Origin of the sequence: Inquilinus sp. KBS0705 (assembly GCA_005938025.2) — a bacterium.
Classification (GTDB): Bacteria; Bacteroidota; Bacteroidia; order Sphingobacteriales; family Sphingobacteriaceae; genus Mucilaginibacter.
Genome location: VCCI02000002.1, coordinates 1 through 57,671, shown reverse-complemented (window position 1 = coordinate 57,671; position 57,671 = coordinate 1). Strand labels below are relative to the sequence as shown.

At 40.6% G+C, this 57,671-nt stretch carries 53 protein-coding genes, 1 tRNA gene and 1 pseudogene (1 of these 55 running past the window's edge); 25 read left to right on the top strand and 30 right to left on the bottom strand.

Translation table 11 applies throughout. The features are described 5' to 3' along the window. A protein-coding gene (locus tag FFF34_011460) for a hypothetical protein (protein TSD64522.1) crosses the window boundary here: on the top strand, positions 1-1,015 show its 3' portion. The gene continues 380 nt to the left of window position 1, outside the view; the window shows 1,015 of its 1,395 coding nt (coding positions 381-1,395); the start codon falls outside the window, past its left edge; it ends in the stop codon at positions 1,013-1,015. 45 nt (positions 1,016-1,060) lie between these two features. Here the strand turns inward: FFF34_011460 and FFF34_011455 are convergent, their stop codons facing one another. After that, positions 1,061-1,585: a putative metal-dependent hydrolase gene (locus tag FFF34_011455; GenBank protein TSD64521.1), complete on the bottom strand. Its 525-nt coding sequence runs from the start codon at positions 1,583-1,585 to the stop codon at positions 1,061-1,063. Here FFF34_011455 and FFF34_011450 point away from each other — a divergent pair. The 6 genes from FFF34_011450 to FFF34_011425 all read left to right on the top strand — a co-directional run bounded on the left by FFF34_011450 (position 1,584) and on the right by FFF34_011425 (position 7,911). Beyond that, positions 1,584-3,494, top strand: coding sequence for an FAD-dependent oxidoreductase (locus tag FFF34_011450; protein TSD64520.1), 1,911 nt, complete (start codon positions 1,584-1,586; stop codon positions 3,492-3,494). The two genes, FFF34_011455 and FFF34_011450, sit on opposite strands and share 2 nt — an antisense overlap. Before the next feature lie 24 nt (positions 3,495-3,518). Next, a complete protein-coding gene (locus FFF34_011445; GenBank protein TSD64519.1) occupies positions 3,519-3,854 on the top strand; it encodes a tRNA-binding protein in 336 nt (111 codons plus the stop codon). 51 nt (positions 3,855-3,905) lie between these two features. Beyond that, complete coding sequence (locus FFF34_011440; GenBank protein ID TSD64518.1) at positions 3,906-4,385, top strand: nucleoside deaminase; 480 nt, start codon at positions 3,906-3,908, stop codon at positions 4,383-4,385. A gap of 470 nt (positions 4,386-4,855) precedes the next feature. Further along, positions 4,856-5,467, top strand: a complete 612-nt coding sequence (locus tag FFF34_011435; GenBank protein ID TSD64517.1) for a superoxide dismutase — start codon at positions 4,856-4,858, stop codon at positions 5,465-5,467. 187 nt (positions 5,468-5,654) lie between these two features. Beyond that, positions 5,655-6,650, top strand: coding sequence for a zinc-binding dehydrogenase (locus FFF34_011430; GenBank protein TSD64516.1), 996 nt, complete (start codon positions 5,655-5,657; stop codon positions 6,648-6,650). A 232-nt stretch (positions 6,651-6,882) separates the two neighbouring features. Continuing rightward, positions 6,883-7,911: a ferredoxin--NADP reductase gene (locus FFF34_011425; protein ID TSD64515.1), complete on the top strand. Its 1,029-nt coding sequence runs from the start codon at positions 6,883-6,885 to the stop codon at positions 7,909-7,911. Positions 7,912-7,931: 20 nt separating this feature from the next. Here FFF34_011425 and FFF34_011420 read toward each other — a convergent pair whose 3' ends face one another. Both FFF34_011420 and FFF34_011415 read right to left on the bottom strand, forming a co-directional pair. Then, entirely contained in the window at positions 7,932-9,110 is a 1,179-nt protein-coding gene (locus tag FFF34_011420; GenBank protein ID TSD64514.1) for a PepSY domain-containing protein, read from the bottom strand. 2 nt (positions 9,111-9,112) lie between these two features. Beyond that, positions 9,113-11,599 carry a TonB-dependent receptor gene (locus FFF34_011415; GenBank protein TSD64513.1) on the bottom strand — a complete coding sequence of 829 codons (2,487 nt, stop codon included), beginning with the start codon at positions 11,597-11,599 and terminating at the stop codon, positions 9,113-9,115. A gap of 127 nt (positions 11,600-11,726) precedes the next feature. On the opposite strand from FFF34_011415, the gene FFF34_011410 reads away from it, so the two are divergent. After that, entirely contained in the window at positions 11,727-12,251 is a 525-nt protein-coding gene (locus tag FFF34_011410) for a 5'-3'-deoxyribonucleotidase (protein TSD64512.1), read from the top strand. On the opposite strand, the gene ruvC is transcribed toward FFF34_011410, so the two are convergent. The 15 genes from ruvC to FFF34_011335 form a co-directional block, all read right to left on the bottom strand. Beyond that, complete coding sequence (gene ruvC / locus FFF34_011405; GenBank protein ID TSD64511.1) at positions 12,252-12,854, bottom strand: crossover junction endodeoxyribonuclease RuvC; 603 nt, start codon at positions 12,852-12,854, stop codon at positions 12,252-12,254. Between the two features lie 17 nt (positions 12,855-12,871). Further along, entirely contained in the window at positions 12,872-13,510 is a 639-nt protein-coding gene (locus FFF34_011400) for a leucyl/phenylalanyl-tRNA--protein transferase (GenBank protein TSD64510.1), read from the bottom strand. 9 nt (positions 13,511-13,519) lie between these two features. After that, the gene (locus FFF34_011395; protein ID TSD64509.1) at positions 13,520-15,469 is read right to left on the bottom strand and encodes a DUF3857 domain-containing protein; all 1,950 of its coding nucleotides are present in this window, start codon (positions 15,467-15,469) and stop codon (positions 13,520-13,522) included. Continuing rightward, positions 15,466-17,406 carry a DUF3857 domain-containing protein gene (locus FFF34_011390; GenBank protein ID TSD64508.1) on the bottom strand — a complete coding sequence of 647 codons (1,941 nt, stop codon included), beginning with the start codon at positions 17,404-17,406 and terminating at the stop codon, positions 15,466-15,468. The genes FFF34_011395 and FFF34_011390 overlap by 4 nt, the downstream gene beginning before the upstream one ends. Before the next feature lie 193 nt (positions 17,407-17,599). Next, entirely contained in the window at positions 17,600-19,183 is a 1,584-nt protein-coding gene (locus FFF34_011385) for a histidine--tRNA ligase (protein ID TSD64507.1), read from the bottom strand. Positions 19,184-19,309: 126 nt separating this feature from the next. Next, positions 19,310-19,993: an OmpA family protein gene (locus tag FFF34_011380; protein ID TSD64506.1), complete on the bottom strand. Its 684-nt coding sequence runs from the start codon at positions 19,991-19,993 to the stop codon at positions 19,310-19,312. Positions 19,994-20,201: 208 nt separating this feature from the next. Beyond that, positions 20,202-21,536: a sensor histidine kinase gene (locus FFF34_011375; GenBank protein TSD64505.1), complete on the bottom strand. Its 1,335-nt coding sequence runs from the start codon at positions 21,534-21,536 to the stop codon at positions 20,202-20,204. A 3-nt stretch (positions 21,537-21,539) separates the two neighbouring features. Continuing rightward, positions 21,540-22,223 (bottom strand): response regulator transcription factor, encoded by a 684-nt coding sequence (locus FFF34_011370; GenBank protein TSD64504.1) that lies wholly within the window; start codon positions 22,221-22,223, stop codon positions 21,540-21,542. A 6-nt stretch (positions 22,224-22,229) separates the two neighbouring features. Further along, complete coding sequence (locus tag FFF34_011365; GenBank protein ID TSD64503.1) at positions 22,230-23,108, bottom strand: hypothetical protein; 879 nt, start codon at positions 23,106-23,108, stop codon at positions 22,230-22,232. Positions 23,109-23,130: 22 nt separating this feature from the next. Then, a complete protein-coding gene (locus FFF34_011360) occupies positions 23,131-23,448 on the bottom strand; it encodes a hypothetical protein (protein TSD64502.1) in 318 nt (105 codons plus the stop codon). Between the two features lie 156 nt (positions 23,449-23,604). Then, complete coding sequence (locus FFF34_011355; protein TSD65055.1) at positions 23,605-24,480, bottom strand: FAD:protein FMN transferase; 876 nt, start codon at positions 24,478-24,480, stop codon at positions 23,605-23,607. 246 nt (positions 24,481-24,726) lie between these two features. Next, a complete protein-coding gene (prfA, locus tag FFF34_011350; protein TSD64501.1) occupies positions 24,727-25,800 on the bottom strand; it encodes a peptide chain release factor 1 in 1,074 nt (357 codons plus the stop codon). Positions 25,801-25,944: 144 nt separating this feature from the next. Further along, the gene (locus tag FFF34_011345; protein TSD64500.1) at positions 25,945-26,709 is read right to left on the bottom strand and encodes a UDP-2,3-diacylglucosamine diphosphatase; all 765 of its coding nucleotides are present in this window, start codon (positions 26,707-26,709) and stop codon (positions 25,945-25,947) included. 58 nt (positions 26,710-26,767) lie between these two features. Then, positions 26,768-27,328: a DUF922 domain-containing protein gene (locus FFF34_011340; GenBank protein TSD64499.1), complete on the bottom strand. Its 561-nt coding sequence runs from the start codon at positions 27,326-27,328 to the stop codon at positions 26,768-26,770. A 21-nt stretch (positions 27,329-27,349) separates the two neighbouring features. Then, a complete protein-coding gene (locus FFF34_011335; protein ID TSD64498.1) occupies positions 27,350-28,291 on the bottom strand; it encodes an SPFH domain-containing protein in 942 nt (313 codons plus the stop codon). A gap of 178 nt (positions 28,292-28,469) precedes the next feature. Here FFF34_011335 and FFF34_011330 point away from each other — a divergent pair, with 178 nt between their 5' ends. The 3 genes from FFF34_011330 to FFF34_011320 all read left to right on the top strand — a co-directional run bounded on the left by FFF34_011330 (position 28,470) and on the right by FFF34_011320 (position 31,914). Then, positions 28,470-29,999 carry a GMC family oxidoreductase gene (locus FFF34_011330; protein TSD64497.1) on the top strand — a complete coding sequence of 510 codons (1,530 nt, stop codon included), beginning with the start codon at positions 28,470-28,472 and terminating at the stop codon, positions 29,997-29,999. A 1-nt stretch (position 30,000) separates the two neighbouring features. After that, positions 30,001-30,996 (top strand): Gfo/Idh/MocA family oxidoreductase, encoded by a 996-nt coding sequence (locus tag FFF34_011325; protein ID TSD64496.1) that lies wholly within the window; start codon positions 30,001-30,003, stop codon positions 30,994-30,996. A gap of 78 nt (positions 30,997-31,074) precedes the next feature. Continuing rightward, positions 31,075-31,914 carry a hypothetical protein gene (locus FFF34_011320; GenBank protein ID TSD64495.1) on the top strand — a complete coding sequence of 280 codons (840 nt, stop codon included), beginning with the start codon at positions 31,075-31,077 and terminating at the stop codon, positions 31,912-31,914. Between the two features lie 8 nt (positions 31,915-31,922). Here FFF34_011320 and FFF34_011315 read toward each other — a convergent pair whose 3' ends face one another. Genes FFF34_011315 through FFF34_011290 form a run of 6 tightly spaced genes read right to left on the bottom strand, consistent with a single transcriptional unit; the run spans position 31,923 to position 38,297 of the window. Beyond that, positions 31,923-32,915, bottom strand: coding sequence for an L-histidine N(alpha)-methyltransferase (locus FFF34_011315; GenBank protein TSD64494.1), 993 nt, complete (start codon positions 32,913-32,915; stop codon positions 31,923-31,925). 17 nt (positions 32,916-32,932) lie between these two features. Continuing rightward, positions 32,933-34,081, bottom strand: coding sequence for an ergothioneine biosynthesis protein EgtB (locus tag FFF34_011310; protein ID TSD64493.1), 1,149 nt, complete (start codon positions 34,079-34,081; stop codon positions 32,933-32,935). A gap of 5 nt (positions 34,082-34,086) precedes the next feature. Then, positions 34,087-35,658, bottom strand: a complete 1,572-nt coding sequence (locus FFF34_011305; GenBank protein ID TSD64492.1) for an ABC transporter permease subunit — start codon at positions 35,656-35,658, stop codon at positions 34,087-34,089. Then, complete coding sequence (locus FFF34_011300) at positions 35,651-36,616, bottom strand: ABC transporter ATP-binding protein (protein TSD64491.1); 966 nt, start codon at positions 36,614-36,616, stop codon at positions 35,651-35,653. The genes FFF34_011305 and FFF34_011300 overlap by 8 nt, the downstream gene beginning before the upstream one ends. Positions 36,617-36,624: 8 nt before the next feature. After that, on the bottom strand, positions 36,625-38,013 hold the full coding sequence (locus tag FFF34_011295; protein TSD64490.1) for a mercuric reductase: 1,389 nt from the start codon (positions 38,011-38,013) through the stop codon (positions 36,625-36,627). Positions 38,014-38,015: 2 nt separating this feature from the next. Beyond that, the gene (locus tag FFF34_011290) at positions 38,016-38,297 is read right to left on the bottom strand and encodes a DUF427 domain-containing protein (GenBank protein TSD64489.1); all 282 of its coding nucleotides are present in this window, start codon (positions 38,295-38,297) and stop codon (positions 38,016-38,018) included. Between the two features lie 182 nt (positions 38,298-38,479). Between FFF34_011290 and FFF34_011285 the strand changes: the two genes are divergently transcribed. From FFF34_011285 to FFF34_011270, 4 genes and pseudogenes are all read left to right on the top strand, one after another. Further along, positions 38,480-38,554, top strand: a tRNA-Glu gene (locus FFF34_011285). A gap of 243 nt (positions 38,555-38,797) precedes the next feature. Then, entirely contained in the window at positions 38,798-40,015 is a 1,218-nt protein-coding gene (locus FFF34_011280) for a site-specific integrase (GenBank protein ID TSD64488.1), read from the top strand. Between the two features lie 101 nt (positions 40,016-40,116). Continuing rightward, a pseudogene (locus FFF34_011275) lies at positions 40,117-40,485 on the top strand (ORF6N domain-containing protein). A 161-nt stretch (positions 40,486-40,646) separates the two neighbouring features. Beyond that, positions 40,647-43,127 (top strand): S8 family peptidase, encoded by a 2,481-nt coding sequence (locus FFF34_011270; GenBank protein TSD64487.1) that lies wholly within the window; start codon positions 40,647-40,649, stop codon positions 43,125-43,127. Here FFF34_011270 and FFF34_011265 read toward each other — a convergent pair. Then, the gene (locus tag FFF34_011265; protein ID TSD64486.1) at positions 43,124-44,161 is read right to left on the bottom strand and encodes an AAA family ATPase; all 1,038 of its coding nucleotides are present in this window, start codon (positions 44,159-44,161) and stop codon (positions 43,124-43,126) included. The two genes, FFF34_011270 and FFF34_011265, sit on opposite strands and share 4 nt — an antisense overlap. A gap of 174 nt (positions 44,162-44,335) precedes the next feature. Between FFF34_011265 and FFF34_011260 the strand changes: the two genes are divergently transcribed. Continuing rightward, the gene (locus FFF34_011260) at positions 44,336-45,214 is read left to right on the top strand and encodes a restriction endonuclease (protein ID TSD64485.1); all 879 of its coding nucleotides are present in this window, start codon (positions 44,336-44,338) and stop codon (positions 45,212-45,214) included. On the opposite strand, the gene FFF34_011255 is transcribed toward FFF34_011260, so the two are convergent. The 3 genes from FFF34_011255 to FFF34_011245 are packed head-to-tail and all read right to left on the bottom strand — an operon-like array spanning position 45,204 to position 47,529. Continuing rightward, entirely contained in the window at positions 45,204-46,166 is a 963-nt protein-coding gene (locus FFF34_011255) for a DUF4238 domain-containing protein (protein ID TSD64484.1), read from the bottom strand. The two genes, FFF34_011260 and FFF34_011255, sit on opposite strands and share 11 nt — an antisense overlap. Then, entirely contained in the window at positions 46,166-47,041 is an 876-nt protein-coding gene (locus FFF34_011250; GenBank protein ID TSD64483.1) for a hypothetical protein, read from the bottom strand. Before FFF34_011250 ends, FFF34_011255 begins: the two co-directional genes overlap by 1 nt. Beyond that, entirely contained in the window at positions 47,038-47,529 is a 492-nt protein-coding gene (locus FFF34_011245; GenBank protein TSD64482.1) for a molecular chaperone Tir, read from the bottom strand. The genes FFF34_011250 and FFF34_011245 overlap by 4 nt, the downstream gene beginning before the upstream one ends. 288 nt (positions 47,530-47,817) lie before the next feature. On the opposite strand from FFF34_011245, the gene FFF34_011240 reads away from it, so the two are divergent. The 6 genes from FFF34_011240 to FFF34_011215 all read left to right on the top strand — a co-directional run bounded on the left by FFF34_011240 (position 47,818) and on the right by FFF34_011215 (position 51,560). Continuing rightward, positions 47,818-48,603, top strand: coding sequence for a hypothetical protein (locus tag FFF34_011240; protein TSD64481.1), 786 nt, complete (start codon positions 47,818-47,820; stop codon positions 48,601-48,603). A gap of 197 nt (positions 48,604-48,800) precedes the next feature. Then, a complete protein-coding gene (locus FFF34_011235) occupies positions 48,801-49,070 on the top strand; it encodes a helix-turn-helix domain-containing protein (GenBank protein ID TSD64480.1) in 270 nt (89 codons plus the stop codon). Beyond that, positions 49,067-49,366 carry a hypothetical protein gene (locus tag FFF34_011230; GenBank protein TSD64479.1) on the top strand — a complete coding sequence of 100 codons (300 nt, stop codon included), beginning with the start codon at positions 49,067-49,069 and terminating at the stop codon, positions 49,364-49,366. The genes FFF34_011235 and FFF34_011230 overlap by 4 nt, the downstream gene beginning before the upstream one ends. Before the next feature lie 196 nt (positions 49,367-49,562). Continuing rightward, positions 49,563-49,967, top strand: coding sequence for a plasmid mobilization relaxosome protein MobC (mobC, locus tag FFF34_011225; protein TSD64478.1), 405 nt, complete (start codon positions 49,563-49,565; stop codon positions 49,965-49,967). Then, the gene (locus tag FFF34_011220; GenBank protein ID TSD64477.1) at positions 49,942-50,928 is read left to right on the top strand and encodes a mobilization protein; all 987 of its coding nucleotides are present in this window, start codon (positions 49,942-49,944) and stop codon (positions 50,926-50,928) included. The genes mobC and FFF34_011220 overlap by 26 nt, the downstream gene beginning before the upstream one ends. After that, positions 50,925-51,560: a hypothetical protein gene (locus tag FFF34_011215; GenBank protein TSD64476.1), complete on the top strand. Its 636-nt coding sequence runs from the start codon at positions 50,925-50,927 to the stop codon at positions 51,558-51,560. The genes FFF34_011220 and FFF34_011215 overlap by 4 nt, the downstream gene beginning before the upstream one ends. A 103-nt stretch (positions 51,561-51,663) precedes the next feature. On the opposite strand, the gene FFF34_011210 is transcribed toward FFF34_011215, so the two are convergent. Together FFF34_011210 and FFF34_011205 are read right to left on the bottom strand one after the other, a co-directional pair. After that, entirely contained in the window at positions 51,664-52,722 is a 1,059-nt protein-coding gene (locus FFF34_011210) for a transposase (protein ID TSD64475.1), read from the bottom strand. A 344-nt stretch (positions 52,723-53,066) separates the two neighbouring features. After that, entirely contained in the window at positions 53,067-53,462 is a 396-nt protein-coding gene (locus FFF34_011205; protein TSD64474.1) for a helix-turn-helix transcriptional regulator, read from the bottom strand. Positions 53,463-53,544: 82 nt separating this feature from the next. Between FFF34_011205 and FFF34_011200 the strand changes: the two genes are divergently transcribed. From FFF34_011200 to FFF34_011190, 3 genes are all read left to right on the top strand, one after another. Beyond that, positions 53,545-55,044: a HEPN domain-containing protein gene (locus FFF34_011200; GenBank protein TSD64473.1), complete on the top strand. Its 1,500-nt coding sequence runs from the start codon at positions 53,545-53,547 to the stop codon at positions 55,042-55,044. A 439-nt stretch (positions 55,045-55,483) separates the two neighbouring features. Then, positions 55,484-57,064 (top strand): type I restriction-modification system subunit M, encoded by a 1,581-nt coding sequence (locus tag FFF34_011195; protein ID TSD64472.1) that lies wholly within the window; start codon positions 55,484-55,486, stop codon positions 57,062-57,064. Positions 57,065-57,114: 50 nt separating this feature from the next. Continuing rightward, on the top strand, positions 57,115-57,671 hold a 557-nt coding region (locus tag FFF34_011190; protein ID TSD64471.1), incomplete at its 3' end, for a restriction endonuclease subunit S.

Genomic DNA, 57,671 nt, shown 5'->3' with positions numbered 1-57,671 from the left:
CTGGTTAATGTATATGGCACAGCGCAAAGTGGGTAATAATGGCCTGTTCGCTATCAACACCATGTTTTCGCTCGATCCTTTTTTGGTGGGCGCCGGTGGCTACCCGCTGCTTTATCAAACAGGCGAATCGTACCGGGGCCGTAAACTGGTTGACAGGCAGCACCCGCACGACCTGTTTGCCGAGCTGAGCTTGGCTTACACCCAACGGGTAGCCAAAGATGCCGACCTTTCCTTATCGGTAGGTTACCCGGGCGAGCCGGCTTTAGGTCCGCCGGTTTTTATGCACCGCTTGTCGGCCATGAACAATCCCGACGCGCCCTTAAGCCACCACTATGCCGATGCTACGCATATTACCTTTGGTACGGCCACTTTAGGGTTCAGGTATAAAAATGTAAAGTTAGAGGGTTCCATATTCACCGGGCGCGAGCCGGATGAACACCGCTATGATTTCGATAAGGCTAAGTTCGATTCGTACTCGGTACGCCTGTCGGTCAATCCATCAAAAGAATGGGCCCTGCAGGTATCAAACGGCTGGCTGCATAGCCCCGAAGAGGCAGAGCCGACAGATAACGTTAAAAGGTTTACCGCGTCGGCGATACACACCAAAATGTTAAATGATGATAGCTATGTGGCTACAACATTAGTATACGGTCAAAATAATCATCATGGTAAAACGCAGCCCGCCGTGTTGTTAGAAAGCAGCCTGCAATTGCATAAAAACGCTATTTATGGCCGCTACGAGTTTGTGCAAAAAGATGCGGGGGAGCTTGACCTTGACAACCAATTCCCCGCTGACCCTAACTTTAACATCAACGCCTTAACCATTGGGTTTAACCGCATATTGGCCACATTTAAACAAACCAATCTAACCGCAGGGCTGCAAGGTTCGTTAAATGTATCGCCAAAAGCATTGCAGCCGCTATATGGCAACGCACCAATAGGTTTCCAGGTGTATTTGCGTGTAACACCGGCCCTGATGAAAATGGGAGCGGTAAAAAGAAGATGGGAAAAATGATCATGTAAAAAAGAAGGGTGGTGCAATTTGCACCACCCTTCTTTTTTAAAACCTTTTAATAGTTTCAACCAAATGTGCCAAATGGTGCTTGCTATGCCAGGAGTATAGGGCAAGGGTTTTCTTTAATGTCACCGTTTCGCCTGATGCGGGGTGTACAAAGGTACGCTCCCATTCGTTTTCGGTAAAGCTTTCAAAAAGGGTAGCCATATGCTGATGTATGCCCTCAAGCATCCTTAACGATGGTTCAACAGCCAGGCGGTAATCAGGCAATAATGCCCAGTCGCCTTCTTCGTAAGGCTTTATAACCGGGTTATTTTCTGTTAAGGCAAGCTTTATACGCGTAAGCGAATTCATGTGGCTATCGGCCATGTGGTGTACCACTTGCCTTAATGTCCATCCACCGGTGCGGTATTGGGTATCTAACTGCCGCTCAGTTAAAGGCATTACAGCATTGCGTACTTTACCGGGCAAGGTTTTAATATCGTTTATCCAACGGCGCTTATCTTCAATAATATAGGTTACCGGTGGTACAAATTTGCCTATAGGGTAACGCATTTGTTCATCTGTCATGGGCTTAAATTATTATTGGGCAATTAATATTTGTTACGGGATAAGATTTTGGTCTAAATTAGCGTTTTGTGCTTGTTTTACTAATCTGATGATAAAAAAATTACTGGTAGTACTATTCCTGTGTATTTCAATCATAAGCGAGGCCGAAACCATTAAAACCGATGTGTTGGTAATAGGGGGCGGTGCAAGCGGTGTGGCAGCGGCCATACAAAGCGCGCGCAGCAAGATAAAAACCATATTGGTTGAACCGGGGCCATGGTTAGGCGGCAGCATGACAGCCGGCGGCATGTGCATACTGGAGGGTAACCGCAATTTACCATCGGGCATATATGGCGAGTTTAGGGGCCGGGTGATAGATTTTTATAAGAAAACCGCCGGGTACGACACCACGCATAACGCGCCTTTGGTTTTTGAACCTTACACTGGTGCCGCCATTCTCAAAAAAATAACCGATACGGTAAAAAATTTAACCGTTAAACTAAATACACCTTTTACCACGGTAAAAAAGAATGGCGCGGTATGGGAAGTTAGCATCACCCAAAACGGTAAAACCGATGTGATCAAAGCAAAGGTATTGGTAGATGCTACTGAACTGGGCGATGTGGTAGCTAAAACCGGCACTATTTTAACATCAGGCTTCGATAGCCGGGGCGATACCAAAGAAGCTTTAGCGCCCGAAAACGCGACCAACCAGATACAGGACATTACCTGGATAGCCATAATAAAAGATTATGGGCAGGGAAGCGAGCCTGTTATGGCGCAGCCGCAGGGTTATGATGCCGCGCAATATTCGGGTCTTAAAGCCGGGGAGGTAAAGAAGCTGTTGGCAACAGGCAAATTGCCTAACGGCAAATACATGGTAAAATGGAGCTGGAACCAAAGCTCGGTAACATCTGATGATTTGAAGCCCGAGAACAGGGACGAGGCCTTCCGTAAAGCCAGGCTGCGAACCTTAGGGCTTATTTATTACCTGCAAACCGCGCTTGGCTATAAAAACCTGGGTCTTTCAGACGAGTACAACACACCCGATCATCTGCCCAATATTCCCTTTATCAGGGAGAACAGGCGGGTAGCCGGTTTAGTACGTATGGTTTTGGATGACATTTATACACCCTATACCCGCGAATCGAAATTATATCGTACATCAATAGGTGTTGGCGATGCCTCGCCCGGCCAGCATTACAGTGTTGCAGGCGCGCCAAAGGTAAATTACCCGCCGTTCCCTGCTTATAGCATCCCCTTAGGGGCCGTAGTTGTAAAAGACCAGGAGAACTTGCTGGTTACCGAAAAGGCCATGTCGGTAACGCATTTGGTTAATGGCAGCATCACCTACCCATCGGTACAAATGACCTTAGGGCAGGGTGTAGGGGCAACAGCCGCTTATTGCGCCTTTTTTAAACTGACCACCAAACAATTGCGGCCGCGAATTATACAAGGCGAGATATTGGATTATAAAGGCTACCTGATGCCCTTTGCCGATATCAACCAAAAAGACCCAGCCTTTAGGGCCATACAACAAATAGGGGCTACCGGTATGCTGCAGGGCATTCAAAAAGTTAACGGCAACAGCGCGCAGGTGCTTTTTATGCCCGATACGATAGTGAAGACGCAGGAGGTTGAGCCCTTTTTAACAGAGATATATTCGCGGGCTTTTTTATGGTTTGGCCGCGAAAAGCCGACGGAGACATTCACCGTGGGCAATTTATTATCTTTCATCAGCGAGATGACCTTGCGCGACCCTGAAAACCTGAAGGACGCGATGCAAAAAACCTGGAAAACCTATTATAAGTTCCCAACGGAGTTTGATATGAAACGCCCGGTTACCCGGCGCGAATTTGCCGTACTGGCCAACCGTTTTTTAAACCCCTTTGCGCGTGCGGTTGATATTTCGGGCAAGCTGATATTATAGCGCTTACTTTTATAACTTTGTTTTATGGAAACCATAACCTGGAACGATTTTGAAAAGGTAGAGTTACGTGCCGGCACCATACTGGAAGTGGCTGATTTCCCCGAAGCGCGCAAACCTGCCTATAAGCTTAAGGTTGATTTTGGCCCATTGGGTATAAAGCAATCAAGCGCCCAGATAACAAAGCATTACACTAAAGAAGAGTTACCCGGCAGGCAAATATTAGGGGTGGTAAACTTCCCCAAAAAGCAAATAGCTACTTTTATGTCGGAATTTTTGGTGACCGGCCTTGCCGATGAAAATGGCGATATTGTATTAACCGCCATTGATAAACCTGTGCCTAACGGTAGTAAACTCATCTGACATGCTGTTTGTAAACTGGTTATTTAAAAGAACATTTAAGGGGAACATATAATGCGATATTTTACTTTCGGCGATGAACAACCGGCCATATCCCCCGACGAGTTTTTTATGAACGAGGCCTTAAAAGAGGCGCGTTTGGCTTTAAAAGAGGATGAGATACCTATTGGTGCCGTTGTGGTTTGCAAAGGCAAGATAATTGGCCGCGGGCATAACTTAACCGAGCGTTTAAATGACGTATCGGCACATGCCGAAATGCAGGCCTTAACCGCCGCAGCCAATTCAATGGGCGGCAAATACCTGCCCGAATGCACTTTGTATGTAACCATGGAGCCATGCGTAATGTGCGCCGGTGCATCGTACTGGTTTCAAATTGGCCGCATAGTTTTTGGCGCTTACGATGCCAACCGCGGCTTTGGCCGGATAAATCAAAAAATAACACATCCTAAAACATTAATTAGCGGCGGTATTCACGAAAACGAATGTGCCGAACTGGTGCGTGATTTTTTTAGGAGCAAGCGCAATAAGGCTTAGTTTTATACACGAATTAACTAAAACTTGACATTGATATAGAACAAAGCTTCGCCGTTGTTGGTTTGTCTCCAACAACCTTTAGCACAGGTAAAAGATATGCAGGTTTAAGTGTATGGCGGCTTGTTGGTGACAACACTAACAAGGGCAGACGAAAAGATTAAATTGTGGGGGGAGTGTGCGATTCCTTCCCTGGGGAAGGAGGAGGTAGGGGTTAAATCAGGCGTCAAGCTAACTTGTAACCCATCGCTTATATAACCCCTCCCTGCCTTTGCGCTCATATCTTACCGCACCCCTCCCCGGGGGAGGGAATTAAATTCTTCCGTGCCCCTATAGTGACACATCTACAAGCGCAATAAGGCTTAGTTTATACACGAATTAACTAAAACTTGACATTGATATAGAACAAAAACTATATTCATCCCTTATATTTGTTCATCACGATTTAGTTTAACCTTAAAAATAGAAATATTATGGCATTTACACTACCGGCGTTAGCATACGCTACCGATGCACTGGAACCGCATATTGATAAAGCTACTATGGAAATTCACCATGGTAAACATCACCAGGCTTATGTTACCAACCTAAACAAAGCTTTAGAAGGTAAGCCAGAAGCAGATGGTAATATTGAAGACATTATTAAAAACATATCTAAATATCCAATGCCGGTTCGTAACAACGGTGGCGGCCATTACAACCACACTTTGTTTTGGACATTGTTATCACCAAACGGTGGTGGCGAGCCTACAGGCGCATTGGCCGATGCTATAAAAAGCACCTTCGGTTCGTTTGCCGATCTGAAAACTAAGGTATCTGAGGCAGGTGCTACACGTTTTGGTTCGGGCTGGGCATGGTTAATTGTTACTGCCGATAAAAAACTGGCTGTTACATCTACCCCTAACCAGGATAGTCCTTTAATGGATATAGCCGAAGTAAAAGGTACCCCAATATTAGGTATTGACGTTTGGGAGCACGCTTACTACTTAAAATACCAAAACCGCCGCCCTGATTACCTGGCAGCTATTTGGAACGTAATTAACTGGAACCATGTTGCCGAGCTTTACGCTAAAGCAACAGCTTAAGTTAAAACATAAATAATACAGAAAGCGGCAGGTGGAAACATTCTGCCGCTTTTTTAATTTAATATTACACGTCTACTTATTATATCACCCGTCATTGCGAGGTACGAAGCAATCTCCCTTAATGCAGGGCGTTTAAGCACGGTTGTAAGATTACTTCGTTAACAGCAATAACAAACTCATCATACCTATGAAAGCAATCGTCTTAGAATCCGCAGAAAACCCTATCGTATACAAAGAGGTTGATAAACCCACACCCGGCCCCGGCGAGGTATTGGTTAAAATAAAGGCGGCAGCCTTAAACCGCCGCGATTACTGGATAAGCATAGGTAAATATGCCGGTATAAAGTACCCTACTGTATTGGGTGCCGATGGCGCCGGTATTGTTGCCGAAGCAGGCGAAGGCGCGGGTGACTGGCTGAATAAAGAAGTGGTAATCAACCCATCGCACAACTGGGGCGACCATGATGAATTTCAATCAAAAGACTTTAAAATATTGGGCCTGCCAGATGATGGCACTTTGGCCGAGTATGTGTTGGTTAAAGCGGAGTACCTTTACCCCAAACCGACGCACTTAACCTTTGAGCAGGCTGCCGCACTGCCTTTGGCCGGTTTAACCGCTTACCGTGCTTTATTTACCAAGGCTAAAATTAAAAAGGGCGATACCGTACTCATCATAGGCGTTGGCGCAGGTACAGGATCGTTTTTATTACAATTTGCATTTGCGGCGGGGTGTAGGGTGTTTGTAACATCGGGTACGGGCGAAAAGATAGAAAAGGCCAAGTTGCTTGGTGCGTCTGCAGGGGTAAGCTACAAAGCGCAGGATTGGGCCGAGCAGTTAAAGCAATTGGCGGGTGGTTTTGACGCGGTTATAGATAGTGCCTTAGGCCCCGATTTTAATAAGATACCCGACTTGTGTAATCCCGGCGGGCGCATTGTGTTTTTTGGCGGTACGGCGGGTAACATCCCCGAGCTGAACGCCCGCCCCATATTTTGGAAACAGCTGCAAATATTAGGCACAACCATGGGCACGCAGCAGGAGTTTAAGGCCATGCTTGATTTTGTAAACGAACATAAAATTGTGCCGGTGGTCGACGAGGTTTTTCCTTTAGCCAATGCAAAAGATGCCTTTAGTAAAATGGCCGATGCCAAACAGTTTGGAAAAATTGTGTTGAGCGTTCAATAATTTTGGAGACAGCAAACGGAGACAATTTTTTTAAAATGAAAAACTGCTTCATTCACTTTTTTATATCAAATAAAATTTTATATTAGTGAGTGAGGGGTAGCGAATTAAAACGAAAAAAAGAGAAAAATTCCCGCAATACGAACAAAAAAATGGAATAATTTATAGCTAAAGGTGGAATGTAATGGGCCAACGCAGCCTGCAGGGCCACTTTTGAGTATCAAAAACCATAAAAATGGACGACATCCTAAATTTAAGAGTCGATAGGATCAAATGGGAGCTACACGATACCGCTACTTTTTACCTGGTTGAGTTTGCAGGGCGTAAAATACCTTACAAGGCAGGCCAGTTTATTACCCTTATATTCAAGCATCACGGCCAGGAGATACGGCGCTCATATTCCCTTAGTTCATCACCCGACGAGGCCTTATTGGCCATTACTGTTAAACGTGTAAGTAACGGCGAAATATCGCGTTTTTTGCTAACTAAAGTGAATGTAGGCGATATGCTTACAGCGGTTAAGCCGGCGGGTGTTTTTACAATTACCGACCACGAAGAGCAAAAAGACATCATCTATTTTGCCGCTGGAAGCGGCATAGTACCGGTGTTTTCGCAGCTGAAATATATCCTTAACCGTCAGGGCGATAGCAAGTTGCATTTGATATACAGCTGCCAGGATGAACGGTCGGTTATCTTTCATAATGAACTAACCGAGCTAACGGAGACCTATCCCGACAGGCTTAATATTATATACTTACTAAGCAGTGAAGCCAACCGGTTGAACAACCTGGTTGTTGAGCGATATGTGAATCAGCAACTGGTGTTTTCGAGGGAAAAGGCAGCTTTTTACCTATGCGGGCCATTTGTATATATGCGTATGATACAGCTTACCCTGCTGTATATGGGTATCCATCATCAGCAAATACATCGCGAAAACTTTGTATTAGAAACCATACCTGTAACCGGCACACAGACCAATTATCCGCCTAAAAACATCCGTATTAGCTATAAAAACGAACTCCACAATGTAATAGAAGGAGAGAACCAATCAATCCTTCAGGCGGCGCTGCAAAACAAGATAAACCTGCCCTACAGCTGCCGTAGCGGCATGTGCTCGGCATGTGTAGCTTTCTGTAAAACAGGCAAAGTGGAGATGGCTAAGAACGAGGTACTAACCGATGAGGACATCGCCAAAGGCTGGATACTTACCTGCACAGGCCATGCCGTTACCGATAATGTATTAATAGAATACCCTGAAAAATAGTTGCTTGCAAGCCTATCAAATTATACCTGGGCTACCTGTTGTTTATGTGTTTTCCGGTGAATTGCATTACGCACCTTTGCTGATTTCGACTTGTTTTTCTTGCGTTTACCCCACCAGATAATAAAGCCGGTAACGGGTAAGCTGGCGCAAATCAAGCTGGCTAAAAAAGCAATGATCTTGGTGGTTAAACCACCAATTTGACCTACATGGATGTCGTAATTCATCTCATTAAGCTTAAGGCCGGGGCTCTTCTTATTGTATATGTACGACTTTAGCAGCTTGCCATTGTACTTGTCAAATTCGAAACCATTGGCATTAGAGTAGTGCAGCGATTTTGCATAAGCACCAACGCCAATAGCCCCCGATAAAGCAGGGTCGTTATGGATCAAAAACATTTCAGCATCAGGGGCTTGCTGCCTGGCGTATGCAAATGCTATATCAACAACAGGCTGCTTAGCAAGCCCGGCCCTTTTAAGTGAATCGGACTTAGGTTCGGTTACTTCATCCTCATATTTGATGTTTCTGCCAACATTTGCAGTGTTGTATATGGCTTTACTTACCGGCTGAAAAGCTATAGCTAAGCCTGTTATAGACAATATGATGGCAATAGACGTCGCGTAAAAACCAAGCACGTTATGCAGATCATAGTTAACCCTGCGCCAGCGGCCACCCCATTTAATGGTAAAGCTGCGCTTGCGGTCGCTTTTGCGTTTGGGCCACCAAAGGATCAACCCTGTTATCATGATCACCATAAAAATGATAACCGATACGCCAACTACCCACTTGCCAATGGCCGGCGGCAGCAGCAAATACAGGTGAATGTATTCTACAACCACAAAAAAGTTGCTCTGTAGCTGTTCGTGATAGGTGATTTTACCTGTGTATGGGTTTAAATAGATAAATTCATAGCCATCTTTACCCAGGTTGGCATATACAGCGGCAGGGCGCTCTTTACCATAGTAGTAAATAAAATCAGACGATGCCTTAGGGTAAGTTTTTTTAACTTCGTTAATTAGTTGCGATGGCTGTATATATGGCTTACCCGTATTTTGCACGGTACGGTGTTTGTATATGGCATCCTGTATCTCATCCTGAAAACAAAAGATACAGCCCGTAATACTTACAATAAACACCACAAGCCCGGAAATAAATCCGAGCCAGCGGTGGCAAAAAAGTATTACTTTTTTAAATGGGGTCATGGTTACAATTTATAGGTTGCGCTTAGTACAAACTGGCGTAATCGCTGCGGATTAATTGTAGTATAGCCGGTATAGTAGTGCTTGTCGGTTAAGTTATTAACGCTAAGCCCGAAACGATATTTAGCCCTGTCGTAAAATACGTTGCTATTTAACACTGTGTAAGATGGTAATTCAAATGTACCCTGATTAACGCTATTGATGATCTTGTTTTTGCTGGCGTAGTTACCACCAAAACCAAGCCCTAAGCCTTTAATGGCACTTTCGGGTAAGCGGTAGCTTACATAAAAGTTACCCAAATATGGCGAGCCTGCGGTATTTGGGCGAAGACCTTGTACATCAGCATCAGATTTGGTGTACTTAGAATCGTTGTAGGCAAAACCGGCTACAATATTAATTGAAGGTATGGGGTTGGCAATAATCTCAGCCTCGAAACCTTTGCTATTTTGTGTGCCGTCCTGTACCTGTATTGCCTGGGCACCAGAGCCGGGCTCTGTACGTAATACATTAGTAAGGTTAATTCGGTAGTAGCTAATGGTACCATTTAATTTACCATTAAATAAGGCCATTTTAACACCACCTTCTATTTGATTGGCATTTTGAATTTTTGCCATTGTTGACACGTTATTTCTATTGATGTAAAAGCCAGGATTCTGGAAACCATTCTGATAGTTTACAAATAAGGATAAAGCCTCTTTAATTGGCTGATAAATCAAGCCAAATTTTGGTGAGAAAGCAGTTTGACTAAACGATGGGCTTGACAGCGAGCCATCCAGGTTATAGCTACCTTTATTCTCAAAGCGATCTACACGTAGACCTGCCGATGCAATTAAGCGGTCGGTTAGGTTAATCACGTCTGACGCATAAGCACTGTAAGTATTGGTTTTGTAGATGTAGGGGTATGCTGCGGCAGGGTTAAAAACATTGGCATCAACCAATATTTTGTTGAACGCACCGTAATCATAAGTAGGGTCGTTTATAGGTGCTATGCCGTAAGATCCGCCATAGTACACTTGATTAGAATTTTGGTGTTGAAAATCTAAACCAACAACAAAACGGTGGCGCGTAGTGCCGATGTTAAAATCACCGTTGATGTTTTCCTGGATCTCTATAGCATTAAGTTTACTATGGTAGGTAGACTGGTCATTACGATAAATATAATTTGCCTCGCCTGGAAGATCAGGCAGATCTGCTACTCCAGGCTTGCGTGCGAGTTTAATAGCTGTAGAATCGGTAACCAGGTAGAAATAAGGGCTTGCACCATTGGAGTAACTATTAGATGAAGAGAATACAGTTTGTGAAGTAAGCTTATCAGAGAATTTATATTTAGCCTCTGCAAAATAATTTAAGCTACGGCTAAAAGAAGTTATGTCATCATTTACATAAGCGTTTTTATAATTGATATTTAAATCGCTTACTTTGGTTACACCCAAAGCTTTTGGCGGCGAATCATAGTAGAAGAAGAAGAAGGGCTTTGCTGAATTTCGGCCAACGAATACTTCACTTTCTAATAAAAAGGATAGCTTATCATTAGCCTTAATAGCTAAGCTTGGCGCTGCAGAAAACGTACGGCTTTTACCATAGTTTTGAAAGCTGCCTTCATAATTATAGGCCGAATTTAAACGGAAAGCTACATTTGAGCTAAGGGGGGTATTCAAATCTATACTGGTGCGATTTAAATCGTAATTACCAACGGTGTGGCCAATTTCTAAACCAAATGCCTCATATGGCTTTTTAGTTACTCTATTTACCAAGCCACCAAATGAAGTTAGTGTGCTGCCAAACAAAGTAGCGGATGGGCCTTTTATCACTTCTATCTTGTCTATGTTAGTAGCATCAATACTGCTGGTAACTAAGCCGGCAATACCGTTACGCAAACGGGTTTGAGTAACAAAACCACGCAACGTAAAATAGCCACCACCATCACCTGCACGGCTGGTTGCATCCCACATTTTTTGTATACCGGGCACATTACGTAAAGCGTCTTCAACATTATATACTTGTTGTTCTTTTAATAAACTACCGGTTACAGTAGTATAGCTTTGCGCATTCTCTAACGGAGCCAACGGAATCTTGGCGGCATCGGTACTTATGCGCGCAGTAAAGCGGTTAGAGCGGCTTGCAATTACATTTATCTCACTTAATTGCGACGTACTGGCGTTAATAGTAATTTGCGGGACTAATGATACTTGACCTGCATTTACTGTTACGGGTATTTCTACACGTGGTACACCAACATACGATATAATGATTTTGTATGCCCCTGCCGGTGCACGAAATGAAAACTCGCCGGCTTCGTTAGTAACAGTACCATAATTGGTACCTTCTAAACCAATTGATACATTACCGGCCGGTTCGTTTTTGCCGGTAACAACTTTACCGCTAACGGTACCACGACTGGTTTGTGCAGCGGTTGTATTGGGATTAATAAAAGAAAAGATTACGGTTAAAACGATAATTATGGCAGAGGAAATAGGTTGACGTAGATTCATATTTATTTAGACTAATTATTAATAGTGCCGCAAATGTAGATTATAAAAATGTTTACTGCAAGTTATTTAGAATAATTATAAATAATAAATGACCTTTAGTCTGTTATATTTGTGAGAAACAGGCACTATGAAAAGAATAGCTATTGATATGGATGAAGTAATCTCGGATGCCATTCAGCGTTTTGCAGACTGGTATAAAAGAGATTACAATATTGAATTTACACCTGAACAATTAAGCTCAAGTCGCTTTGAAGACCTTTTAGAAGAAGGACACCGGTATAAAGTAAAGGAATACGCTCATCACGAAGATTTTTTTAAAGATTTGAATATTATACCTGGTAGCCAGGAGGTGATAAATGAGCTTCATAAAAAGTATGAACTGTTTATTACTACAGCTGCAATGGAGTTCCCTTACTCGTTTAAACATAAGCTCAATTGGCTTAATACTCATTTTCCATATATATCATGGACTAATATTGTGTTTTGCGGCGATAAGAGTATTATTAATGCCGACTACCTGATTGATGACAACGTAAGGCATTTTAAACGATTTATAGGGCAAGGCGTGCTTTTCACAGCATCTCATAATAGAAATGTTGAGTGGGATGTTAGAGTAGACTCGTGGGATGATGTAGCTAAAATGTTCCTATAGTTATTTGGTACCGCCTTTAACTCTTACAGCATTATCTTTTACAAAAGTTTCCCAGCCCGAGTAAGATTTTTTGCTTTTGCTACCCGTGCTGCTTTTAACTGATGATGTAGTGATTTTTTGGAACGAGTGGCATACTGCTACGGCAAGTCCGTCTGTCGCATCTAAAAAATCTGGTGTTTCGTTAAATTTTAAAAGGGTTTGCAACATCGCGGCAACCTGCTCTTTTGTGGCGCTTCCGTTGCCAGTAATAGACTGCTTTATCTTACGGGGCGAGTATTCGGTAATAGTAACATTACGTGATAATGCAGCTGCCATACATACGCCCTGTGCCCGGCCTAATTTTAGCATTACCTGTATATTTTTACCGTAGAAAGGAGCTTCAATAGCCAGGCAGTCGGGTTTGTAGTTATCAATAAGCGCAACGGTTTTTTCGAATATGCGCTGTAGCTTAAGCATGTGGTCGTCTATCTTATCCATCTTCACCACCCCTAAACTTATCAATTCTATTTTCGGTCCTTTTTCCAATACCAGGCCATATCCCATAACGGCCGTGCCCGGGTCGATGCCTAAAATAATACGCTCTTTATGAATAACGGGCTCCATTGCTACAAAACTAATATTTAAGCAATGGTTTTATGCAAAGCGGCCATATATTCTTGCCTTGTTATCATATGTGCTCCCATTGATGCTAAATGATCAGTATAAACCTGGCAATCTATTAACTCATATTGGCTACTTTGACAAAGCGATATTAAGGCTACTTTTGATGCATTGCTGACTTTACTAAACATACTTTCGCCGCAAAATACGGTACCGATTGCAACACCATATAAGCCACCAACTAAGCGTTGGTTTTGCCATACCTCTATAGAATGAGCAAAGCCTGCATCATGTAAATTTGAATAAGCAGCTTGCATATCTGTGGTTATCCATGTACCATCCTGCCCTTCGCGCGGAGCAGTTGAACATGATTTTACTACCTCATTAAAGCAGTTATCGTAAGTAATAGTAAATGCGCCTGATCTTAATATTCGCTTCATTGACTTAGACACGTTTAACCGCTCAGGATATAACACAAATCGTTCATGTGGCGAAAACCAAAGAATTGGGTCGTCTTCGCTATACCAGGGGAATATGCCGCTTTTATAAGCTAATGCCAAACGCTCTACAGATAAATCGCCACCTATAGCTAATAGACCGTCAGGTTCGGCCAACCCAGCATCGGGGAAAAGAATACGATCATCAAGACGGAATATCATCCGGCAAATTTAAGCCTTACGCCGTATTACCAGTTTTTTATTTTGTGCTTTGGCAATATTATCCATGTACTGCTGCATTTCGGTATATTTTGCTGCAGGTATCATTTGGGTAGTTAAATTAAACTTTGCAGTACTTACCACCTGGTTTTTACCGGTTATATAGGTATAGTTAACCTCGTAATTACCGTAACTGAATTTGAAACTTTGATTGGTTGGCAATGTTTCTACCTCAAAACCTGTTGGCAGATCAATTGTGGTTACACAGGTTTTTTGCATTGGCTGCTCAAAGTAGAAATCAGTTTTTCTTTTTTCTAAAACAGGTACCGTTAGCCGCCATAGGTCAAACACCCGCGGGCGATAAAACTGCTTATCGCCGCTGGTTATGTCAGAAAATTTATCGTACTCTAAATCTATGGCTACCTCTTTAATCCCATTATTATCTGCGAGGGGCGTAAATTCAATAACAGATGGCTGCTTCATGTTCATCATTCTTATGAGATATTCTTTTTGCTCATCGTTTTTTAAGGTAGCAATACCTATATAATCATCTCTGTAGGCACCAGTGCTTAGTATCTTCACTTTTGCCTTGGCTCCGCCCTCAGCGTCGAGCATAATGTGGACCTCACTATTAAACTGATTGTCGATGCCTGTGCTTTTAGGGGTGTTTACAAGCTTGCCGCCATCATCGGTAATTAATAAAGCGTTTCTGTTTTCGGTAAAAGTACCCAGCTTGCCAAAAGGTTGCGTATTGCTGGTGCATTCCAGCCAGGTAGTATCACCTTTAAAAGGCACACATAATATAATATGATTAAATGGATCAGCCGGGAAATTGGCATCGGCGGGCTCTTGATTTGTGCCAGCCCTAACTAATGCATAATGCGATTGTATGTTAACAGCCTTTAGCAAAGCATACATGTAATTTGACAGGGCCTTACAATCACCATATTTTTTCTCATCTACAAACGATGCCGGGAATGGTTTTAAGCCCCCAATGCCTAACTGTATACTTACATACCGCATGTTTTTTTGCATGTATTCGTATAAAAACTTAGCCTTATCCTTATCGGTTTTAAGGTTGGCGGTCATTGTTCTTATTTCCTCGGTACGTTTTGCGTCAAGGGTGCAAACCGGGTCATTTAAAGCCTTTATCCATTTGCCGAAACTTTGCCAGGTGGTAAAGTCTCCGGCGAGGTCATTAAATTCAAATAAATTAGTTGCAAATAATATTTTAGGGTATACCTGCCAATCTAATGCCTCATCTTCGGGCTTGGTAGCCTTTATGCCTGCTATTTTCCATGTATATATATCATATTTATTATCAGCGCTTTTTTGTGGGACAAGGTTAGTGTTCTTGTTTTTGTACCTAAAGCCGACAGAAGGCAATGCATTAACTGTATAAGTTGCATATTGAACTGATTTCTCGGCTTCCTGCATACTCCATTCATCCAAATCGAGATAACTGTCTTTTTCTACTTCATACGATATTTCTATAGTCATCGGGTAAGAGGCAACAGGGTGTTCTAAAGCGAGCAGTCGTGAGTCTGTAATAATAGAAATACCGTCAGTGGCTGATCTGTCGTACATATCACTTTTATGGTATTTTTTTAATTGAATTCCAGCAGCGTTATAGGCTATTATTTCTACACGATCGACACTACTATATTTTTTATCATAAAATAGCACAAGGCGAGCATCGTCATCGCCCTTTTCGTTAAGTATGGTAGTGATGCTATGATGCTTATGATTAACCTTACCCGGAGCCGTAATAACAAGTTCATCAGAAGAATACCGCACAACCGAATTGGCATTTTCTTTTAAAGAGTCGGGTACTGATGATGCTAAATAAAGATCTTTTGTTAGCGCTTTATTTTGTGCCTTTAATTTAAATGAAAATAGTAAGCAAATGCCCGATAACAGTATAAATATGGTAAATTGAATCCGTTTAATCCCTTTTCTCATCCCTTTTTCAATACAATTTGTTCGTTAAGCATTTCATACATTTTCTTGAAAAACTCGTGTAACTCGGGATAATTCTCTTTAAAATACATATTCTTTTTGTAATCAATATTATACCGTACAACAACACTGCCGTTAGCTTCTGCTGTTATACGCCTAAAGCTAATGCTTCCATCGGGTGTGGTCATTGCGATGCTTTTAGGCAGGGCTTCTAATTTGTAATTAGCAGGTATTTTATAAGTGCCGTTTATAGTATAGTTATTCCGATAGCCAAATTCAATATTGGTAAACCGGGTCTCATTTATAAACGGATTTGTTTTAAGCGAGGTAAATAAGTTTGAGTTAAAATAGATGTAGTTGTCATCAGAACCGGTGAGATCAAGATTAAAATTGATATTTTGTGTTAATGGCAAAGTATCAATATCCATGTTATCGAATTTAAGAGAGGTTACCTTTATTGTATTATTATTATCCCTTAAATTGTCGGTATATTTTTTTTCGCCATCTGTTTTAAAGCTTTGGACACAATTTATACGATTATAGCTAAAGCTGTTTATTTGCGCTGTACCCTCAAGTTTCCCTTCTGGCTTAATATCGGCGGTTATTAATATTACCTGCCTAACCGGCGCCTCGTGTGATAAAAATACCATATCGTATTGATCCTTGTCTTTATCAATATACAAAGCTTCGTTATTAAGTAGGGTGTAAGGTATTTCGTTATATATGTTATACTTACTTGTAGCATCTAATACATACCTTTTTGCGCTGTCAATTGGTATGTAAACCACCGCGCGGTTAAACTGATTAATATTGGTATAATAATGAACTACCTTACCATGACTGCGGGTACTCACTACCATTGGATAAGCAGTAACCCCCGATTTTTTTAAGAGATGGTAAAGTATTAAATTTATTTCGGCAGAGTTACCTGTTTTTTTATCCCATGCCTTTGAAGTTCCATCGTTGGTGTACCAGCGATCGACCCCATCCCATTTCATAGTATTTTTCACCTCATTAAATAGGTATTCAATCTTTTCGTTGTCTGTTTTTAATGCTTTGGCTTTAAGTATTATAACTTCTTCGCCTGTAAGTTTTCGCTTTAATTGCGAACCAAAGTCTTCAAAATCGGCAAGGTAGCCGCCCACTTTTGCCCATGTATCGTTATATGACCGGCTGTAACTTCCGTTTGGTTGTATACCGGTAAGTTGGTAGGTAACCGATTGCAAATTATCATCATATGACGACATGTAAGGCTCATCGGGTAATGAATGAACATTTGCCATTGCCCTTATATGTATGTCAGACTTACCCGACTTGTTTGAAGTCTCATTTTTAACTAAAGGCATTGTTATATTTGCCCTAAGCGAAAAGTATAACTCATTTGGGACAGTAGTTGTAAATTCACTATACTGTGTAGGTATTTTGTCTTGAAAGTACCAATCGGGGAAGCTGATAATAGAATTTGTATTCCAGGTGTATTTATACTCGATTATTGAACCTGCTTTTACATTAGGCATACTAAACACTATAGCCGACCACATCTTATCAACAGTTTCTGTGTAGATAAACTTTTTATCGATCGGCGTGATTTCTACTTTGCCATTAACCAGGTTAATAGTTTGCGCTTTAACGCCTGTGATATATTCCAGGCGATTGCCACTGTAGTATTCGATACGAATGTTGGCGTTATCTTTACCGTTATCATTAAAAATTTTTATCCGTTTATGCCTTTCCATTGCCAAATCCCAGTTGGCGTCATAATAGGCATCGCCTTTATCAAATAATATCATAGCATTAGCGCCCTTTTCAAAGGCGCAATCTTTCATCAAAAGTTCAGCAGTATCAATTTTACCGTAAGGCTTTATAGGAGCAGGAGAGGTTTGTGCTTTGGAAAAAAAGGAAACACAGCATAGTAACAGCAGGGTAAAAATTCTGTTCATATTAATTAAGGTTAGGTATTACGAATATAATACTTTGGAATTATATTTTAATGAAATGTAAATAATTCATACATCTGTTACCCGAATGGTATAAGTAATAAGCCAAAAAAGGAGGCTATAGTATCTCAAAACGGTATTATTAAATAATAGCAAACGCCTCGAGGCAAGAGTAGAAAAGTATAGATGGCCCGACTTATTTAACTAACTTAGCCAACATTTGGCCCGCTGTTAATTTTTCCTGTTCGCCGGTTGCCATGTTTTTAAACGATAACTGTCCGCTTTGTATTTCGTCGCTGCCTATAATTATAGTGTATGGTATCTGCTTATTGTTGGCGTACTCCATTTGCTTTTTGATTTTGGCGCCTGCCGGATATAATTCAGCGTTTATGTGGTTTGCTCGTAGTTGCTGTAATAACGGTAAACCGTAGGCTTCGCCTTGCTCATCAAAACAGCAAATCAAAACCTGTGTGCTTTGCTCGGCCGATGCAGGGAAAAGGTTAAGTTCTTCCAGTACGTCGTAGATACGGTCGGCTCCAAAGGATATGCCTGCACCGGTTAGGCCTTTTAAACCAAACATTCCGGTAAGGTCGTCATAACGGCCGCCGCCACCGATGCTACCCATGGTAACCTCGTTGGTTTTAACTTCAAATATAGCGCCGGTATAATAGTTTAGCCCGCGTGCAAGGGTTATATCTAATTCTAACCTGGCAACTAAGGGATTGCAGGTGGCCATATAATTAAATACGGTTTGTATTTCATCACAACCCTGCAGCCCAATCACAGAATTTTGAAGGGCATTACGCAGACTCAACAATTTCTCGTCGTTACTGCCTTCTAATAAGATTATAGGTTTTAGTTGGTTAATATCAGCATCGGTAAAGCCGCGTTCAAGCAATTCTTTTATCACACCGTCCAGGCCAATTTTATCCAGTTTATCAATGGCTACAGTAAGGTCAATTATACTATCGTTTTTATCTATAACTTCGGCAATGCCCGATAGTATTTTTCTATTGTTAATTTTTATACTGAAGTCCTTCAATCCGAGTTTGCTTAGTGCCTCGTCATATATCATAATAAATTCTGCCTCGTTCAATAACGACGAAGAGCCAACAACATCGGCATCACATTGGTAAAACTCTCGGTAACGTCCCTTCTGTGGCCTGTCGGCCCGCCATACGGGCTGCACCTGGAAACGTTTAAAAGGAAAAGTTATCTCGTTTTGGTGTTGTACAACATAACGAGCGAAGGGTACGGTTAAATCGTACCTTAGGGCTTTTTCAGAAATATATGTGGTCAAAGTCTTTGACTCTAAACCTACTTCAGCTGGCGTTAGGCGGAGGTCTTTTAAATCAATCTTAAGTTTTGATAATAGATCGGAGAGTGTTATCTTATTTTCTACCCACTCGTTTTTAACCAACTGGAATTCTTCACCCACACTTATCCAATAATCATGGTCGGCTTCGTTTCCAGGAAGAATCGCCGCCTTGTAAGCGTTATTTATTAGTCGCGTCAGAACTGGCTCAAATACATCAAATTGTTTTTTAATATTAGAAACATAATCTCCGCTATCTAATATCTTAAATATAAGCTTATCCCCCTCATCACCGTATTTGCCGGTAAGGGTACTCAGGTTTTCCATCGATGGAGTTTCTATCTGCTGATAACCGTATTTCCTGAATACGCTTTTTATCGTATCAAAAATGAAATTACGCTTAGCCATTTCGGCGGGAGAGAAATCGCGCGTGCCTTTGGGTACTGATGGTTTGATGGATGCCATTTGGCAAATGTACAAAAAACAGAATTATGCTTATAGCAGGTATATAGCTATAAAATCTCGAATAAAAATAAAGCCCCATGCTTGCATAGGGCATGGGGCTTTTAAACTATTAACCGATCTTATATATTAATTTGTAGCACTTTTGGCTTGATTTTTCATTGCCTCGTTAGCAACAATAACAATTTCTACACGGCGATTTTGTGCGCGACCATCAACGGTATTATTATCTGCAATTGGTTCGCTTTCACCTTTTCCGCTTGTGCTTAGTCGTGATAATGCAACGTTTCCTGATGCTGCTATATATGATTTTACTGATTGCGCCCTTCTTACAGAAAGATCCATATTATGCGCATCGGTACCGGTGTTATCGGTGTGGCCAACAATCAGGATGTTTGTTTGAGGGTTGTTTTGTAATGAAGTAGCTAAGTTTGCCAAATTAGTTTGGGCAGCAGCTTTAAGGTCTGCTTTGTCGGTATCAAATAATATTCCCGAATCAAACTTAACTAATATACCCTCACCTTCGCGGGTTACAGTTGCTCCGGGTACGGTTTGTTTAATCTCGGCAGCTTGCCTATCCATATTACGGCCAATAAATGCACCTGCTGTACCACCTACAGCACCGCCAATAATTGCACCTAATGCAGTGTTACCCGCAGCTTTACCAATAAGAGCACCAACGGTACCGCCGGCACCAGCGCCAATTGCAGCGCCTTTTTGAGTTTTTGTAAGTGAGTTACAACCTGAACCTAAAATACCTAACGAAGCAATAGCAATACTGAACGTAGCAATTTTTATTTTTAATGTTTTCATCTTTAATGTCTGTGTGTTTATTCGATACTGGCAAAGTAAATGCCAAAAAAGCAATACGCCTTTTAACGATAGACATGCGATAATTTGTAAGGTTTAAAATACTCTTACAACAAAAAATTAAGATTAAAGAAATTTGACTATAAATGGCCTAAGTCCGAATGTACAATTGGAGTGTATGATTGCCTTTAATTTAGTACAACCTTTGGTGTTAAAAAGCAGGTTTGGTAAGTGCTAACGGGAATAAAAGGGTAAAAGTACTCCCATTGTCTTTTTCAGAGCTTACTTGTATTTCTATTTGATGGAAGGCTGCTATAGATTTTACGATAGGCAGGCCTAGCCCAAAACTATCTTGCGACAACGATTGCCTTATTTTTTTAAACCTGTCAAAAATGAATGGTAATTCTTCTTCCGCTATACCAATACCCGTATCAGCAATAGATATGGCATAGTTGGTTTTAAGTAATAGCCCCGTGATAGTTATAGATCCGTTGGTGTTATTGTACTTTATGGCATTATTAACCAGATTGAAAAGTAAATTAAATAACAGGTAGCGGTTAATATTGGTTAAAGTTACCTCATCAACTATATTATATACATAAGTGATGTTTTTTTCCTGAAGGCGTATGGATATTTCATCATATACTTCTTGCAACAGGTTTGATGCTGTAATTTCATCCTCTTTTAAAAACTGATCATTTTCTATCTGTGATATTAATAAAAGCGTTTTGGTAATAGTTTTTAATCTGTTAAGTATCCGTTGCATTTCCAGGAGGCGCACTTTTATCTCATCGGCAATATCCTCCTGCTCAAACATGTTCTCTATTTTCGACTGAATTATAGAGATAGGCGTCATCAACTCATGTGACGCATTTGATATAAACTCTCTTTCTTTTTGAAAGGCGCTTTCTATCGCTTCAACCATTTTATGAATGCTAATATCAAGATGTTGAAAATCTGTAGTGCTTGTTTTAACTTCGCGGTAGGTAGTAAAGCTTGGAAATTTATTACCAATAAGTTTTGTTCTGATAATTAAACTTAAGGGTTTTAATACATAATTAGAATATATCAAATCGGCCAAAATGGTGAGCAATATCATGCTTAACAGCACCTTAAAGGCAATGTTTTGTAATGGCCCACTTGTATCGCCTATCGTTTCAACACTTTTTCCAATTTCAAGCAGGTATGTTTTATCGTCAGCTTTAAACGTGTGGCTAAGTATGCGGTAATCAATGGTGTCTTGCTCCACCAGGCGTTTTTCATCTTGTATGGTATCAAGTGAATAGCGGGCTTTAACCTCATCAAGGCTAATATATTCTTCTTTTAATGGCAGGTAACTACCATAACTTTCACCGTCTTCTATATAAGCTTTTATACCTCGTTCTTTAACTATTTGTAACAGCTTATCTTTTTGTTTTATAAGTCGGCTATCAGTATAATTTTTATTTATGTTTTCGATAATAGAGGGTAGAAGCAGCACAAAAAGTGTTACAATAACCAATTTCGAGATGGCATTGAATAGTGTAAGTTTGGTTTTGAGTTTCAAAACTTAAACGTTTGTTTTTATGCGATAGCCCAGGCCGCGTACGGTCTCTAACCATTCTGCAGGGGCAAAGGCGCTTAGTTTTTTACGGATGTTTTTAATGTGGGCATCTATAAAATTCGAGTCATAATCGTCATTTATTAAGCTGCCCCATATGTGTTCGCTTAACTGCGAACGGCTAAGTGTACGGTTTTTATGCAATAATAAATAAGCAATAAGGTCGAATTCCTTTTTGGTAATTGCGCTTACGTTATTATTAAGGTACATTATGGTACGCTCTGTTAAATTCACTAAAAAGCCATCCAGTTCAATAACATTATGTACAAGGCCAAATTTTCGGCGCGTAATGGCCTGCATGCGGCTCTGTAATTCTAATAGCGAGAATGGTTTAGCCAGGTAATCATCCGCACCCAAATCAAGGCCCTTTACTCTGTCGTTAACCTCGGCGCGTGCAGTTAGTATAATACATGCCGCTTCAGGGTTATTTTGTTTCGCTTCTTTTAACAGATTTAAGCCCTCGTAATCAGGCAGTCCAAGATCTAACAAAATAAAGTCGTATAGGTTAATGGCTATTCTTTCAGAGGCTGTGGTGCCATTATAGCATACTTCGCATATATAATTGTTTTTGCTTAAAAACAATTCCATTTCGTTAGCAAGCGCTTTTTCATCCTCAATAATTAAAACGTTCATGCGCTGTCAATAAAAAAGGTAATAAAAAGTGAAGTTAAAAAAAGATTCCCGCTTGTTTTTTAGCGACCCTTCAACGTTAACCGGGATAGAATATTTATATGCCGCCTCTAATGTATAATGCGGCCTGTTATATGCCAGGGGTAATTTAAAGCTGTAGTTAAGCAAATTAAATTGTGCATTTGCCCTTGCCCGGCGGCCATTTAAATTATGCAGATAAATGTTATCTATTGCTAATTCATCTTCATGATCTACTGAGTAGCGCTGAACAAAATTTTGTGTGCCAAATATTACATTTACAGTGGGGTTTATAGATAGGTAATCGTTATCATCAAATATGCTGAAACTGCTTTCGATATATTTGGAGTTACTTATGGTAGCAAAAATATCATATGATTTACCAAAGAGGTAATCGCCTATCAAACTGGTTTTAAAATATTTCCAATCGTATGAGTTCTTAAAATCAATATCATTGGATGATGCTGATTTGATTATCTCGGCCTCTTTATTAAAAATAAAGCGTGTATAGCTTATGGTTCCGGTAAATTGCTTTGATAGCCGGTAAAAATATCCGCCGCCTAAATCAATTTCATCAACCAGCGGCTTGTACCCTAAAACCTTTACAGCAGAACCATATATAAATATGCCCGATTTACTATTGAAAATAATATCAGTGGCGGTAAAGGGATACTTAATAGGGCCGGTACGACCAAAAAATAAAGCATCGCTACCGTAGCTTACACCCGCCGATACCGAATTTTTTTTAACCACGGTATCGGTGTCTGTAACAGGTATGGTATCGCGCGATGTAAAAAGCATTGGCTTAACTACAGCAGCTTTAGCCGTAATGCAGGTTATTAAAAAAAACAATGCGCCAAAGTATCTCATTGATTTGGTATCTCGCTTAAAATTAATTATTTCTTCTGGGTATTTCCGGCGGTCTTTCCAAGCCGTCAGGTCTGCGCTGCCTTTTTGCTTTTTGTTTTGGGGCATCGTCAACCTTCTCGGGCTTAGGTAGTTTTTTTGCTTTAGCTACTTCTTTTATTTTCTTTTTATCTTCTTCTGATGTGTGTTTAACGGTTTTTGTTACAGTAACAGTATCATGCTGTAAAGCGGGAGCCAGGAAATTGTATGAAAAAGTATGAGAACTACTCGAAAAAACTTCGGCTGATGATAGTCGTGGCACTAATATTATTAAAAGGACAATATACAAAAACCACTTTATCATTTAAGCAATAGGAATGTTAATGAACTGTTAAAATGGTTAATTATCACAGTAACATTAAGAATTTAAAACGCAAGCAGTAATATCCAGAACATGCGCCTGGCTTAGTGCCCCCAATAATATAACGTATAGGTTTAGTTTGCTAAATATAGCAACAGATTACATCAATTTATTAATATCTTTTGATGTGTAGGTTCGGTTATGATCATCAATAACAATACAGGCTATTTGATTTAATTTATTAATTAGATATAAACCTGCATTTACACCCATAGATATAATTGGCGTTGCCATTGCGTCGGCTAATTCTGCTGTGGGTGTTATAATGCTTACGCTTTGTATATGGCTAACCGGAAATCCACTCTCAGCATCAATATCTTTTGATGAGATAACACTGCTTAGAAGTTCTGTATTAAAAGATGTAGCTACAGCCATGTTACTAATGTTAATGTTAGCAAAAGGTTTGTCAGCCTGGTTATGGTCGGCTGTTGCAATTGTCCAGGGTTGGTTATCAGGCTGCAGGCCCCATGTAAGCAAATCGCCACCAGCATTTATTACACCACTGCTAACACCTTCCATCTGTAAAATATATTTAGCCCTGTCTGTAGCATAGCCCCGGCTAATGGCACCAAAGCCTATGCGCATGCCTTTATTTTTTAAATAAACAGTTTGGCTTTCGGCATTAAGCATAACATTTGTATAGTTAGTTTGGCTTAGTTTCTTTTTCAGTGTTTTTACAACTATCGAGCTATTGATCTCGGCTTTTGGCTTGCTTGTTAAGGCATAAGTGGTATCAAATGTGCCATAAGTAAGTGCTGATATTTGCAGTGCTCTATCAATCAATTCAAATATTTCTGCGTTAACATACACAGGTTTGATACCTGCATTGCGGTTTATCTCATTAATAACGCTATCCTCAGTAAAGGTGCTTAACAGCTTTTCAACGCGATTTATTTCGTTTATGGCGCTATCTATACGCTGGTTAGCCCAAACAGGGTTATTGGCAACTAATCGAATCTCAAACCTGTTACCCATTAAGCGTACTTCGCGACCAAAAATGGTAGAGCTTTCTGTTAATTTTGTTACTGCCAGCATATTAATTTGCGTTAATTACAGTTAAACTTAGCGTGTATTTACACATTACGTTTAATAATGTAATAATGCAACCTCACAAACGCTAAATTAAAGCAGCATTATGAAATTTACATGAAAGACGATAGTCATAAATAAAAAAAGCACCTAAATGGTGCTTTTTGCTATCAAATAAATAAAATTTTACATTTAAGCTACAGTGCCCTCTTTTAGCTTCTCCGCATTCTCTGCAAATTGTAGTGCTTCCATAATCTCTTGCAGATCGCCGTTCATTACACCATTTAAGTTATAAATGGTTAAACCAATACGGTGCTCGGTTAAACGACCTTGCGGATAATTATAAGTACGCACTTTAGCCGATCTATCGCCGGTTGCTACCATGGTTTTTCGCTTTTTAGAAGTTTCTTCCAAATGCTTTTGCAACTCCATTTCGTACACCCTCGAGCGTAAAACCCCTAAGGCTTTATCATAATTTTTCAACTGCGATTTTTGGTCCTGGCATTGTGCTACAATACCTGTAGGTATGTGTGTCAGTCTTACTGCCGAGTAGGTTGTATTTACCGATTGGCCGCCCGGCCCTGATGCGCAGAACAAATCTTTACGTATGTCACTTACCTGCAAGTCGATATCAAATTCATCAACCTCGGGCAATACAACTACAGACGCAGCAGATGTATGTACGCGCCCTTGTGTTTCGGTATCCGGGACACGCTGCACACGATGCACGCCAGATTCGTATTTAAAGTTACCGTATGCGTCATCTGCAGTTACATTAAAAACAATTTCTTTATAGCCACCAGCGGTACCTTCGGTATAATCTACCAATTCGGTACGCCAGCCGCGTTTTTCGCAATAACGCATATACATGCGATAAAGGTCGCCTGCAAACAATGCAGCCTCGTCGCCGCCGGTACCACCGCGTATCTCAATAATGGCATTCTTAGAGTCCTCAGGGTCTTTAGGTATAAGCATCAAACGGATAGATTCTTCCATTTCATCCTGTTTCACTAAAAGCTCATCTAATTCCATCTTAGCCATTTCACGAAACTCTTCGTCTTTTTCGGTAGCTAATATTTCTTTATTAGTTTCAATATTGCTCATTATGTTGCGGTATATGTTATACTCATCAACAATTTTGGCAAGGTCTTTATATTCTTTATTGAGCTGTGCAAAACGCTTCATATCAGCCATAGCATCCGGGCTGCTTAATTCGGCTTCTACGTTCTTCCAGCGCTGGTATATTAATTCTAATTTCTCTAACATTTTCTTTAATTCAATTACAGCAATTCTATTGCTGTTTATAGGCTTTATATCGGCCCAACTCTTTGTTATGCTGCAATAAACATGCAAAAATACGCAATTAAAGGCATATAATAAACTCAGCGTATTGTAAAGAGATTTAGCGTGCTAAGGATTTTTTTCGGTAGCTTCAAAGTATTTTAGCTCAAGGCTGTCACCGTCAAAAACTGCATAGGTAAAATAATTAACCCACTCGCCAAGGTTTATATAGCGGCTATTACCGGCTAGCATCATATCAAGTGGTTTGTGCCGATGGCCAAATATAAAGTAATCATAATACTTCGTCTGCAGTAATTCGGTTGAATATATTTCCAGCCACTCGCGCCGATTATCCATTTCTTTAAACTCCTCTAAGCCAGCTATACGGCTATGCCGCGACCATCTGCTAGCTATGCCAACACCTAAATTGGGGTGTACCCTTGCAAACAGCCATTGACACAAACGGCTGCGGAATATTTTTTTTAATGTTTTGTATTTATAATCAAAAGGGCCAAGGCCATCACCATGGTGAATGTAAAACTTTTTACCACCCTGTTCCATTTCCATTTGGTTACTAATGATAGTAGCGTTTAGCTCCTTTTCAAAATAATCAAACATCCACATATCGTGGTTGCCTTTAAAAAGATAAAGCTTTATACCGGCATCGGTAAGTTCGGCCAATTTGCCTAAAAAGCGGGTGTATCCTTTTGGGATAACTGTTTTGTATTCAAACCAAAAATCAAAAACATCACCTACTAAAAATAACTCAGCAGCATCTACTTTTATAGTGTCAAGCCATCGGACAATACGGTCTTCCCGCTCACGCGACAATTCGTATCCGTTGGCACCCAGGTGAAAGTCTGAAGCGAAATAAAGTTTATTACCGGTTGGCATATTTGTTCAAAAGTACAGCAATAAAAGGCAGCGTCAAAATATCGGGCAATTACTTGTACTACATGCCTGCATTTTCGGCAGAGGGCATATATTCTAAACGTTTGGCGAAATATATATCCCAACTATGTTGTTGTTGTTTGTTAACACTGTGCTGGGTGTCTTCGTCATAATCAATATTTAACTGTTTATACTTAGCATCAATGCGATTGAACAGATCCATTGCTTCTGCCCGGTAGTTAGCTGTAAAGCGGGTGCGTTCCATTGTTCGTATAACCTCTTGCTGTTCTAAGTAGGCGATATTATAGTGGCCCTGCTCGTGCTTTAGTATCTCAGCAAGTTGCTCCGCCGATGTAATGCGTGCTTTATCCATCCACGATTTGTAGTTGTTTAGCTGCAACGTAACTTTAAAATGCAGTAAGTAATCATTTTTACTATGATTAGCCTGATAGCTAAAATCGAGCGTGCAGTTGGTGTAAGCAATTACACCCCTGTTATTTGCCTTTGGGGTGCCCATAAAGTCGGCGGCCGTTAACTGCCTGAAAGGCTGAGCAGTAGTCATATTTGCGATAAATAGTACCACTGCAAGTAAAAAAGAGAATCTAAAACTTTTTAAAATCATGAAGTCAGAAGTAAAATAATTTTACTTTTTGACTTTATCGGGTTGTAAAAGGTTTAAGCTCATCATTTCTTTCATGGTACGTTGCATACCGTCTGTAGATCCGTCTAAAAATATAACGTTGCCCTGCGAGTTTTCGGCAAAGTGTTTTATTGATTCGGTCCACATCGTAAATAAGATAACAGATGTATCCATATTGGCGCCTTGCATTTCTTTTGCAGCCATGGTCATACCCTTTGCCACTTCCTCGCGGAACAATGCAATTCCCTGGCCACGTAGTTGGGCTGCCTGCCGCTCGGCTTCGGCAGATATTTTTATGGCATTACCATCAGCTTCAGCGGCTTTAGTTTTTGTAATCAATAGTGCCTGTCCTTCGTTTTCGGCAGCGGCTTTTAAATTGTTCGATGCTACCACCTGGCTCATTGATTTCATAATCACATCATCAAACGTAATATCATTTAGTTGAAGGTCCTGTAAGTGATAGCCCCAGTTTTCTAAAATGGTATCTAATTGCTCCTTCACATGCTCTACAATATCGCGGCGAAGCACTAACACTTCGGCTTGCCTTTTAGTGGCTACAAAAGCTCTTATCGACCCCTCAACTGTGCGTATTAATGCCTGCATCAGGTTGCGCTCATCAACAAACTTAAAGGCCACATTTTTTATGGTTTCTTCCTGTTGATCAAGCACTGAATACAATAGCATGGCTTTAAAGTACACATTGGCCTGGTCAAACGTTACCGCCTGAAACTCCAGTTCAACCGAGCGGTTTTGTATGGATATCTGCGAGTAGATATTTTCAATAAGAGGTATCTTAAAACTAAGGCCTGGCGTTAAAATACGATGGTATTTACCAAACACTGTTATCACTACAATTGTGCCCTGCTTAACCGTTACAAACGACGAAAAAATTATGATCAGCGCAAAAAATGCCAATACCAGATATATAATTGTTGATGGCCCCATGATGTGAAATATTTGAAATAAATATAGGGTAATTTGAAATAAAAGCAATTAAATTAAAAAATGCTACAGCTAAAATGAAAGTTCAGCGTAATGTAATTAATAGTGTAGTAAAAGGGTACCGGCGGCCTGTTTTAAAGGAAATGCCTATCTTTCGCCCTTAATTTAAAAACTCTTAATTATGCAGAGCTACGATGCTATTGTCATTGGAAGCGGTTTTGGTGGTTCGATGACGGCACGGCAGTTAGTGAACGCGGGTATGAAAGTGCTGATGCTGGAGCGTGGCGGTTTTGTTACCCGTGGTGAACACAACTGGGATATGCGTGGCTCTATAGATCTGTCGGAGTTTTATGATAAAACCAGTTTGCTGCATGTAGAGAAGGGGGGCAATAAGCCGACTATGGGGTTATATTCCTGCGTTGGTGGGCCCTCTGTATTTTATGGTGGGGTTTCCTTTCGTTTCCGGGAAGCAGACTTTGAAAAGAACGAGCAGATCGAAGGGGCTAATGCCCAGGGCTGGCCTATTAAATATAATGACCTTGAAAGCTATTACACCCAAGCCGAAGGGATACTACATATATCAGGGGAAACGGGAATAGACCCTACCGAGCCGTATCGAAGTACACCGCTGCCCCAGGGCAAGCCACAATTGGCCAATATATCAAACAAGGTAAAAGCAAGCGCGCAAAAACTGGGGTTACACCCTTTTCAGCTACCCTTAGCCATTAATTACGAAGATACTACACGAGGCACCTGCCAGCATTGCAAAACATGCGATACATTTGCCTGCGCTATAAGCGCCAAAAACGATTTAGCTACGATGGTTTTGCCAGACCTTATTGGGAAAGGAATGGAGCTGTTACCTAACATGGTAGTAACCAAACTAAATGCAGAGGGCCGAAAAATAGTTAGCGCTAATGCTACATCAAAAACAACCGGCGAAAAACAAACTTTTAAAGCGGGCCTTATAATTTTAGCAGCGGGTTCGTTGGGTACGCCACATGTTTTACTATCATCAGGGATGCAACAATACAACCCCGGCGGCGATGTGATTGGCCGGTATTTAATGCGCCATTTAAATTCAATCATTTTTGGGATATTCCCTGGTGTAGCAGATAAAGAAGGACGTTTTCACAAACAGTTGGCTATTTTAGATTATTACTTTGGCAAGGAAGGTTCTGAATTTAATAAAGTAGGCAGTTTGCAACAAATGCCAACCCCTCCAATGGGATTGGTCCAAAACGAAATTAAAGGGCCGCTTGGTAAATTATTAAGTCAGGGTGTGCGCTTACTTAGCGGCTTATTAGCGATAGTGGAAGATCAGCCGCAGTTTAGTAATTATATAACCATTGATCAGGCGCATAAGGATGAATTTGGGTTACCACGTCCTGTTATATCGCACGAATATTCCGCAAGAGATGTGGCTGCGTTAAAAGTGTTAACCGACGCAGGTAAAAGGATAATGAAGGGCGCCGGGGCATTAACACATTATATACATGATATCCGTACTTTTTCTCATGCGGTGGGTACGGTACGTATGGGCACTGATGAAAAAAAATCAGCCCTTGATGAGAACTGCAAATTTCGTGGTATAGATAATTTATATGTTACCGATGGTAGCGTTATGCCTACATCGGCGGCTTTAAACCCAAGTTTAACCATTGCTGCCAATGCCCTGCGCGTAGGCGATTTAATTATTAAAGCAAGTTAATATGGCAACATATAAAAAGGTAGAAGGGGATATACGTATAGGATTTTTAGGGTGCGGGGTCATTACAGGCAAGCATGCCAAAACGCTTAAGAAGTTTGATGGTGTCCATTTGTATTTTGCCAGCAGGGCCCAACAAAAAGCGGTTGAATTTGAATCGAAGTATAATGGCGAGGGCCACTTCGGATCATACGAGGCTGCAATAGCGTCGCCAAACGTAGATGTTATTTTTATAGCTACACCGCCCGATAGCCACCTCTCACTGGCTATTGCAGCCATGAAAGCAGGCAAACACGTAATTGTAGAAAAACCACCCTTTTTTAGATCTGCTGATTTTGATACGATAGATAGTTTACGCAAGGAATACGGCGTGCAACTATTTGTGGCCGAAAATTATTTTTATAAACCAGTGCTGCAAAAGCTACGCAATGTGCTTGCTGGAAAGCTTATCGGCGACATTAAGTTTATGTTTTTTAACGCTGCCAAAAAACAGGTAGTTAACGATTGGCGGGGCGACACTAATACAGCAGGTGGTGGGGCGTTATTTGAAGGCGGCATCCATTGGATCAACTTTATATCAAACCTGGGGATGAGCATCAAACATATAATTGGCTATTTCCCGCAAAATAAAAGCAGCGTTGGTAAAACCGAGCGCAGTATGCAGGTGGTTGCCCAATATGAGGACGGGCCTGTGGGTACACTTCTTTATTCGTGGGAAGTAAACGCGCTGTTCAAGGGCTTGCGGGTATCGCGCATTTATGGCAGCAAAGGCTCTATAAAATTCGAATCTAATGGCTTATTCATATTTGTTAGAGGTGATAAATGGAAGTTGATCTTTCCCGGTATAAGTGATATTGGCGGTACAAAAGGTATGTTCACAGATTTTTTTAATGCTTTACGCGAAGGTGAAGATGCTAAGTTTAACCTGTATATTGCCAAGCGCGACTTGCTATATATAGAACAGGCATATCTATCGGCAGGGGTCTCATCAATTGCTTAAAACACAATTAAATTGTTTATTTTACTAAATTCGCACTCAAATTTTAACCATAATCACATTATCATTACATAAAACAGAATGCAACTTACATTACTCGCACTACTTACCGGATTAACAGCAGGGTTACATATCTCTACATGGGGTATGTATAAAGATTCACCCCACGAAGGGTTTACCTGGCCAAAATATTTCAGAAGCGCCATTATCGGCCTTATATATGCGCCTTTTATTGCACATTTTGCAAAATTAGACCTTACTACCTACTCGGGTGTGGTTTTGTTATGGGGATGTACTTATGTTGCCGAAAGGTTAACCGTAGAGGTTTGGAAATCGTTTTTACGTACCTCTGATCAAACTAAATATTTTATACCAATGCAACTACACGTATTTGGTAAGGTTGTTGAAAGTAAACGTGACCGCTGGATCGCAGCTTTCTTTTATGTGGCTATCATTTTTGGAATTGCCTGGGCTATTATCAACCAATGGCAAAAATATCAAGCCGGAGAATTAACCTGGAACCCATACATCATTTTAATAATGCTTAGTGTTGGTGGCTGGATATCTGCTTTTGGTGGCGCCTGGAAAGATGCCCCAATAGAAGGTTTTGAAACATTTAAGTTTTTCCGCAGCCCAAGTATCGCTTACTTTTGGGGATGGGTTGCAGCTAACCTTACCGATAACTTTTTGGCTATTGGCTTATGCAGCATTGGTTTTACCATTGCTACTATTGAAACGTATAAAACATTCTTTTTTCCGAGCAAGCCGCGCGGTAAATTCCAGGGCAAACCTATTTTATACCCAGAATGGTTACAAAACAGAAAACCTTTTGTATTTCTGTACATAGCTTGCTGGTTATTTGTTATCACTTACGGTGTATTGGCGTTTATTAACCCACATGCCGGTTTGGTTACCAAATAATAGCCGAATTAGATGGCCGTCCAAATGGCGTCAATAAACCATTTCTTGTTGTCAAAAAATTGTTTCAGAGGTTCAAATTGGGCCTCTGAAGCCATTTTATGGGTTTGCTCAACCGTGTATTTTTGTGATATCTCCATATCAATATACTCATCCTTTAAAAAGGAAATAGTTTGACCGCTAATATTCACTTCCTGGTCAGCAAGGCTTATTAAATAGCTTTTACACGCCCCGGTTTCAGGGTGGTAAGTAGGGTAATGATCAAACTGGTTAATATTAAAATTAGCGTTTAGCTCACGGTTAATGCGCTCTAATAAATTCAAGTTAAAGCGTTTGGTGATGCCTTCTTTATCATTATACGCAGCTAAAATGGTTTTAGGATTTTTTTTAAGGTCAATACCAATCAGCATCATATCGCCCGGCGTTAAATGATTGCGTATTTCTTTACAAAAACCTTCGGCAATATGTACAGGCATGTTGCCAATGTTTGAGCCGAGAAACATTACCACTTTACGCTTATTAGATATGGTAGCCGCTTTTTTAAGCATTTCAAAATACTCACCGTTAAGCCCGGTTATTTTAATGCCCGGCAATGTAACCGGTAGCGTAATGTTTAAATAAGATATTATGTTATCTGATATATCAATAGGCAAATAAGTAAAATCGGCTTTGTGATCTATAAGGTATTTAAGCAAATGAGATGATTTTGTTGCATCGCCCGCGCCAAGTTCTATCAGATCAAAGGCATCGCCATCAGCTATAATTGCTTTACAAATTTCCGCCGTTTGTGAAGTGAATATCTCCATTTCGCAATTAGTAGGATAGTAATCATCACAAGCCATTAATTCCTGGAAAAGTTTGTCTCCTTGAGCGTCGTAAAAATATTTAGAATCAAGGCGTTTTGGGGTAGATGACAAACCGTTTATAACATCGTTATAAAACTGTTTTGTTTGGTTATCAAATCCCGCTGCTGATTGTTCTGTTATTGCTGTGGTGGGTGCCATAGGTATTGTTGATGTATTTATTTTGCAAGGCGTATGCCGGTAAATTGCCAGCGCAGCTCTGGTTGGAAAAAATTACGATAAGTTATTCTGCTATGATTGGGTGAGGTAGCTTCTGATGCTCCGCGAAGCACTTTTTGCCCAACCATAAATTTGCCATTATACTCGCCAATTGCACCGGGTGCTTTTGCAAATCCCGGATAGGGCAAGTAAGCGCTTTCTGTCCACTCCCAAGCTTTCCCCCATTTAAAATGGGTTGCCGCGGTTTCCCACTCAAATTCGGTAGGCAGGCGCATGCCTTTCCAGGATGCATAGGCATAGGCCTCATAGTAACTGATATGGCAAACCGGCTCGTCCCAATTAACAGGCTGCAAGCCATGGTAGTTGTAGTTATGCCATTCTCCGTCTATATTATGCCAGTACATTGGTGATTCAATTTTATTAGTATTAACCCAATCCCAACCGGCAGCATGCCAATGCCTAAAATCGTGGTAACCGCCTGAATTCATAAACTCCAGGTATTCGGCATTCGTTACCAAATCTGGGCTTATCTCAAAGGCGTTTAAATACACTTTATGGCGGTTAAGTTCGTTGTCAAAACTAAAACCCTCACCCTCAAAACCTATATAGTAAACGCCCTCGTCAAGCTTAATAAAAGCATCGCCGGTTCTTTTAGATTTTGGAGATATATAATCTTTTGAGTAAGCCGGGAACAAAGGGTTGTTGCCTAAAATATATTTGATATCTGTCAACAAAAGTTCCTGATGCTGCTCCTCGTGATTAAAACCGAGTATGAGCAATTCCTTTACATCATCACTGATATTACCTAACAGAAAATTCTCCATCGCATCATCAACATACTTGCGGTAAAGCTGAACGTCTATAACCGTAGGGCGGCTTAAATTTCCCCGGTCGGTGCGTATAACGCGGTTGCCAACGGTTTCATAATAGCTGTTAAAAACGTAATTATAATTGGGGTCGTATTCCTGGTAGCCCATAAAATAAGGCTTTAAAATAAAAGTCTCAAAAAACCAGGTAGTATGCCCAATATGCCACTTAGGTGGGCTAACATCCACTATGGGCTGAACCACGTAATCTTCAGTTTGCAGCGGGGCACATATCTCTTCGGTACGCCGGCGTACCTTTTTATAACAGTCGGCTAAATCCATTGGTATTATTTGGTATCTAAATAGCGTTTAAGGTCGGTAATTGTTTTAATATGCAGCTCTTTTGCCTGCTTTTGGCGCATCATTAAAGCATACGCATTGTTAAACCCAATTGGTTTTAACCATTTGATATTATATTTTTTTAAAAACTCGTTTGCTACATAATTATAGGTACTGTCTTTACTTACCTGTAGCAGGTTTACCTTTTGCTGTGGGGCTTGTAGTATAGCTAACAGGCCGGTGCCGGTATATTCGGGGTAAAGGTCTATCTGGTTGTTGGTCATGGCATCAAACACTATTTTGGTGCCGCCTAAGCCTGTTTTTGTGGCTACGTCATAGTTAGTATATCCTTTTATCAGCATTGTGTACATACTGGCTAAAATGTACTGTTCACCAAATATTTTCGAGCCAATGCGTACTATACCATCGTTTCCGCCACGCTCGGGCTTATATAGCTTTTTGGCTACTAAAAAATCTTTTGCTACACGCTCGGGTGTTTGATGCAGGTAATCGGTTTTATAATTTAACTCTGTCATGACAGAATCGGTTATAGTGCCCGATAGCAAATTCAGCGTTTTCTCCAATTCAGGGAACTTTTTTAAAGCATCTTCCCGAACAACAGGTGCGGCATAGTAAGGGGGGAATATTTTTTTATCATCATCCAGCACCACTAGGTTATACGCCTTTAGCCGCCCATCGGTAGAGTACCCGCTGATCACATCCAGTTCTTTCTCCTGCGCGGCTTTGTACATCACTGCATCGCTAATGACTATGGTGTGTATTTTTAAGCCATATTTACTTTGCAAGCCCAGGTTACCATCCTGCCTACCCATAAATTCGGGTGTAAAGCCGGCTGTAAGTTTACCGCCATAAGCCGAGGGGATAAAGTATAGGCAAGATAGTAGCACTAACAACACAGGCGCAATTTTAACAGTCCCTTTTATTTTTTTAAAGTTGAATTTTTGAACCCTCGACAGCAGGAAATCGAATATAATGGCAAGTAATGCTGCTGGTATAGCGCCGGCCAATATCATATTGGTATTGTTTAATGATATACCACCAAAAATAAACTCGCCCAGCCCGCCTGCTGCAATGTACGATGCCAGGGTGGCTACCCCAACATTGATAACCGTAGCCGTGCGTATACCGGCCAAAATAACGGGCATGGCAAGCGGTAGTTCCACTTTTAATAATACTTGCCACCTGCTCATCCCCATGGCCACAGCGGCCTCTTTTACGGCCCCATCAACGCCAATTATTCCGGTGTAGGTATTGCGGATGATTGGGAGCAGTGCATATAATAACAAAGCGACTATAGCGGGTTTAGCACCAATACCTAAAACGGGTATCATAAAACCAAGTAATGCAATGCTGGGTATAGTTTGTAAAATGCCTGCTACACCTAAAACAAAGCCCGAAAATTGTTTTTTACGGGTGATGTATATGCCCAATGGTAAACCAACAAGCACGGCTATAAATAACGATATAAATGTAAGCCCGATATGCTGCATGGTTTGTACCCACAACTTATCGCTTTGCTGCTGCATAAACTCAAACAGGGTTTGTTGATGCTCATTCATGCGGCTGATGGTTTTTATATTGTGAAAATGCCGACATCAACTGTTCAAAACTGATGGTTTTTACTTCTTTGGTTTGGGGGTTAAGAGCATTTATGGTTTCGCCGCGCTTAAATTTAAAGTGCTCCAAAACGTCCCATACACCTAACGCCGCTGATATGGAAGATGTGTTAGTCTTTTTAGTGCTAACAGCCAGGTCTTCCCATATATCCAACAACTTGATGGTCTTAAATTCAAGCTGCAGGTGTTGTTGATGTAAAAAATCGCTCACAAACTTATTTGCCGGTTTAAACAATAATTCGGCAGGCGAGCCTATCTGTACAATTTTGCCTTTATCCATTAGCGCGATGCGGTCGGCCAGTTCAAAGGCCTCCTGTACATCGTGCGTAACCATAATGATAGTTTTGCGCTTTAGCTCGTCCAGCCCTTTAAACTCGGTGTGAATGCTTGCTCGGGTAACATTGTCCAATGCTCCAAAGGGTTCATCCATCAATAGCACAGCGGGATCAGCAACCAAAGCCCTTGCCAACCCTATACGTTGTTGCTGGCCGCCGCTTAGTTCTGCAGGGTAAGCAGTTAAATATTCTTTTGATAAATGTAGCTTTTCTAAAAGCTCGTGTGTGCGCCTGGTTGTATTAGCTTTATCCCATTTAAGTAATTGGGGTACTACGGCAATGTTCTCAGCAACTGTATAATGCGGAAACAAACCGTTGTTTTGAAGCACGTATCCCATATTGCGCCTTAATATTTCGGCAGGTTGCTCTAAAACATTTTTGCCGCCTATAAATATTTTGCCGCTATCGGGCTCAATGAGGCGGTTCAGCATTTTTAACGTAGTGGTTTTACCGCAGCCGCTGGTACCCAAAAGCACCATGTTTTCGCCTTCATTTACCTCGAAAGAGATATTATCAACGGCTTTTATTATACCAAAAGTTTTTACAAGGCGCTCAACTTTTATCATGCGTCAAATTAATCCTCCAATGCCAAAAACAAGTTATTTAACGATTCGGAGTAGGTGGGGTGGGCAAATACACAGAAACGTATCCTGTCGTAGGTTATACCGCCCTCCATCGCCATTTGCAATACAGTCATAATCTCGCCACCCTCGGTGCCTATTACAGCAACGCCTAATATCTGTTTGGTATCGGCATCAACAACAGCCTTCATCATTCCGCGGGTATCGCCTGTTTCAATGGCCCGGGCCACATGCGCCATGGGTAATTTAGCTACTTTATAGTTTAATCCCTGCCTTTTAGCTTCGGCTTCTGTTATACCTACACGCCCCAATTCGGGGTCGGTAAACATGCAATAAGGTACGGGTCGGTCTTTAATAGATAAGTTCTGTTTTTCGATAAGGTTGCGGTAAACTATGGTATAGTCGTTATAGGATATATGTGTAAAAGCAGGGCCTCCCTTAACATCGCCTAAAGCGTATATTCCATTAATATTAGTTTCAAGCTTGTTATTTACAATAATGGCGCCTTTGGTGTCGGTTTTTACACCTGTTTTATCCAATCTCAAGGCATCTGTTTGCGGCGCACGGCCAATAGCTACTAGTACATGGGTGCAGCGTATTTTACGCTCCTCGCCGTTTACAATAACAGTAGCGGATATTTTGCCACCAGTCTTCTTTTTAAACTTAGTGACTTTAGCGTTGGTCAGTATAGTTAAGCCTTCGCCCTCCAATACATTGGTCATTTCGGCGGCAATATCTTCATCCTCGCGCCCTAACAGTCTTTCCGATTTTTCTAAGATCGTAACCTTGCTGCCAAACCGGCGGAACATTTGCCCAAACTCCAGTCCAATGTAATTGCCGCCTATAATAAGCAAGTGATCAGGCACTTTTTCAAGGTCGAGGATGGTGGTAGATGTTAAGTAGTTAATGTCATTTAACCCCTCAATGTCATTAGGAATAATGGTTTTTGCGCCTGTATTAATAAAAACCTGATCAGCAGTAAACTGCCTTGTTTTACCTGTTTTGGGCTTTACTGAGATGGTTTTTGTATCTATAAAAGTAGCCTCTCCAAAGAGCAGGTCGAGGTTTTTGGTTTTTTCTACAGCCGCCTGCCCACCATTGCGCGATTTTAAGACGATATCATCTTTGCGCTTTTTAACCTGCTTAAGGTTCACCTTAAAGCCTTTGATGGTAACCCCCATGTCGTTGCATTTGCCGGCTAAATAGGCCAGGCGTGCACTGGCTATCATAGTTTTAGTGGGGGTGCAGCCATCGTTTACACATGTGCCACCTATAAAGCGTTTTTCTATCAGCAATGTTTTTTTACCGGCTCCGGCCAGTTTTTTGGCCAGTGGTGTGCCCGCTTGCCCTGATCCGATAACTATACAGTCGTATTGCTTCATAATCAATTTGTTATTTGCACACCCTTCCAAAAAGCAATGTAATTTGCAATGTTTGCCGCGGCAGGTTTTGGGTCGGGGTAATACCAGGCCGCATCCGGGTTTTGCTTACCATCTACGGTTAGCGTAAAGTACGATGCCAGGCCTTTCCAGGGGCAAGTGGTATGGGTGTTAGAAGGGGCTAAAAATGCAGCATTTACGCTGGTTTTAGGGAAATAGTGGTTGTTTTCTACCACAATAGTATCGTTGCTTTCGGCTATAACATGGTTGTTCCAAATGGCTTTCATAATAGGTTTATGTTTGTATAAAGATAACGTAGTATGACCGGAATTATAATACTTTACGGGGATTTTTGTTTGATTATGGTAAAAATAGTGCCTGTGATTCAGGAAGATAAATTTTTTTTAAAAGATTATTTTTAATTTGTTCTGAAACGTATATCTTTGCAATCCCAAAATAAGGGAAACAAGGCCCGTTCGTCTAGGGGTTAGGACGTTAGATTTTCATTCTAGAAACAGGGGTTCGATTCCCCTACGGGCTACAAAAAACAATACCAAAAGGTGCTAAAACCCTGCAAATCAAAAGTTTGCAGGGTTTTTTGTTGGCATCAAAACTCCATATTATGCACCAAAACGTAACAAAAATGAGCGTAATTCGGTGCGTACCATATGGTAAAACACTACGCACCGAATTGCTTTTAATTAATTGATTATCAACCTGTTCAGCGAGTGAACATCTTGATTAATGCAGGCTACAAACTTACTTTTGTTTAACTTTTAAGCTTGTAATTATGAGTAATTTCCATCTGCTTTTCTACATCAGAAAACAAAAAAACTACAAAGGGGGTGCAATGCCCATCTACATGCGCATCACAGTTAGGGGTAAACGCGCGGATATTTCCGTAGGACGCGATTGTGATCCGGCCAAATGGAACAACCATGCAGGACGTGGAATTGGAACCAAAGAAGAAATTAAGTCACTTAACAACTATCTCGACAGTCTGCAAACCAAACTGCGGAATGCGCACCAGGTATTAATTGAGACGAACCAACAAGTAACAACTGAAAGCTTGCAGAATCAGTTCACAGGAAAGAACCAAAAAAGCCGTTTCCTGATGGAATTATTTAAAGAGCATAATGCTAAAGTTAAAGCATTGATCGGAAATGGCTTTGAGCCTAATACATTGAAAGGATATAACACATCTGAAAAACACCTTACTGGATTCCTGCAAGAAAAATATGGTAGAACAGATATAGAGATCAGCCAATTAAATCATGCTTTTATTACTGACTTTGAATTTTACCTGAAAGTAAATTGTAAGATCACCGGTGTATCTGCGGCCAAATATATTAAGCACCTTAAAAAAGTCGTTAATCATTGTATTGCCAATGGCTGGCTAAAGCAAAATCCCTTTATTAATTTTAAATCCACTGCAAAGGCAAAGGAGCGTACTTATTTGACGCAACAAGAACTGGATGCTATCAATAATAAAAAATTTGTTATTGACCGTTTATCACAGGTGCGCGATGTTTTTGTGTTTTGTTGCTATACCGGATTATCTTATGCCGATGTTAAAAAACTAAGGAGAAATGAGATTGGGATAGGCATGGATGGTGATAAATGGATATTCACAAGCAGGCAAAAAACAGATACAGCTTCAAGGATACCGCTTTTGCCCGTAGCCTTAGAAATATTGAACCGTTATAAAGATCACCCGCGATGCGAAAATATGGGCTTACTATTACCTGTTTTAAGCAATCAAAAGATGAATGCTTACTTAAAGGAGATAGCAGACCTATCAGATGTATTTAAGCACTTGACATTCCATCTAGCAAGACATACTTTCGCGACAACCGTCACATTGTCTAATAATGTCCCTATAGAAACGGTTAGCAAAATGCTCGGCCATACAAATATTAAAACCACACAGCATTATGCTAAAATATTGGATTCAAAAGTTAGCCAGGACATGGCTAAACTTAAACAGAAGTATGCTGCAATTTAATTTTTTCTCAATCTATTAGGTCACAAAATGTGACCTAATAGATCAATTTACACTATAAAGCTAATAAAATAGAAAGTCAATTGATACCTGATGAAATAACCATGATCCAAATTACTATTGGCAACCAGAAAGTAAAATTGGATTTTGATTTAGCAATATTGTTCGGAGTAGAAACAAAACACTTAAACGACAGGTAATAAGAAACCATGACCGATTTCCTGATGATTTCATGTTTGAACTTTCGCAAGACGAGTGTCAAGTTTTAAGGAGCCATATTGGCACTTTAAAATAAGGTGATCACAAAGTATTTGCCTATGGTTTTGACAGAACAAGGGGTTGCAATGTTGTCGAATATATTAAACAGTGATAGAGACATAAAAGTAAATATTCAGATCATACGAATAGTCCGATATAATATGCGAGCAACTGCAACAGGAACTGGAAAACTTTATTGCCGATTTCTCTGCTGAATAAATTCGATTTAGAGAATAGATCGCAGCAGCCGGATTACCCTGGTTTCTTAGCCTCACTTGATAATCGTTAAGATTCCGGGAAGATGGTAAGGATATCAAGCTGTTCGATATTATTTAGTATTTTTATACTCTGAACCTTAGAATCAACCAATTTGTCCATGGCAGAAGAGTTAAATCATGTTTTTTTCAGAAATCCGGAAGAGGGTGTCGTTGCGCTGAAACAAAAGACCCGATCGCCCGGTAAACAGGAGGATAAAGAAGAGGACGATGAAGATCCAATAGACTACACACTAAAGCAGGAATCCTTTGAAGCCTCACGGGTAAATTTCAGGCGTGACCGTCAAAGTCGGGAGACGTCCAGAAATGCGGCACTTAATATACCGGCCTACCAGGAATATGTACTGATGGAATTCCACAGTACTTTTGACTCCTCTTTTTTCGCCGCCCGTTACAGAAATAATTTTGGTTTGTCGCTTGTCTCGCTTTCAGATTTGAATTCACAGGCAATTTTCGCAATTGTTGATCAAGCGCGTTTTCAAAGGTTTGAAAATGAGATCAATATCTTTATCAATGATGTTGACCCTGCCATTCAAAACAACTACCACCCGGATATTAAATTTATCAAGTTCTATCATTTCCTTTCCAGTGAAAAGATCTTAAAGTTTGAAGAACTTAAGCAACACGTCATTTTGAACGTCATAGACAATGTGGAAATATTTCAACGGGTGATTCGGCCTGTGGAGCAAAGCCTTTTAGCATATCTTGAAGCGAACAATCTTGAATTCTATTATGATTTCCAGGTGGGTAAGATCGAGGTGATGCACATTTCACAGGCTCAAATCGCTGAAATCGCTGATAATTTCGATATTTTACAGTCTATCAATTCCTTATCTGCCGGGGTGATCCGTCCCAACCGGTTCAATATGCCGGAGCGGAGTTTCGGTTTTACGATTACCAATCCGGACGAGGATTTACCCATAATCGGCGTGATTGATACGGGCATCAGCAATCAAAATCCGCTTGGGCCGATCATCATTAACGACGCGCAATTTGATCTGACCGGTACTTCACCTGTTATAGATAACGCTAATCACGGTACGTCTATTGGCGCACTGGCCGCTTTAGGTAGCCGGCTTATTCCAAATCATTTAGGAGATTTTGAAGCTGACGCCAAATTATTGCCGATCAAGATCATCGATGGCAACGGGGGCGTGATCGCCGAACTAGAAGTCGTCCGATTAATCAGGGAGGCTTCCGAAATGTACGGCGTTAAGATATTTACCTTGACGATTTGTTATACGGATTGCAAACGCTACAATGAGACGGTTTCGGAGTACGCCTATGCGATCGACAAACTTACCGCAGAACTCAATATTCTAGTGTTTATCGCTATAGCCAATAACCGGAATCTAACTATCGCTGCCGGTCTGCGCGAAGTGGTGGTGACTTATCCACAGCATTTCGAAAATGAATCCGCCAATCTCTGTGCACCTGCTGAAAGTATGAACAGTCTCACAGTGGGGGCACTTGCAGACAATTTTGAGAACAACACCCGCCTGCGTATCTCGCCGGCCGGCAATGTACCTGCGATCTATAGCCGCACTTTTCACATCGACTGGAATCATCCATCTATCACGCGGACCAAGCTCAATAAAAAATTATTCAAACCCGATATCTGTTATCACGGAGGCGATTTCGATCATCTGCTCGACCCATCGGCTAATGGTATCAAAATTTTGTCCGCAGCGCCCGGTATGTATTATGACCGGGACGCAGGAACAAGCTTAGCCACACCATTGGCAGCTAATATCGCGGCTAAAATATTAAAACGCTATCCGGCGCTGGGCGACAATATGCAAACTGTTAAAGCTCTGATCATTAATTCTGCGAGCGTCGAGGACCATAAAAATATTTTTAATTTGCCTATCACTCGGCAAACCCATGTATTAGGTAATGGCGTACCAGATGTAGAAATCTGCCAGTTTTCTACTAAAGACCGAATCACATTTGTTCTTGAAGACACGATCACTCCCGGTGAGATCAAGTCCTATCCAATAGAATTGCCTGAATATTTACTGGAATTAGACCGGGTGACCGGGCTGGTGGCTGTTGACGCGACCTTGTGTTTTAAGTTCGAGCCCGTCAAGAATAATCAGGTCGCTTATTGCCCCATACAAGTGGCTTTCGGCATATTCAAAAATGTTCCTTTGGAGGAGTATGAAATGGATGAGAACGGTGAGATCAGATTGGTAGATGACAAGCCTATCGCTTTGGGCATTAATGACAATACCACTGCAAATTATGTTTTCAGCCAATCCTGGTCGCAGGATTACTATTATAAAGCCAAAATGCTGAGCAATGCCCAGAAGATCAGATTTACGATTTCAAAGAAGGTGCTGATCGAAGAAAACAGAATTTTTAAAATCGCGGTGCTTGCCCGCCTGCACAAATTACTTGATCAAGCAGCAATGGTCAAATATAACCGCGCCCTATCATTTTCACTGGTTATCACCGTAAAGGAAAATCCGGTAAAACGACAATATAGCGGATTATTGTACGACGAGATGCTCAGGATCAATGCACTGGAGGTAATTAATGACGTGAATAACCTGGAAGCAGAGGGTACTAACGAAAATTAATTGGAAGAGACGGATAAAGCGCGCTTTTCAGCGGCGATCAAATTGCCCCACAGATCAGTTTTAATGGTGAGGTATAAGGATTTCGTTTTTTCAGTTTGTCTTTCGAAAAGACTTCTTTTGATGGCAGTAACCAATGTTTTCTGAATACTGTAATAGGATAGATTTTCAGTCTCTTTAATCAGCGCAGGAACTACTTTCGGCTTGTCGAACTTGTATTTGCCATTTTTGAAGACCAGTTCGATCAGCGCTTTGGCTTGCTTTTCGGTCGGAAGTTCAAATTTAAGGTTCAGATCAAATCGCCTGAGCAAAGCATTATCGATCATATCTAGTTGATTGGTGGCCGCAATAAGCATCGAACTCTGCGGTAAATAATCAAAAAGTTGTAATATCGTGTTAACGACCCTTTTCATTTCACCGTGATCCTGGCTATAATCACGAACCTTTCCTAACGAGTCAAATTCATCAATGAAGATAATGCAATCTTCCGAGGCTGCCTTACGGAATATTTTGGCGAGGTTTTTACTGGTTTCGCCAAGTTTAGCGGAAACGATAGCGCCAAGGTTCACCACGATCATCATTTTTTTAAGTTCCCCAGCGATCACATAGGAGGCCAGTGTTTTACCACAACCCGAGGGGCCATGCAGTAAAACCTTATTAGCGACCGGCAATCCATACTGACGCAAAAGTTCTGCTGAAGCCTGTTCCTGCACAAAATAATTAAGTTCGGAACGCGTTTCCCGCTCCGCAATAAGGTTGTCGAAAGTATACTCAGAAGTGATCTTTTCGAGAATCAGTTCATCGGTTTCCCGCTCATCCAGACGCTGAAAATGGCCGGGAGAACCTACCTTAACCAAGCTTTTGGTTTGTTGTTGCCGGACGGCATCTTTTAAAATGGACTGTAACTGTATGGCAAAATTAACTTTCTTTGTACTTTTTGAATGCTCTATTAGATCATTCAAAGAAGCCAATAGCTTTTCCTGGTCATTTTCAAGACCGTATTTGGCGATATCTTTTATATGATCGAACTGAGACATTTTTGAACTACAAAGGTTTGGATGTGCGTTACCTTATAAAATTATATAAAAAAGTTGGCAAAAGTAACAAAATCATCCGTAATAATCTGGCGATGATTTGATACTTATACGGCTAACCTCTATAAACGTTTAGGTCTGAATGATATTACATTATAAATTTTCGTATGTTAGACTATGGAACCGGAGGATTTTTCAAGCGCGCATAAAACGATAAAATTTATTGATGCCATCGTCAATTCGAACAGTTATCAAAACGTTATCAATTCGCCGCTGAAATTGACATTGGACCTCATCGCGAAATCCAGCACTTATCAAAATGCAGTAAACCCGCCGGCTTTGCGATTTATAAATAAAGCGATGACAAATCATCAGCCCATTTGGACAGCCGATTTTGTGCGGCAGATGACAAGCTTCCAAAAAACAAGTTCCGTTATCAATATTCGTCAGGGTGCTTATGAAAGCAGTCTAGCGGCATTAGGATATGGGACAGGTCGTTCTTCTGCTATGTTCTTGAGGAATGCGCTTGCCGCTTCGCTGGATGGATTGTTAGCTCACCGTTACGATTTGATTGCCGAGCCGGTATTGGAAGTAGCGGAATCTAAAATCATCCTATTTGACGAGGTGTCACGTATTAAAGCGGCCATTAGCGAGATTTACCGGGACAACGAAGCAATTTATCGATTAGAGGCGCGTGATTTTGAACAAATGGTGGCTGAATTGATGCGCGAGAAGAACTTTGATGTAGAATTAACTAAACAAACCCGTGACGGCGGGTATGATTTGATCGCCTTGCAAGATACCGGCGGATTCCCTTATCGCTTTTTAATAGAATGCAAGCGCTTTGCAAGACACCGGCGGGTAGATGTTAACATTGTGCGGAGCTTTTGCCAGGTTTTGTCCGAAGAAAAGAGCAACGGTATCATTGTAACCTCTGCTTACTTTTCAGCAGATGCTAAAAGATATCAAAAGAAGTTTGCTCCCTACCATCTGAATTTCCGCGACCGGGATGATATATTGGAATGGGTCAATCAATATGTAATGGTTAAACCTTAGTATTGATTTTTTTAGCGATAATCTCGATCAGGCGCTGATTGTTAGAAAAGATGAACTTGCTGACGTGAAAGCCGTGCATCTCGTTGATTTTATGAACCATTTGTTTAGGCGCTTCCGAGTAAAAGAGATCCTTCCGGCTGCCATCTTTCCGGTAAGCCATATCCGGGGTTTTGGAGGATATACTAAGGCACATATGCGGGGTCAGCGGCATAAAGAAGAAAAACTCACCCTGAAACTGCGTGTTCTGCGGCCGGTTAGCAGGGTCTATACTTACACCAGGATTATCGGTCGTAAAGAAACCGTTGTGGCTATATAAGATACGGCATTCGAATTGCAGAAGGTGTTGCGCGATCTTAGCCTGGATACTGTTTTCTTCCATCTGGCGTAATACCATCGAAGATAAATGTGTCTTTCGGCTGAAGTCATCGTCCTCCATGACTTTATCCTTCATTTTGTCCATTTCCTCCAGCATCACTTCCTTACGTTTGATCTGTCGGGGATCGGTCAGTGCCAATTTAGCCAACTCCGCCCGGTAGCTGTCGAATAACTCGTCGATCACCGTTTCCTTCTTTGTTTCTATCGCTTCTTTGCGAAAATAAGGGTTACGAATTTTTATATCGATCAGGGCATACATCAACAATTGAGCATCGGGCAAGGTCAAATGCGCTTCCCGGTGTTTAATCCTGCCAACGATCTTTGGATACTCGCGTTCATACTCATGAAACTTTTTTTCCAAAAACAAGGGATCAAGGCCATTCAGGTGTGGAAACTGATCCTCAAAATCCCCCTGTATAGTATAATAATCTTTGCTCCGGCACACTTCGGCCGTTGTCCTCAATTCAGAAAATACTTTTCTGCCGAATTTGAGCAAATCAATATCCAGTGTTTGTAATTTGTTATCGGCGTTACAAAATTCTCTCAAATAGGACTGTGGTAGAAAATGTTGTTTCATTAGGGGAGGTAATGTTTAAGAAGATCTTTAACCTCAAACAAATTTAGTCCTGATTTTTCGACATCCGATGGATGAACGACGATAGTAAGCTTATTTGCAAAGATTTGATTTTCTGAAGCGTTGATAAATGATTGGGCAATTATCGCTATCAATTTTTTGCGGCTGGTAGTCAGCCGGCCTAAACCTGAACCGATAAGCGGAATAACCGTATCAAGCTTTTCCCCCTTCGTATCGATAAACTCCCACAGGGCATCTAATGCATGCATCACATTTTTAAGATTGGTGGTAGAAGTATTGTTTGCATTCATATCTGACATCGCGAACCAGTAAAAATACTGGTCGGCCAGCTTGATTTTTACTGTAGTGCCGAAATCATATCGTTCGGTTTTCCCTGCTTGTTTTTGGATAGTTTGATGCACTATTCCTTGCAAGCCTCGGTCCAGTTCAGCGTTTAATTTGGGCAGATCACCTGGAAAATACCGCTGCGTAAATTGACCTTGTAAACTGTTTTGGGAAATGATCCCATTATCTACGTCCGTATCAAAGGTTGTATTTGTACTGATGATCTTTTGGCCCGGTATGGCAAACAAATCACCAATACAAACCTCGATCATTAGGTCTTGTCCAGGATATTTATAGCTGATCTTCCTGACTGGCCTGCGGGTGAAAATCACCGCCAATACGCCAAATAATAACAAAGGGGCCAACCAATAAAGTGACATTTGCTTTTTGTCCAACTGGTGCGAGGTATCCAAAATATCGACAAAGGTCCAGATGCCAGCAACAACTGCAACAAATGTCTTTAGCGAATCGACCGACCATAAGGCATAAAGCCAGTAGGATTTCGTCCGAAATGAGCGGATATGGTAATTCATAAGTTATTGTAAACCGTATTTGGATAAAGCCTTTCGCCACTGGTACCTGCCGCTAATAAACGGTGATGTTCAGCCGGCCAGTTCCTGATTGCGTAATCGATAATCTTATGCCCCCAAGGAATGTGGACCACCAATTCATGCCGCAAGATTGGTGGACACAGCACCGAATCCATTGACCGTTCGCCATTCAAATTAACGACAATAATCGGCATCTCCTTTTCCAAGGCAACTTCCATTTCCCAGCGCACAAACCGGTACAAGTTCCGGGTACTTTGACCGACCAATACAATTAACACATCGCTGGAATTCAGTCGAAGTCTTAAGCTGCGCTTGATTGTTTCCTCGGAACTGGTATCCCTTGCCTGCGTTATATCATGGGCATTGGCAAATGTAAACGCAAACCTATCGTTCGCATGCCAGGCTTGCATAAGCCGGTAATAATGAATGTCGTTATCTCCATCGAAACAGGTGTAACAAGTATTTGCCATCTTTAAATATACGAATTTTCGTTTCGGTGTCAATTCCTATAAATTATTTCGCAACTACCGTTGCTGCACGTACAAAGAACCGTTTGCTGTAATTGACATTTAGATTCAAGAAATGATAACTGAACATTATCGTTAAATTCATTAATCATTTATTTTTTTGGTTAATTGTATCTATAAATTAGCGAAAGCTAATTAGCCAACATAGAAGTATTAATTACAGTACATCGGGTTATTTCGCATAATCTAATTTTTATCATCTTTGTTCATGTTGATCAATTATGTATCCTCATGAAAGAATATTTCAAACCTCTTGCCCGCTTCAAAAAACGCGAACATCCGTTCGATATTGGCATGCCCTTTTCCTGGTGGAGGGGCCATTATGACCGCCATTTCCTGAATAACTTATATGAACGTAAGGAAAATGAATTTGAAGCATTTTACAAATATCACCTGGATCATTTTTTAAAGGTAAATGCAGGGTCTCAAGAGATTGAATTCTACAAGCACCTGAGAGACATAATCAATGATGGCATTGCAGCATTAATTAAAGAAGATAAACCCGGATCGAAAACCAAGCATGAGCGAACTAATATTCAAAAAGTGCAATTACGGACATTTGTCGATTACTTGAATTCGATTGATCAATGGGCCGTTCGTCCACAACTTGAGGTTTATACAGAAAGGGACGCTACAATCGCAAGGTTGCAAAAACACATCGCAGTATTAGAAAAGCAAATTAACGAAATGAAGGAATATGATGTGGTACAAAAAATTAGAATAGAGGAAGGCCATTTGCCTACAGTCATTGATCTGATTCAGCAACTTCGTGATTTGCAATTACCCGCTAACCGGAGGCTGCTTCGCTGCGATCATAAGACGCCCTATTATAAAATGATCAGTAAATACTTTTCCATTGACGGCAAAGACATACCCATAGAAACTGCCAAAAATTATTTCTCCGATAAACAAGATGATATAAGCGTTAAGGGGACAAAAGTTCCACCTGAAAATAAGCTGTTTAAAATAGTATCGGACACGCCAAAAAAGGCGGTCAAGAACAGCAACAAGGCTTAATTATTCTTTTCTCATCTCTGTCTGCCAGTTTTCGCCTTGTTCTCCATATGAGACAGTAACCTTCATTATGTCAGTTATTTAGGTGCGATAACACTTATCTTGTTCGCCTATTATACATGACCATCGGTTTTCGATGGTCATGAGATCAGCTATTCCGCAATTTACATTCGTCCCGTTAACCAAAAAACGGAGTACAGATGCAAGTAGAGATTTTAACTAAAGAAGACCTAAAACAGTTCAAGGCAGAACTCGTACAGGAACTGAAAGACGCATTCAGCGGCAATGCAAAACCACAAAACAAAGAATGGCTGAAAAGCAATGAAGTAAGAAAGCTGTTAGGTATATCGCCAGGCACCTTACAGAACCTACGTATTAACGGCACACTCACCTATTCTAAAATAGGCGGCATGATGTATTATCGCTACCAGGACATCCTGAAGCTGTTAGAAAAAGGAGGTGTTAAATGAAAAAGGCACCTCCTGAACTGGCCTTACTGAAGGCAATCCAAAAACACAAAGGGCTTGGCCCTTTTCATATCAGTTTATACACTGCAATGCTTTCCTTATGGCAGGAACAGCAGTACAGTACTCCTTTCCGGGTAACAAGAAGTATGCTGATGGCAACATCCGGTATCCGTTCACCAGCGACTTATCACAAGTGCTTAAAGGAACTGATCGACCAGGAATACATTATATATGAGCCGTCTTTTGATAAGCATATCGCAAGCCGGGTCACCTTGGTTACGGACAAAGCAGGTATGTAAATGAACAGCTTAAAACCATTTGCGATACACAGTATCGCAATAAACAATAACGGGATATTCTATCCGGTAGCAGGGAGCAAGTTTGTGTTTTTGTTGCCACAAAAACATCCCGGATGCCTGCGGCACCGGGCAAACTTGCCTTTTGCGCCCGATGGTTGCAAAAGGGAAAATGGAAGAAACAGGAAGGAGGTAACCAATGGAAGCAACAATAAAGACAACTAATAAACAACAGGTAACCCAGCCCAAAAACAAAGGTGGCGCGCCTAAGAAAAGAGTAAAACGGGAGTTGATAATTCGCATTAGGATGACAGCGACCGAACGCTTTTATATCGACAGTAAGGCTAAGACCGCAGGTATGCGATCAAGTAGTTGGATAAGGGCGGCAGCTAAAAGCGCTAAGGTGGTGCCGAGATTAACTGACGATGAGCGGCGCATCCTTTGGATGCTTGCCGAGCTTGCCAATAACCTAAATCAATTGACAAAGCTTGCGCATCAGGTAGGTTTATTGACGGTGGTTCGTAACTGCGATAAAATTTTGAACGAGATAGATATTACTTTAAAACATCTCAATAACCATGATAGGGAAAGTGATAACGGGTAGAAGCTTTGGCGGGTGCATTCGCTATGTGGTTCAAAAGAATGATGCGGTGATACTGGACGCCGCAGGCGTGAGAATGCAGCAGGTTAACCAGATTATCAATGATTTCAACCTGCAACGAAAGTACAATCCCAATTTAGGAAAAGCCGTTGGCCATATTGCTTTAAGCTGGAGCATTTACGATGCCGCTAAACTAAACGATAAGGTAATGGTGATGTTGGCGAAAGAGTATCTGCAAAAAATGAAAATACATGACACGCAGTATTTAATTGTAAAGCACCGGGACAAAGATCATCCGCATATCCACATCGTGTACAACCGGGTAAGTAACAATGGCAAAACTATATCCGATAATTTTCAAAAGCAACGGAATGTACAGGTAGCTAAAGAATTGACCTTAAAACATGGCCTTTATATTTCACCGGGTAAAGAGCGTGTTAATCGCCAACAGCTAAAAGGTGAGGATAAAATCAAATATGAATTGTTCGATGCCATCAGCGGGGCCAGCAAAAAAGTAAAAAACATCAATGAGCTAAAGCAGGTATTGGCTAAGCAGGGTATTGTTACCCATTTGAAATTCAAGAGCGGCACAACCGAGGTGCAGGGTATTAGTTTCAGCAAGGGCGAATATAAATTTAAAGGATCAGAGATAGACCGTAGTTTAAGTTATGCAAAGCTAAGCCAGGCAATAGAGCAACAGCAGGTTAAACCGGAAAAGAGCTTGGCAGGTCAGTTAAGGGAAGTAATGGAAAATGCGAAGCAGGAAAGAGAAAGTCAGGACAAGACCGAACAAACCACTTATTTAAAGCCAGAGCCCGAAACCCATTACTTGAAGCAATCGCTATCAGCAGGAGCAGATTTATTAGGTGATTTACTTGGCAATATAGCCGACGATGATGACAGCCCGGAAAGAAGACGGCGAAAGAAAAATGAACAACAACAAAGCAGAGGAATATCAAGATGAAAGAGATAGATGAACTAAATGACCGGATGAACGGCAATGATGAAATCGTAGATAGCCTAATAAAAAAGATGGATGAGCTGGAAAAGCGAGAAGTAAAAAACGCCGATTATACACTTCATTTTGAAGCATTGAAAAAGATTTTTGAAGGGTTTTTAAATAGATATAATAAAGAAAGTGCAGAACTAAAAAATGCTATAGGTCAGCTTAATATAAACTATCCCGCCGAGCAAATACAAAGTACATTGGCAGAGGTTAAGCCAATAGTAGAGGGGATTGGAAAATCACTACCAATAAGGATAAGGCATCAGCTTGACCTTACAACCAAAGGTTGGATTATCGCTGGAATGATGTTGTTAATTATTACTGCGGTATGTGTGGGCTTATGCGGTTATCTATGGACAGAGAATAGTCGAATGCAAGCGAATGACATCAAATTCAGAATGATTAGGCAGGTATATCCTATACAAGGGAACTGGGCAGATAGCTATTATTCGAAAAATCCTGAAGGAATGGAAAATACTACTGCGAAACTCGAAGAGCAGGCCTTAGAACGATCATCAGCCCAAGATCGGATTGAACAAGCTGAAAGAGAAGTTAAAGAGGCAAAGCGGCAATTGAAAAAAAATAAATGATTCAAATCAATCGTATTCATTTATGTTTGCAATGAAGCGGCAAGGGGCATTAACGTACATCTGAGGATCTAAGGTCTAAAGCAAGATTTAATCCTTGCCGTTTTTATTTTACACCCTCTGACATTGCCTGAAATTCATAATTGCCTGGCCTTTGATACTCTTTTGTAAAAACTCTATCCTGAGCCACACATGCAAAGGCACGAAGTATTAATTTATACCTTATTGCATTAATTACCGCCATTTTAGGCTTGCCTTCTGTTTGAGTTTTTCGCTCGAAATAAGCTTTTAATTCTGTGTCAAATCGAATTGCCCTAACAGCACACAAATGAAGTAATGCTTTAACCCTTTTATTAGCTATATGAGAAACTTTAGCTTTAACCTTGGTGGTTCCCGAATCTTTCTTAAACGGGGCAACTCCAGCATAGCAAGCAAATTTCTTAGGACACCTAATGTCATTAAATTCGTTAGTACTAATTAGAATTTGAGTGGCTGTTATAATTCCAATGCCAGGTATAGACATTAAAATTTCCGTTAATCGACTTAATTTATCATCCGCTTCTATGATGTGAAGTATAGCTTTATCAACCTGAACTAAATCTGCTTTAACAGCCACTATACTTTCCTGACAGAGATTTTTATTTGCCTGCAATAATTTTTTATTGAGAAATTGCTGTTGTTCACCCAAGGGAACAGTAAGCCTCTTTTGGGTATCTAACAATCTTATTCTAAGTGAAGCCATATATGATAGCTGCTCGATAGTTCCCCTTTTTGGTATTAATAACCTAAGCTCTTCACGATTTTTGTAAGCATACGAAGCGATGCGAATCGCATCTATTTTGTCATACTTTCCTCTAAGTAACCCTAAAGAATTGCGTATGTGCAAAGCATCTTCCATTACAATATTGGCTTTCAATTTCTTTAAAGTAATAAGCAGATGATTCGCATAAATACCAGTATGTTCCATGCAAAATACGGCCTTAGTCATGGTGAATTTTTCAAGTTCTTTAAGCTCTTTGATCACTAAAGAAATATCATCCACAGTATTACCTGCTTCTTTGTGATACAAAAATGTTTTTCCTTGCATGATGGCATAATCAAGCTTGTTTCTGGAGATATCTATGCCTATAAAATAGGTGTATGTTTTAATACGAGTGGTTGCCATATAAAAAAGGCAACAGGGGATTCTGTCATGTGATAGAACTGTTAATCTTGACCTACCTATAATGCGCCCCTGTTGCGGGCCGCGAAAATAGTAAACGTTAAATCACTAAAAAACTTTGTTGAAAAATGGTGAGGAAGACTTGGCTGGTTAGAGAGTTATAAAGCAACAGAGGATTTCGTCATGTGATAGGCCGCTATTCTTGACATATTTATAATGCGCCCCTGTTGCAGTAGCGAAAATACATTTATCGGATTTTTGGAGAGGTTTAATAGATAATAAAAGTGAGTGCCGTTACAAGCAAATCAATAAGTAGCTCGTCTTAGGTCTATATGTTAGTAGCTGTATTACTTTTTCAACAAGTCGTTCTTTTCTTTTTCAGCCTGTAATAGACGTTCAAGTAAGACTATTTTTTCATTGTATAATTCAACGATCTTATCAATAGGATTAAACGATGGTTGGAAATTAATAGCGTTTAACGTCGAGGTATCTTGACTGGTAAAAGTATTTGAGATTATATTCAAAACGGCGTCATCATTAAAATTCTTGATAGCATCAGCAGGCACACCCAAAACCTTAGAAATCTTTTCTAAAGCTTCGCCATCAACATCTGCACTTTGTTCGATTTTAGAAACAGCTTGTTGGCTTATACCTAATTCCGCAGCTAAAGTCTCCTGTTTCATGCCACGTAACTCGCGAATCTTGCTGATTTTTCTGCCAATATGTAGATTTAGTTCTGCCATAAGTCAAATGTATTGTTTTAATATAAATGTACAAAACAACGGCTCTATTGTAAAGTACAAATCGCTGTAGTTCGGTACGGAGATGTTTTGCTACTCTTTTGTTTTGCCGGTTAATGGAGGCCGGTATAAAAAGAACATCATGTACAACGGAAGTTATGCCCCCTGGGAACATTATCCTAAAAACCTTCGCCATTACGAAGTTGAAAATCCAATGTCTGTAGTAGTAGATTTTTTTAGTGCTGATTCAGTAAAAGGACACGGCAGGCGATTAAAGGAATGGCGCTATTATGTAGTTAACGATGAGCATTATGATGAAAAACGTCATGGCCCCGGAACCCTGCTTTTTATCTACGATCTTAATTTAAAGATTTTAGAGGCTATGTATCTGCTATTACTCAATTACAAAAACTTCTCTTATCAGCGAAAGCAGCTTACAGAAGAACAATTGGAGGAAGAAAAGGAACTATGGGAGTACTATCCCAAAAACCTTTCCTTAAAAGAACAGTTTGAACCCTACAAGGCCGTTAAGAAGGTCTTTAAAAAAATCAAGCCGCAGGAATATCGGGATCAATTGCATGAGTGGTCACACGTAGCACTTTACAATAATGCGGATGATGAATCTTTATATGCAGGTGAGGTTATTACCGTTTATGAAAACTTAATTAAGCTCTATTCGGCGGCATGGATGATTTGCCAACGTGAAGGTGGTCGGCCACTGATAAAGCGCAACAAGGTTGGAAATATTTTATCCGAAACATCTACGGAACCAGTTGCGCTAAGGGCAATAAACCCCGAACCTACAGCAGTCGAAAAACTGGCGTTGGAAGAAATCAAGAATCTCATTGTAAAACGTTGCCCGGAGGCTCAAATGATTATTCATTTAGGTACACATTCCAAGCCGTTTACATTTTACCTGCTTATCCTGATAGGCGATGATGAAAAAACACCGGAGCATCAAATCAGCAACAAGATAGAAGACAATTGCCAATACCTTGCTCGTGTACATGCCATCGTCCATAAAGCAAACAGCGCAAAAGAAGCGCTTATTAAAGGCAGACGCTTTTGGTCGACCGTCATGGACAAGGGAATTGCTCTGTACCAATCCCCGGAATTATCACTACCCGTTCATCCGGAAATAACTAAGGGGGTATTACTAGCAAGAGCGCAGTTCAATTGGGAACGATGGGGCAAACAAGGCAATGAGCTTTTAAAAGGCGCAGAGTTATACAGGGCCGATAACAATTTTAGGCTGGCAGCATTTCTTTTGCACCAATCCATTGAAAGCGTTTTAAAAGCTATCATACAAGTCGTTATAGGTTACAGGGTGCAAATGCATAATTTATCAAGATTGTTAAGGCTTACGCTGTTATTTACCGATGCATTAAAAGATGTCTTCGAACTGGATACCACCGAAGGGGCACAATTATATCAATTGCTGCAAAACGCCTATTCACAATCACGGTATAGTAGTACGTTTGATCCTGATGAAGATTCGGTTAGAATACTTTCAAAACAAGTAACAAAATTTAATAAGGTAGCAGAAAGCGTTTATCAGCAATATATAAAAGATATTAATGAATAATAGTGTCAACGGTATTGGCAGGTGGGTAAGCCTTTGCTCACCACTTTAAAAAGCCGTTATAAAAACATAGTACTGCCAGGCCCGAGTAGCATGTCGGGCGGTTGATTTAATCGCCCGACCCTGCTGCTAAAAAGCAAAAAGACACGTACATCCGTTGGAACCATGCAGCTACGGCAGGCGGCTTCTTTGCACCACGGGCTATCGCGCTGTGGTTTCATTACACTGCCAGCCTCGCCGCCTCTGCAGGAATGAAATTCGCTATCACTCATAACATACCTGCCTTGCCTTCCGTCAGTAGGAAGTTAAAATGTCAGCGTATTAAATACCGTATCTGTAATTATTCGGTTTTAGTATATACTCCGTTAGTTTATCATTTACTAATTCTTAGTTTTACAGCAAAGGAAAAATCCTTAATGCAATTACTTTGAGATAATAAATCATGAGTGAAGATCAGAAAAAGCAGTTAGAGCAGCAACTTTGGAATATCGCCAACACTCTGCGTGGCAAGATGAATGCCGATGAATTCCGTGATTACATATTGGGTTTTATCTTCTATAAATATTTAAGTGAAAAAATGGAATTGTTTGCAAATGAAATTTTGAAACAAGACAATATCCGTTTTAGTGAGATCAATCCTAAAATTGCAAATTCTGGTGAATACCTTGAGGCTATAAAGGAAGAGGCACTTGAGAAATTAGGCTATTTTTTAAAGCCCGATGAGTTGTTTTCGGCTGTTGCTCTTCGCGGTAACAGTGGTGACGATGAAAGGGCCGACCAAACTAGTGCAAATTTTATACTGGGTGACCTACAAAAAATACTCACTAATATTCAGTTGAGTACTATGGGTACCGAAAGTGAAGAAGACTTTGACAATTTGTTTGAGGATATGGACTTAAACAGCACCAAATTAGGTAAAACACCAGATGCGAGAAATAGTATCATTGCCAAGGTGCTGGCACATTTAGATAAAATAGATTTTGAACTAAAAAACACTGAACTTGATATTTTAGGCGATGCATACGAATACTTAATTGGACAATTTGCAAGTGGTGCCGGAAAAAAAGCAGGTGAGTTTTATACTCCGCAAGAGGTTTCTAAGATATTGGCCAAAATTGTAACCAGCGGTAAACACAAACTAAAATCAGTTTATGATCCTACTTGCGGGTCAGGTTCGTTGTTGCTGCGTGTGGCTCGTGAAGTAAAGGATGTAGGTAATTTTTATGGACAGGAAATGAACCGTACTACTTACAATTTGGCCCGAATGAACATGATTTTGCATGGTGTGCATTATCGCAAATTCGACATTAAACAAGAAGATACGTTAGAACGCCCACAACACGGCAATCAAACATTTGAGGCGATCGTTGCCAATCCACCTTTTTCGGCTGAATGGAGTGCTAATCCTTTATTCTCATCGGATGATCGCTTTAGCCAGTACGGCAGATTAGCACCAGGCAGCAAAGCCGATTTTGCCTTTGTACAACACATGATACATCATTTGGCTGAAAATGGTATTATGGCTATTGTTTTGCCACATGGCGTTTTGTTTAGAGGTGGGGCCGAATTACACATACGTAAGTATTTAATTGAACAAAAGAACTTTTTAGATGCCGTAATTGGTTTGCCAGCTAATATATTTTACGGCACTAGCATACCAACCTGTATTTTGGTATTTAAAAAATGCAGGGAAAACCCGGATGATATATTGTTTATTGATGCGAGTAAAGGGTTTGAAAAGGTTAAAAATCAAAATATGTTACGTGAAGAACATATTGATAAAATTGTTCAAACTTTTCGTGACAGAACAGCAATTGAAAAATACAGCTACAATGCTCTGTTAAAAGAAATAGCCGAGAACGAATATAATCTCAATATCCCTCGTTATGTAGATACTTTTGAAGAAGAGGAAGAGATAGACATACAAGCTGTTATGCTCGAAATCAAACAACTGGAAGCCCAAAGAACCGAACTTGACAAAGAGATTGATGTTTATTTGAAAGAATTAGGACTTGTATTTTAATTTTTCAGAAAATCCTTAATGTTAATAACGGTTACAAAAAAGTAGTTTAGATGGCAGCAAAAAAAGTTAAAGTATGCAATGTTCCAAATTTGAGATTCCCGGGATTTGAGGAAGAGTGGAAAAAGGAAAAAGTAGGAGGATTGTGCGATTTTATAGTACCGGGTAGGAACAAACCAACTATCTTCAATGGAAATATACCATGGATTACAACTCCGGACATTACCCATAATCAAGTTGTGTTTGCTTCAAAAAAAGGTCTGTCAATTTCAAAAGAAGAAGCTAAAAAGGTAGGCTCCAAAATTATTCCAGAAAAATCAATCATCATTTCATGTGTTGGTGAACTAGGCTTGGTTGCTATTGCTGGAACAGAAATGGTTATAAATCAACAATTACATGCTTTCTTACCAAAGAAAATAGAATATCGGTTTTTACTTTATTGTTTAGGGAATCAAAAAAAATATATGGAAAAAATTGCAACTAAAACTGCTGTTCCATATATGAATAAGGATAATTGCAATTCAATACCTATAACTTTTCCAAGCTTACCGGAACAAAAAGAAATTTCCTCTTTCCTATCACTAATTGATGAAAGAATCCAAACCCAAAA

Bases quoted from the DNA above. Each gene is read 5' to 3' on its own strand.
- FFF34_011450 (TSD64520.1), top strand. From the start codon at position 1,584: ATGGGCTTAAATTATTATTGGGCAATTAATATTTGTTACGGGATAAGA.
- FFF34_011455 (TSD64521.1), bottom strand. From the start codon at position 1,585: ATGACAGATGAACAAATGCGTTACCCTATAGGCAAATTTGTACCACCG.
- FFF34_011445 (TSD64519.1), top strand. From the start codon at position 3,519: ATGGAAACCATAACCTGGAACGATTTTGAAAAGGTAGAGTTACGTGCC.
- FFF34_011440 (TSD64518.1), top strand. From the start codon at position 3,906: ATGCGATATTTTACTTTCGGCGATGAACAACCGGCCATATCCCCCGAC.
- FFF34_011435 (TSD64517.1), top strand. From the start codon at position 4,856: ATGGCATTTACACTACCGGCGTTAGCATACGCTACCGATGCACTGGAA.
- FFF34_011430 (TSD64516.1), top strand. From the start codon at position 5,655: ATGAAAGCAATCGTCTTAGAATCCGCAGAAAACCCTATCGTATACAAA.
- FFF34_011425 (TSD64515.1), top strand. From the start codon at position 6,883: ATGGACGACATCCTAAATTTAAGAGTCGATAGGATCAAATGGGAGCTA.
- FFF34_011420 (TSD64514.1), bottom strand. From the start codon at position 9,110: ATGACCCCATTTAAAAAAGTAATACTTTTTTGCCACCGCTGGCTCGGA.
- FFF34_011415 (TSD64513.1), bottom strand. From the start codon at position 11,599: ATGAATCTACGTCAACCTATTTCCTCTGCCATAATTATCGTTTTAACC.
- FFF34_011410 (TSD64512.1), top strand. From the start codon at position 11,727: ATGAAAAGAATAGCTATTGATATGGATGAAGTAATCTCGGATGCCATT.
- ruvC (TSD64511.1), bottom strand. From the start codon at position 12,854: ATGGAGCCCGTTATTCATAAAGAGCGTATTATTTTAGGCATCGACCCG.
- FFF34_011400 (TSD64510.1), bottom strand. From the start codon at position 13,510: ATGATATTCCGTCTTGATGATCGTATTCTTTTCCCCGATGCTGGGTTG.
- FFF34_011395 (TSD64509.1), bottom strand. From the start codon at position 15,469: ATGAGAAAAGGGATTAAACGGATTCAATTTACCATATTTATACTGTTA.
- FFF34_011390 (TSD64508.1), bottom strand. From the start codon at position 17,406: ATGAACAGAATTTTTACCCTGCTGTTACTATGCTGTGTTTCCTTTTTT.
- FFF34_011385 (TSD64507.1), bottom strand. From the start codon at position 19,183: ATGGCATCCATCAAACCATCAGTACCCAAAGGCACGCGCGATTTCTCT.
- FFF34_011380 (TSD64506.1), bottom strand. From the start codon at position 19,993: ATGAAAACATTAAAAATAAAAATTGCTACGTTCAGTATTGCTATTGCT.
- FFF34_011370 (TSD64504.1), bottom strand. From the start codon at position 22,223: ATGAACGTTTTAATTATTGAGGATGAAAAAGCGCTTGCTAACGAAATG.
- FFF34_011365 (TSD64503.1), bottom strand. From the start codon at position 23,108: ATGAGATACTTTGGCGCATTGTTTTTTTTAATAACCTGCATTACGGCT.
- FFF34_011360 (TSD64502.1), bottom strand. From the start codon at position 23,448: ATGATAAAGTGGTTTTTGTATATTGTCCTTTTAATAATATTAGTGCCA.
- FFF34_011355 (TSD65055.1), bottom strand. From the start codon at position 24,480: ATGGGTAACAGGTTTGAGATTCGATTAGTTGCCAATAACCCTGTTTGG.
- prfA (TSD64501.1), bottom strand. From the start codon at position 25,800: ATGTTAGAGAAATTAGAATTAATATACCAGCGCTGGAAGAACGTAGAA.
- FFF34_011345 (TSD64500.1), bottom strand. From the start codon at position 26,709: ATGCCAACCGGTAATAAACTTTATTTCGCTTCAGACTTTCACCTGGGT.
- FFF34_011340 (TSD64499.1), bottom strand. From the start codon at position 27,328: ATGATTTTAAAAAGTTTTAGATTCTCTTTTTTACTTGCAGTGGTACTA.
- FFF34_011335 (TSD64498.1), bottom strand. From the start codon at position 28,291: ATGGGGCCATCAACAATTATATATCTGGTATTGGCATTTTTTGCGCTG.
- FFF34_011330 (TSD64497.1), top strand. From the start codon at position 28,470: ATGCAGAGCTACGATGCTATTGTCATTGGAAGCGGTTTTGGTGGTTCG.
- FFF34_011325 (TSD64496.1), top strand. From the start codon at position 30,001: ATGGCAACATATAAAAAGGTAGAAGGGGATATACGTATAGGATTTTTA.
- FFF34_011320 (TSD64495.1), top strand. From the start codon at position 31,075: ATGCAACTTACATTACTCGCACTACTTACCGGATTAACAGCAGGGTTA.
- FFF34_011315 (TSD64494.1), bottom strand. From the start codon at position 32,915: ATGGCACCCACCACAGCAATAACAGAACAATCAGCAGCGGGATTTGAT.
- FFF34_011310 (TSD64493.1), bottom strand. From the start codon at position 34,081: ATGGATTTAGCCGACTGTTATAAAAAGGTACGCCGGCGTACCGAAGAG.
- FFF34_011305 (TSD64492.1), bottom strand. From the start codon at position 35,658: ATGAATGAGCATCAACAAACCCTGTTTGAGTTTATGCAGCAGCAAAGC.
- FFF34_011300 (TSD64491.1), bottom strand. From the start codon at position 36,616: ATGATAAAAGTTGAGCGCCTTGTAAAAACTTTTGGTATAATAAAAGCC.
- FFF34_011295 (TSD64490.1), bottom strand. From the start codon at position 38,013: ATGAAGCAATACGACTGTATAGTTATCGGATCAGGGCAAGCGGGCACA.
- FFF34_011290 (TSD64489.1), bottom strand. From the start codon at position 38,297: ATGAAAGCCATTTGGAACAACCATGTTATAGCCGAAAGCAACGATACT.
- FFF34_011270 (TSD64487.1), top strand. From the start codon at position 40,647: ATGGCAGAAGAGTTAAATCATGTTTTTTTCAGAAATCCGGAAGAGGGT.
- FFF34_011265 (TSD64486.1), bottom strand. From the start codon at position 44,161: ATGTCTCAGTTCGATCATATAAAAGATATCGCCAAATACGGTCTTGAA.
- FFF34_011260 (TSD64485.1), top strand. From the start codon at position 44,336: ATGGAACCGGAGGATTTTTCAAGCGCGCATAAAACGATAAAATTTATT.
- FFF34_011255 (TSD64484.1), bottom strand. From the start codon at position 46,166: ATGAAACAACATTTTCTACCACAGTCCTATTTGAGAGAATTTTGTAAC.
- FFF34_011250 (TSD64483.1), bottom strand. From the start codon at position 47,041: ATGAATTACCATATCCGCTCATTTCGGACGAAATCCTACTGGCTTTAT.
- FFF34_011245 (TSD64482.1), bottom strand. From the start codon at position 47,529: ATGGCAAATACTTGTTACACCTGTTTCGATGGAGATAACGACATTCAT.
- FFF34_011240 (TSD64481.1), top strand. From the start codon at position 47,818: ATGAAAGAATATTTCAAACCTCTTGCCCGCTTCAAAAAACGCGAACAT.
- FFF34_011235 (TSD64480.1), top strand. From the start codon at position 48,801: ATGCAAGTAGAGATTTTAACTAAAGAAGACCTAAAACAGTTCAAGGCA.
- FFF34_011230 (TSD64479.1), top strand. From the start codon at position 49,067: ATGAAAAAGGCACCTCCTGAACTGGCCTTACTGAAGGCAATCCAAAAA.
- mobC (TSD64478.1), top strand. From the start codon at position 49,563: ATGGAAGCAACAATAAAGACAACTAATAAACAACAGGTAACCCAGCCC.
- FFF34_011220 (TSD64477.1), top strand. From the start codon at position 49,942: ATGATAGGGAAAGTGATAACGGGTAGAAGCTTTGGCGGGTGCATTCGC.
- FFF34_011215 (TSD64476.1), top strand. From the start codon at position 50,925: ATGAAAGAGATAGATGAACTAAATGACCGGATGAACGGCAATGATGAA.
- FFF34_011210 (TSD64475.1), bottom strand. From the start codon at position 52,722: ATGGCAACCACTCGTATTAAAACATACACCTATTTTATAGGCATAGAT.
- FFF34_011205 (TSD64474.1), bottom strand. From the start codon at position 53,462: ATGGCAGAACTAAATCTACATATTGGCAGAAAAATCAGCAAGATTCGC.
- FFF34_011200 (TSD64473.1), top strand. From the start codon at position 53,545: ATGTTTTGCTACTCTTTTGTTTTGCCGGTTAATGGAGGCCGGTATAAA.
- FFF34_011195 (TSD64472.1), top strand. From the start codon at position 55,484: ATGAGTGAAGATCAGAAAAAGCAGTTAGAGCAGCAACTTTGGAATATC.